The sequence below is a fragment of the Mycobacterium gordonae genome (assembly GCF_017086405.1).
Lineage (GTDB): Bacteria > Actinomycetota > Actinomycetes > Mycobacteriales > Mycobacteriaceae > Mycobacterium > Mycobacterium gordonae_D.
This window is the reverse complement of record NZ_CP070973.1, coordinates 3,340,800-3,398,470: the sequence shown is the minus strand read 5'-3', so window position 1 is coordinate 3,398,470 and position 57,671 is coordinate 3,340,800. Positions and strand designations below refer to the sequence as shown.

Sequence of the window (57,671 nt, the reverse complement as noted above, 5' to 3'; positions counted from 1 at the left end):
TCACCTCGGCCTCGGTCATGTCGCTGGTGTCGACGACGATCGCATCCGGCGCGGCACGCAGTGGCGACACCGCACGAGTGGAGTCGAGGTGGTCCCGGCGGCGCACGTCCGCTAGCACGGCCTCGTAGTCGTCGGCCAGTCCGGCCCGAATGTTCTGGGCGTTGCGGCGCTCCGCGCGGGTTTCGGCGGAAGCGGTCAGAAAGATCTTGACCGGTGCGTCGGGGAAGACAACGGTCCCGATGTCGCGTCCCTCGACGACGATCGTGCCTGGGCCGTCGGCCATCTGGCGTTGGATGTCGACCAGTCGGGTACGCACCGAAGGCACGGCCGAAACCGCGGACACTGCCTTGGTGACGTTGTCGCCCCGGATGTCCGCCGAAACGTCTTCTCCGGCAAGGGAAAAGCTGCTCGAGTCGGGATCATAGCCCACGGAAAGCTCTGCGGTGGCGGCGGTCTCATCGACCGCGTCGGCGTTCGCGGGGTCGACACCCGCGCGCAGCACCGCGAGCGTCACCATCCGGTACATCGCTCCCGTGTCGAGGAAGCGCGCCCCCAACCCACGTGCCAATCCCCTTGACACCGAGGACTTTCCGGTGCCAGCAGGCCCGTCGATCGCTACCACAACGCTCACAACCCGACCGCCTTGTACAGTTGCCCGATCTCGTCGTGCCGCAACGCCCGCACCGAGCCCGGGCGCTGCTTACCCAGGGTCACCGCGCCGATGTCGGTGCGCACCAACGCTTCGACCGGAAATCCGACGGCCGCCAGTAACCGGCGCACGATCCGGTTGCGGCCCTCGTGCAGCGTCACCCGCACCAGCGACTTGCCGGGGATCGCGTCGACCACCGCAAAATCGTCCAGTCGCACCGGGCCGTCGTCCAATTCGATGCCGGAGCGCAGTTGCTTTCCCAGCCCGCGTGGTACGGCACCGGTCACCGTGGCGAGATAGGTCTTGGGCACCTGATGGGACGGGTGCATCAGCCGGTGCGCGAGCTCCCCGTCGTTGGTCAGCAAGATGAGCCCTTCGGTGTCGGCGTCCAGGCGCCCGACGTGAAATAACTTCTTGTTACCCCGGACCTTTCGTTCGATCAGGTCACCGATGCACGGACGGCCGCGATCGTCGGACATGGTCGAGTGCATGCCGCGCGGCTTGTTCAGCGCCAGGTAGACCAGCGAGTCGTCCAGCACCACCCGCGCTCCGTCGACGCGGATCACCGAGACGTCCGGATCGACCCGGGTGCCCAGCTCGGTCACCACATGACCGTCCACTTCGACGCGGCCCTCGACGATCATTCGCTCGGCTGCCCGGCGCGAGGCGATTCCGGCCTGGGACAGCACTTTCTGCAGGCGGGTCCCCCGCTCGTCCGATTCGACCATCAGTCGTGATCCACGTCGAACGTCAGCGGCTGATCGGCGGCCCGGCCGCCGTTGAGTTTGATGAAGCGTGGCTCGCTGTCCAGGGTTTCGCTGAGGTCGTCGATGGTGTCGACATCGGGCAGCAGCGGCGCGATGTCGGGCAATTCGGCCAGCGATGTCAGCCCCAGCCGCTCGAGGAAAAGCTCGGTGGTGGCGAAAGTGACTGCGCCGCTGTCCTCGTCAGTACCGACCTCGGTGATCAGCCCGCGGGCCAACAGCGTCCGCATCACGGCGTCCACATTGACACCGCGGACCGCGCTGACCCGTGCGCGGGTCACCGGCTGGCGGTAGGCAACCACGGCCAGCGTTTCCAGGGCGGCCCTGGTGAGCTTGGTCCGCGCCCCATCCAGTAGCAGCTTCTCGACGTAGGGCGCAAATCGCGCCCGGGTGTAAAACCGCCAGCCCTCGCCGGTGTGGCGCAGGTCGATGCCGCTGTCGCGCGCCGTCAAATCGTCGGCCAAGAGCCGCAGCTTGGCCGCGACCCGATACACGGGTTGCTCGGTGGCCGAGGCCAGCGCCTCGGCGGTCACGGGGGTGTCGACCACCAGCAGCAACGATTCCAGCACCCGGCCGAGTTCGTCGGGATCCATCTCGGCAGGTTCGGCGATATCCGGGATCCCGGTATCCAGCTCGCCACCGGGCGGCAGTTGGGTCATCTACTGGTCTCGCACTTCTAGCAACGATTCGCTCGCTGGCCGTTCCCCGGTCCACGAAACCTGGAGCACGCCAAGGGGCTCGGACTGGTCGAATGCTACAGCCCGGGACCGATACAGTTCGAGCAGCGCAAGGAAGCGGCCGACGATCTCGACCGGCACGGTGCAATCGGCCACCAGCTCCGAGAAGGAGGCCCACTGGCCGCTGCCCCGCCCTTCCAGGAAGGTCAGGATGTGGCGGGCCTGCTCGGGAACCGAGACCGGTTCCACGTGTAGGTGCCCGATGCCGACCGTAGGCACCGGGCGTGGTGTGAAGGCAATCGCCGCGATCTCGGCGAACCGTTGGGCGTCGACGCCGATCATCACCTCGGGCAGCAGGCCCTCGAAGCGCTCCTCCAGGGCAACCGAGCGCGGATAGCTGCGCAGCGCGGTGGCCTCCAGCTCGGCGAACATCTCGGCGACGTGCTTGAACGCCCGGTACTGCAACAGCCGGGCGAACAGCAGGTCACGCACTTCCAGCAGGGCCAGGTCTTCGTCGTCGTCGACCTGGCCGGTGGGCAGCAGGCGGGCCGCCTTGAGATCGAGCAGGGTGGCCGCGACCACCAGGAACGCGGTGGTCTCCTCCAAGTCCAACTGCGCGCCGATGGTCTTGGTGTAGGCGATGAAGTCGTCGGTGACCTGGTGTAATGCCACCTCGGTGACGTCGAGCCGGTGCGCGAAGATGAGTTGCAGCAGCAGGTCGAACGGCCCCTCGAAGTTGGTCAGCCGGACCTGAAACCCGCTCTCGGATGCCGCCGGACTGTCGGGGCCGCTCACACGCCGAATCGGTTGATGAACTCGCGGGCCAGCGAGCGGTACGCGAGAGCACCGGCAGACCGGGGCGCCCACGTGGTGATGGGTTCGCCCGCGACACTGGTCTCCGGGAAGCGGACGGTGCGGGTGATCACGGTGTCGAACACTAGATCACCGAAGCGTTCGACGACGCGGGCCATCACCTCACGGGAGTTCACGGTGCGCGGGTCGTAGCGGGTGATCAGGATGCCACTGATGTCCAGTTTGGGGTTCAGCCGATCGCGCACCTTGTCGACGGTGTCGGTGAGCAGCGCCAGACCGCGCAACGAGAAAAACTCGCATTCGGTGGGGATGACCACGCCTTCCGCGCAGGCCAGCCCGTTGACGGTGAGCAGTCCCAGGGACGGCTGGCAGTCGATCAGCACATAGTCGTAGCGGTCCAGCACGGGATACAGCGCCCGGGCCAGGGTCTGTTCGCGGCCCACCTCGTTGACCAATTGGATTTCCGCCGCCGACAAATCGATGTTGCTGGGCACCAGATCCAAATTCTTGACCCGGGTGTTAATCAGCACGTCGTCGATCGACACCCGCGATTCCACCAACACGTTGTGGATCGTCTTCTCCAGCTCGTAGTGCGGAACCCCCAGCCCGGCTGACAGCGCGCCCTGTGGGTCCATGTCCACCAGCAGCACCCGGCGGCCGTATTCGGCTAGGGCGGCGCCGAGGTTGATCGTCGACGTCGTCTTACCGACGCCGCCCTTCTGGTTGCACATCGCGACCACTTTGGCCGGGCCGTGGCTGGCCAGTGGCTTGGGTTCGGGGATCGCCCGCGGCGGCCGGCCAGTCAGGCCGATTTCCGGACCGTTGCCGGGGTGGTCGGTCATGCCCGGTCGCGGTTGGGGGTGACGGACGTCAACGTGGACATTGCAGGAAAGTCTAACGGCTCCCCTTGCCTGCGCCGGGAGACCCGCAGGCAACGCTTCCAGCTCTGTGAATCCGGCCTCGGCGGCAGGCCGGTATGTAAAGCTCGTCTCACATAATCCGCGTCTTGAGGAGCTTCGGAGGAGCTGACTCATGGATGACGACAACGTCGCCGACCAGCTCAGCGATTCCGACCGGCTCGACGCCAGGCTCCTGAAAATCGCCGGCGTGTGTGTGCTGGGTTCGATGATGGCCATCGTCGACACGACGGTCGTCACAGTCGCGCAGCGCACCTTCGTCGCCGCCTTCGACACCACCCAGGCCGTTGTCGCGTGGACGATGACCGGCTACACCCTCGCATTGGCGGCCGTGATCCCGCTGGCGGGTTGGGCGGCCGACCGGTTCGGCACCAAGCGCCTGTTCATCGGCTCGGTGCTGGCGTTCACTTTGGGTTCGCTGCTCTGTGCGATGGCGCCGACCATCAATCTCCTGATCTCCTTTCGCGTGCTGCAGGGTCTCGGCGGCGGCATGTTGATGCCGCTGGTGCTCACCATCCTCACCAGGGAGGCCGGTCCCAGGCGGATGGGTCGAGTCCTGGCAGTGCTGGGCATCCCGATGCTGCTGGGCCCGGTTTTCGGACCCGTGCTGGGCGGCTGGCTGATCGACAGCTTCAGTTGGCCGTGGATCTTCTGGATCAACCTGCCGATCGGGCTGATCGCGGCCTGTCTCGCCGCGCTGGTGTTCGCGGCAGATCATCCAGCCCCGTCGGAAACGTTCGACCTTGTCGGCATGCTGCTGCTCTCCCCGGGCCTGGCGACCTTCTTGTACGGGGTGTCGGTCATCCCCACCCGCAGTACGGTCTCGGACCGTCACGTGTGGATACCGGTGGTCATCGGCTTGCTGCTGATTGCCGGGTTCGTGTTTCACGCCTTGCACCGAGCGACTCATCCGCTGATAGACCTCACCCTGTTCACCAACCGCGTCGTCACGCTGGCCAATGCGGCGATGCTCTTCTTCGCCGCCTCGTTCTTCGGCGCCAGTCTGCTCTTTCCGAGCTATTTCCAAGAAGTGCTGCATCAGACGCCCCTCAACGCCGGATTGAGCATGGTCCCCCGAGGGCTCGGCGCGATGGTGACCATGCCGCTCGCCGGTTCGCTGATGGACAAGCGGGGACCCCGCAAGATCCTGCTCATCGGCCTGACCCTCATCGCGGCGGGTATGGGTGTCTTCGCCTACGGGGTTGCCGTTCGTGCCGATTACCTGCCGACTCTGGTCTGCGGACTGATCATCATGGGGTTGGGCATGGGCGCCACGATGATGCCGCTCTCCGCGGCGGCGGTGCAGACCCTGGCTCCCCATCAGATCGCGCGGGGCTCGACGCTGGTCAATGTCAACCAGCAGGTGGCCGCTTCGGTGGGAACCGCTCTGATGTCGGTAATTCTGACCGACCACTTCAACCGCACCTACACCGTCTCGGTCGCGCACAAAATCGCTGCCCTGCAGGAGGAATCCGTGCGACGCGGCACGCCGGTCGACCCCTCGACGCTGCCTCCGCAGGCACTCGACCCGGGTTTCCCGGATAACGTGCTGCACGACCTGTCGCACGCGTACGGCGTCGTGTTCGTGGTTGCGGTGGTGTTGGTGGCCTTGGCTTTCGCCCCGATAGCCTTTCTGCCGCGGCGGCCACCCGGCCTTGCGAACGAATCAGGTTGATGTGGGGTCGAATTCGATGGGCAGCGTGGCCGGTCCGGTGAGCTGAGCGAACGGTTTCCAGGGCGCGGGGCCGGTGCGCCGGGGGTTGCGCATTCGCCGCGTCATCAGTATCAGCGCCTGAGCGAGTTCCGTCCTGGCCAAGTGCGCGCCCAGGCAGTTGCGGGCGCCCGCGCCGAACGTCAGCATCGGGGAACCCGTCTCACGGGTGATGTCGAGGCGCTCGGGATCTTCGTAGACGTCGGGATCGCGGTTGGCGGCGGCGGTGTTGACGACGACTCGGGTGCCGGCCGGAATGACGACGCCGCCGAGCTCGACGTCCTCGACGGCCTGTCTGACCACGAAGACGGCCGCCGGCGTGTGCCGCAGCAGCTCGGCGACAGCTTGCGGCGCGAGTTCCGGGTGGTCGCCCAGCAGCGCCCACTGCTCCGGGTGATCGCAGAGGACCTGCACCGCGGCGGCCAGTTGGTTGCGGATGGTGTCCGTGCCCGCTATCAGCAGTCCCGAGACCAGCATGCACAGGTCCCGGTGCGTGAGCCGGTCACCGTCGTGGGTACGAATCAACTCCGAGATCACATCGTCGGTGGGGTTGTCGCGCCGCGCTGCAACCATGTCGGCGATGTAGGCATCGAGTTCGTCATAGGCCGTCATAATGGCGTCTTGTTTGGCTGCGGCTTGCCCGGTGAACATCCAGCTGATGTCCTCGGACCACCCCGCGAAGAGCCTCCAGTCCTGCTCTGGGGCACCGAGAAAGGCACCCAGCACCGGGCTCGGATAGCGTTGGGCGATCTCGTCGACGACGTCGCCGCTGCCGGCTTCCACCACCGGGTCGATCAGCGAGCTGATCACGTCGGTGATGACCGTCACCAGCCGGGCCGCGGAGCGCGGGCCAAACGCCTGGGCCGCTAACCTCCGCATCCGGCGGTGTTCGGCCCCATCCAGGCTCATCAGCGTGTTGCGGACCCGCTCTTTCAAGCGGTCCGACGTAACCCCCTGGGCGGCGAGCATGAGGCCTTGTGCCACCGAGAACCGCCCGTCGAACAGTACCGTGCGCACCAGCTCGTAGCTCAGAACTTCTGGACCGAGCAAGCCGATTGCGATCGGACTCTGTTCTCGGGCTTGCCGAATACGGCGGTGCGCGTCCTCGGGGTTCTCGGCGTCCATATAGGCCAGCCGCGGCAGGTCGGCTTCGAACACGCTGGGGCGCATCAGGTCAAACTACTTTCGCAATTCGTGGGCGGTGAGCACCAGCTCTTTGACAGCGGTGACATTCACGGGCGTCGAGGAGTCGGCCAACAGGTCCGGCGAAGAGGTGATGACGATGGGGGTGTCTTCCGGCGAGTCGGGCAATCGTCCATGGGTGCCGCCGACCGCGTCACCGTTGAGGGCGACGACCCCCATCGTGTATCGCAGTCCTACCGCCTTTTTGGCCAGTGCGGCGGCGGCTTTGGCCTTCACCAGTCGGTCGGCTGGGTTCATCAGTAGCTCGGCTGGGTCATATCCAGGTTTGCGGTGGATGTCGACGCAGGGCGCAAATTCGGGGCGCGGTCGTCGTCCAGCCAGTAGTAGTAGGTGAACCAGGCGCCAGGCTCCGCGACCGCCACCAGTTCGCCGGCCCGCGGATGGTCAATGGACAAGCGCTGCTGCTGTTCTCGGTCGAGTACTTCGTCGACGCCGTCCAGGGCTCCTACCATGGCGGCCACTCGGGCGATGTCCGCAACGTCGTGCACATAGATGTGCGCGGCCTGATGATCGGCGACTGCGAACGCCCGCGACGTCCACGGGTCTAGATACTCGCGCCCCTGCTGCGTGTAGACGCTGAGATAGCCTTCGCGCCGCAGCACCCGGTTGATGTCGACCGGCCGGTGCGCCGGCGCGATGCCGTACTCGGAGACGACGATGACGGTCACGTCGTGTTCGGCGGCGTAGGTCAACAGGGGTTCTAGAGCGGCGTCGACGTCCGCCGCTGCGGTAATTGCCTGCGGTGAATGCGGACCGTAGCGCTGAAAGTCGTAGTCCAGGTGCGGGATATACGCGGTGAGCAACGTGGGCGAGTAACGCCGGGCGATCTCCACCGATGCGTCGACCAACCAGCGTGACGACGTGATATCAGCCGTGGGACCCCAATACTGGAACAACGGGAACGTGCCGAACTTCTCGGTGAGGATGTCGTGCAGATCCGGCGGAACGGCGTAGCAATCCGGCGACTTGCGTCCATCCTGGTGATAGACCGGCCGCGGTGTGACGACAACGTCGTTGCTGGCGTTCATGGCGTACCACCAGCCCACGTTCGCCGAGCGGTATCCGTCGAAACGGGCCGCGGCCGTCTCCCAGACCTTCTCCCCCGCCACCAGCTTGTTGCTCTGGCGCCATAACAGCACTTCCCCGAGATCCCGGAAATACCAGCCGTTCCCGACGATCCCGTGCTGATTCGGCAGCAGACCGGTGACCATCGACGACTGGACCGCGCAGGTGACGGCTGGAAAAACCGGAGCGAGCTGACCGACCGCCCCCTGTGTCGCGAGCGCGGACAGGTTTGGCATGTGCCGTAGCAGCGGTTGGGTCAGCCCGACGACATCGATCAGCAGGACTTGCCGGGTCATGCCGGCTCCCGCGTCGTCAGGAGTTGCTCGAGCCAGCAGATCTCGGCCGCCAGGTCATCGGCCAGGCTGGGCATGCGTAGCGAGGCGGGCAGGACTTCCCACGTGTAGGTCTCGATTTCGATGTCCACCGGCCGCGGGATCGTCGCGTCGCAAAGCATGGCCATGACCTCAGTGAGGACGTACGAAGTGTTCGACAACGGTGCGGGCGGGCTCACGTGCAATGGCACGTGGTAGTGCACGCGAACATGTCCCGACGTCGGGACCGACGGATCGTCGAGGCGCAGATCGTCCCGGAACCATCGGCGTCCGTGCCCGTCGACGCCGTTGGCCTGGTGCAGATATGGCGAGTGGGAGAATTCCGCGAAGGCTTCGGCGACTCCTTCGGCTGCCAGGTCGTGAATCTCGATAGCGTTGGACGCCTGAATCTTGACCACGTCAATTCCCAGCTCAGCCAACCCCGTTACGACCTCGGCGGGATCCTCGTACATCACGGCCAGATGGCAGGTGTCCAGGCACAGACCGATGTAGGTGGGGTCCACCCCGTGCGCTGTTCGGCCGAACCAGTCGATCGCGTCACCGCACGATCCGATCACGCAACCCGGTTCGGGTTCGACGGCCAATCTGATCCGTCGGCCCGTTTGTTCTTCGATACGGCGCAGGTGCTCGCTCAGCGTTCCCAGATTGTGCCGCGCCCGCGCATCGGAGCCGTTGTCCCAGGGATCAGCCCACCCCAACGGCAACGTCGAGATGCTGCCCTGCTGGACGTCGACCATCAGCTCGCTGAGCACCTCGGCACAGCTGCGGGTGTAGTCGAGCCGCTGCTGCGTAGTCCAATCCGGTTGGTAGACGGCATGCTTGACCGATTCGCCGTGGAAATGCCCATAGGGAAAAGCGTTCATGGTGGTTACCCGAAGTCCGTGGTCGGCCAGGATCGACGCCAGTCGTCGGCGCGCCGGCGGATCCCCGGCCAACCGGGACATGGTGTGCGCGGGTAGCCAAAGTCCGATGCCGAGTTGATCTAGCCCGGCGCGTTCGCGTGCCGGTGCGAATACCGACAACAGTCGGTCCTCGAGCACCTCCACGGTGTCGGCCGCGACGACGTTGCTGCAGTAGGACAGCGTCACGGTTTTTCCCCGCGGTTGATGGTATTGCCCGCGAACACCGCCTCCTGGTCGTCGCTGAGCAGTCGAAGTTGGCCGCTTTGGTTGAAGAACTCCACCGGATTGCGCCACAGCACCCGATCCACATCGTCGTCGGTGAATCCGGCGGTCAGCATCGCCCGCGCCGTCTTGGCCGTCTTGAGCGGATCCGACCGGCCCCAGTCCGCGGCGGAGTTGACGATGATGCGTTCCAATCCGAAGCGCTGCATCAAGGCGACCATCCGCGCCTCGTCCATTTTGGTATCGGGATAGATCGAGAACCCCATCCAGCATCCGCTGTCCCGTACCGGCTCGATGGTGACCTCGTTGAGGTGGTCCAGCAAGACCATCCCCGGGTCGATCCCGACCCTCTTCACGACCTCGATGCTCGCCAGGGTTCCACCCAGCTTGTCCCGGTGTGGCGTATGCACCAGTGCGGGCAGGCTCCGCGTCGCCGCCATCTCCAACTGTGTTTGGAATACCGTGGTTTCCTCCGGCGTCATCGAGTCATAGCCGATCTCGCCGACCGCGACGACACCGCTCTTGGACAGATAGCGCGGAATCTGTTCGAGCACCCCCCGGCAGCGACTATCGTTGGCCTCCTTCGGATTGAGGGCGATCGTGCAGTTGTGCGCGATGCCGAACTGAGATGCGCGGTACCGCTCCCAACCGATGAGACTGTCGAAATAGTCGATGAAGGAGGCGGGGTCGGTGCGGGGTTGCCCTAACCAGAAAGCAGGTTCGACGATCGCGCGGACGCCCGCCGCGTACATCGCCTCATAGTCGTCGGTGGTGCGCGACGACATGTGTATGTGCGGATCGAAGATCCTCACTCCGAAACCTCCGTCCCGATGGCGGTCAGATGCTTCAGCAGTTCGACGTCGGACGACACCGAACGACCGGCAGCCTGTCGTTCACTGATGTAATCAGTTGTCATACGCCCTAATTCGGCGTCCGCGCGGTTACGCAGGCCGTGTACCACCTGCAGCGGCACGCCCATGAAGATCAACTTCATCACCCCGTCACGCCACGTGTGCTGATCCAGGAAACGTGCGCCGAAGCCGCCCAGTGCCGCGCCGACGAGTCGGGGGTCGTTGCACCGCAGGGCATCCGCCGCCAAATCCAAGCCCGTTGACGTTGCGACGGGCCCGATCCTGTCGTCCAGCGCGGCCGCCGTCAGTCCGTTCAGTACGGCCAGTCGCTCGTCGGTGTCTCCCCACCGGTAGAGCTTCTCGATGAGTGGCGCAGCCGTCGCATCGGGCGCAGTAGCCAGCAATGCGCTGAGCAATTGTTGCCGCGCCAGCAGGCACGCGTCACCGCCTGCGCCGGCAATACCGCGTTCGGCGCCCGCAAAGATCTCCAAGACCTGGTCGGGGTCGCGTCCGATCTCCGCTACGCCAGCGGCGATCCAGGAACGTGCGGCCGGTGTCAGCCGGGCCGCTTTGATCGCGGACATGCTGCGGCGCATCACATTCGGTGCATCATTCGAGTGTCTTGGCAATTCGACCGATGCGACGCCGGAAAACCCAGTCTCGCCCAACGCGTCCATCACCGCGCCCAGATCCAGGCTGCCGTGCCCGAATTCCAGGTGCTCATGCTTGCGGGGCGTCATGTCGTCCAGGTGAACGTTGACGAGCTTGTCACCCAGCTCGACGATCGCCGGTCCGGCCCCCATCGGCTCGGTCATCACGCAATGACCGACATCCAGTGTGATCCGCAGCGGCGCCGGGTCACCAAGCGCTCGGCACAGCTCGCGCGCTTGTGCGACCGTCTCCACGAACATGCCTGGCTCCGGCTCGAATCCCAGTGTGACGTCCTTGCGATCGGCATAGTCGACAAGCTCGGCGAGGCGGCCGATCAGCAGCTCGCGGGTGGTCTGGGGGTCGGTGTGGCTGACCGCGTAGCCCGACCAGAGTGAGACGCACGTCGCCCCCAGATCCGCCGCGATATCGATCGCCCTGCGCATGAATTCGATGCGTGGTTGCGCCGCGCTGTCGACCAGGGACGGCTTGTGCTTGTTGTGGGGATCAAGGAGGTAGCGGGCCCCTGTTTCGACGGCCACACGCAGGCCGTGGGTGTCCAGCAATGCGCGAAGCGCGCCTAGCTGGGCGCCCAGATCGGAATCGAACGGGCGCACGTGCGGATAGCCGATCGTCAGTGCGACCGCGCTGTACCCATGGTCTGCGATGAGCGCGAGCGCGTCCGGCAGCGGGTGGTCGGCCAGGCTGTTCGTGTTGTAACCAATGTGCATCAGGTCACCTCGGTCGGTTGGGGCGCAGACACTTTGAGCCGAAGTGCGATGGCCAATCCACACAGTGCCAGCTGTGTGGCCGGTCGCGGCGATGGTGCCGCAAGCATCGCCTGCACCGCGATCATCGAGGCGATGCCGCTGCGCACCGCGCCGCGAATCTGCTCGGCGGATGGCTGCTGCCATGCCCGCCACAAGCCGGGCCCGAACGACCACGCGTACACGGCGACCCCCGGCAGTGCCCGGTAGCCGGCTGACTTACCTACGGCCTTACCTACGGTCGAGGTGGCGAGCACTGCGCCGCCGGCTACCGCGGTGGCCAATCCCGCAACGACAGCAGGAAGGCTGCGGTCGGAGCCAGAGACCTCGCTGCGCGACAGCACCGTGACGGCGGTCGTGTGCAATCCGAGCACCGAGGCCGGTAGCAGCGCCGGCCGGTAGTCGGGCGCGGCGCCGAGCATGACGTCGACTATTCGGCACCCCGACATGACCAGCGGACCGGCGACGGTGTCCTTGGCCACCAGGTCATAGGCGATGACCCACAGCGTGATTCGACTCGCGGCAGCCAGCCCGTGGCTGCCGTTGGCTGCGGCCGCGGTGGCCATACCCGCTCCGGCCAGGACCGCCGCGAGCGACAACGCCGTGCCGGATGACACCTCACCGGACGGTATCGGGCGCTCCGGACGTTCGACCGCATCGCGCTCGCGATCGGCCCAGTCGTTGAGCACCATGCCGCTCCAGTACAACAACGCCGACGCCAGCGGCAGGGCCAGCCGCCGTCCCGTCAGGGGACGTCCGCACCAGATCGCGCCCACCGCCGTGTCCCCCAGCACAGTGAGCGCAGCAGGCGCCCGCATCAGATCAAGGAACGGTTTGACCTTCACCGGTCTGCCGATAACGACTTGGCCCATCCCAGCAGCGCATCGTATTGCGCGGCAAGTGAATGCGTCTTGCCACCCCAGGGTTCCTTGAAGAAGTAGCCCAGCTCCCCGACCACGCCGCGGGCGCCGCGCAGCCGCGCCATGGCCAGCAATCGCGCGACGTCGAGAACCAAGGGTGCGGCCAGCGCGGAATCCGGTGCAGACCAGGTGGTTTGCAGTGTGATCTGGCCGCCGAGGAAGCCGGTGGCGTGGATGTGGTCCCAGGCGACCTTGGTTTCGCCGAGGTCCGGCACGTAGTCGATGTGCAGCGGCGCACTGACCTCGCCACCGAGCAGTTGCTGGATCCCGCGTTGCTTGCTGGCGAGTTTGGACTGGGCCGCAACGGGATCGGCCAGCGTCGCGCCGTCCCCACCACCCAGCAGGTTGGTGCCGGCCCAGGAATGGACAGCCATGGCGCGGCCGGCGAACATCGGCGCCAGCACGCTGCGCAACAAGGTTTGGCCGGTCTTGGCGTCCTGTCCCGCACAGAGGATTCCGGCGTCGTCGGCCAAGAACCGTAGCGCCGTTAGGCCCAGGGTCGGCGACGGAGTGAAGCAGGAATAAGCGGCATCATTGTTGATCGCGGCGAGTGTGGTCAGCGCGCTCGCCGGCAACACGATCCGATTCCGCTGCCCCAATGCGGCTATCAGCAGGTCAGGGTCGTGATATTCGGGTAGGTCGCGCGCCGGGGGCTGCGTCGAGGCGACGTCGATGACGATGAGGACATCGAGTGCATTGCGCGATACGAACAAGGCCATCGCGTCACTGAGCCGGTCGACAAGTTCTGCTTGGGTGGAGGCGCCGGCGGCGGCGGGATCGGATGTCGCCATGCAGGACGGACCGACAATCTCGTCATCGGTGGCCGCCAAGCGATCCGCCACCGCCGCGACCACCCGTGCCGGCAGGAGTCCCGCCTCGACCAATGACTCGGCCCTCTTGATCAGCGGCGTGGTCGAGACATCGCGCCCCGCTACCACGAAATCGGTGTAGCCGGGCAGCGTCACTCCGGCGAAATTCTCGGTCGCGGTGACGCAGCCGGTCTCCCCGATCACACCGGCGGCAAGGGCATAAAGGCCAACGATGGAGGTTGTGGACACCGAACCTCGGGCGCCGGTGAGCCACAGCCCGCAGCGCGGATTCGGAACCGATTCGGGTCTGGTGCGGTGTTGTCTCATCGCGCGGTCCTGGTTGCAAACGCCATGGTGGTGCGGCGTGTCGATCATGCCGCTAAGCAAGGGATGCTAGCCGCCGGAACGACGCCCGGTCTAGGAGTTCGTCAGGAAACTCAGGGGTATAGCGTGATACTGATGAGTCTCAGAGCACGGTTCGCCCCTTTGCGTTGGTCCGTTTTGCGCATGGCGCCTGGAATCCCAAACATCACCCGGACCGGTCAGATCGGTGACGGCCGAGAGGCAGCAGCCGTCGAATACGTCCTCCGGCACGCCAAGGCCGGCGACATCGACGACGTGCTGGCGACCATCGACAAGTTCGCCTATGAGAAGTCGATGTTGATCAACGTCGGCGACGAGAAGGGCGCCATACTCGACGCCTCGGTGCGGCGCGCCGATCCCGCGCTGGCGCTGGAGCTGGGCACGTACTGCGGATACGGGGCCCTGCGCATCGCGCGTGCGGCACCCGCGGCGAGGGTTTATTCGGTGGAACTTGCCGAGGCCAACGCCGCTAACGCCCGGCAGATTTGGGCGCACGCGGGGGTCGCCGACCGGGTCACCTGCGTGGTGGGCACCATCGGTGACGGCGGACGCACTCTGAACACGCTTGCCGATCAGCATGGATTCAGCTCGGGGACTTTGGATTTCGTCTTCATTGACCATGACAAGAAGGCATACCTGGACGACCTGCGCAGCATACTGAAGCGGAGCTGGCTGCACCCGGGCTCGATTGTGGTGGCCGACAACGTCAAGGTGCCGGGTGCGCCGAAGTACCGCGCCTACATGCGCGACCAACAGGGCTTGTCGTTCCGGACCGTCGAACACAAGGCTCATCTCGAGTATCAGACCCTGGTGCCTGACCTCGTTCTCGAATCCGAGTACCTGGGCTAGCCCGCGAGCGGACGCAAAGTCCCCGCGGAGTGCACGTTCCTGGGTGCTTTCGCGTCTGCTCGCGCTTGTCAGGTGGCCCGTGGGTGAGCCCCGGCCCACACTTCGCGCAGGGCGTGCACGGTGACCAGGGTGTAGATCTGTGTCGTGGTCACCGATGCGTGCCCCAGTAACTCCTGCACCACCCGCACGTCGGCGCCGCCTTCCAGTAGGTGCGTGGCAAAGGAATGCCGCAGCATGTGCGGTGACACCCCTGAGATGATGCCGGCGCGCTCGGCCGCATCCTGCAACACCTGCCACGCACTCTGCCGAGACAACCGGCCACCACGGGCGTTGAGAAAGATCGCCGGCGTACCGCGACCCCGGCGGGCCAGATCCGGACGACCACGCACCAGGTAGGCCTCGAGTGCCTGGACCGCGGGACGACCGATCGGAACCAACCGCTGCTTACCACCCTTGCCGCGCAATAACACCGACCTCGCATGGGTGTCGATGTCGTCGACGTCGAGCCCTACCGCCTCGGAGATTCTCGACCCGGTGGAGTACAGCAGCTCCAGCAACGCCCGGTTACGCAACGTCAACGGGCCGTCGGCCGCGTCCTCGCCACCGGCGGCGTTCAGCAGCGCCAGCACCTGGTCGACGGTCAGGCTCTTCGGCAGCCGGCGGCCCGGCGTCGGCGGTCGCACCGCCCGCGCCACGTCAAGTTCGGCCAGCCCTTCGGCGGCGGCGAACCGATGTAGTCCGCGTACCGCGATCAGCGCCCGCGCCGCCGAGACGGCGGACAAGGCCACCGCGCCGGACTCGGGATCTCCGCGGCGCAGCGCCACCAGGAACTCGCTGACGTCGTTCTCACCCACCTGTGCCAGATCGCGAATTCCGCGTTCCTCCAGATGTTTCGAGTAGCGGCGCAGATCGCGGCGATAGGAGCTCAGGGTGTTGGCCGCCACGCCGCGCTCGATCGTGAGGTGATCGAGGTAGCCCTGCAGCTGGGTATCGAGCGTCAAGGCCGTGGTCACTGCGCGGCCTTGCGCTCGGCGAAGGCCGTCGGCTTGTCGATCCACGGGGTGTCCAGCGGACGCGGTTCGGCGATGCCGGCGGCCATGGCGTGGGCCGCGAAAATCCCGGCGATGGCAATCGAATTGACGATGTCACCGTTGAGCGTCTTATCGACCGCTTCGTGGAGGGCGAACCACCGCATCGTCATGTCGGCTTCTTCGTCGTGCCCCTGGGGCCGCCCGATGTCGGTGAGCCCGGTGGCCAGATAGACCCGCACCGACTCGTCGCTGTAGCCCGGGGCGGTATCGACGTCCAGCAGTACCTGCCAGGTGCGCGCGTGTAGTCCGACCTCCTCTTCGAGTTCACGCTCCGCCGTGAGGTGCGGCGCTTCGTCCGGTGCGTCGAGCAGGCCGGCCGGGAGCTCCCAGATTCTGCGACCGTACGCATGGCGATACTGGTAAACCAGTGCGATGTCCTTGTTTTCGTTCATCGCAACCACCGCCACCGCGCCGTAGTGCTCGATGACTTCCCGTTTAGCGATGTTGCCGCCCGGCATCCGCACCTCGTCCCGGCGCAGCGCGAAAATGGCTCCCTGATAAAAGCTTTCCGAGGCTAACGTCTCGAAGTCGTGCTCAGCCACGGGTGGCGGGTTCGGCTAGCGACTGCCCTACCGCCGAACCGTCTGCGTCTCGACGCTCGTTACCGTTGGAGGCGTGGTGCTCCGGGATCTCGGGGATTTCAACGGGCAGCAGTTCACCCGCTTTGTAGTCGATGGCCGCCTTGACGAATGCCACAAACAAGGGATGCGGTCTGGTGGGCCGGCTCTTGAGTTCGGGGTGGGCCTGGGTGCCGACGATGAATGGGTGCTGATCGGGCGGGTACTCGACGAACTCCACCAGGTGGCCATCGGGCGACGTGCCGCTGAAGCGTAGGCCGCTCTCGGCGATCCGCTCCCGGTAGGAGTTGTTGACCTCGTACCGGTGCCGATGACGTTCGGAAACCTGGGTCGCCTGGTATGCCTGGGCCACAATGGAATCGGGTTCCAGGACGGCGGGGTAGGCGCCCAGCCGCATCGTGCCGCCCAGATCGGCTTCACCGGCGACGGCCTGTTCCTGATCGGCCATGGTGGAGATGACCGGATCCGGTGTGTTCGGCTCGAACTCCGCGGAATTGGCCTCGGTGAGGCCCACCGAGCGGGCGGCCTCGATCACGATGCACTGCAGACCCAGACACAGCCCCAGTACCGGCAAACTGCGCGCCCGCGCAAAACGGATGGCGCCGATTTTGCCCTCGATGCCACGAATGCCGAACCCACCGGGGATCAGCACGGCGTGTACGTCACCCAGGGTGGCCGCCGCGCCGCTCGGCGTTTCGCAGTCATCGGATGCCACCCAGACGATCTCGACTTTGGCGCGGTGCTTGAAACCCCCCGCGCGCAACGCCTCACTGACCGAGAGGTAAGCGTCGGACAACTCGACATACTTGCCTACCAGCGCGATTCGGACAGTGTCGTGCGGTTCGTGTACCCGCCGCAGCAGGTCGTCCCACTCCGTCCAGTCGACGTCTCGGAACGGCAGATTGAGCCGGCGGACCACGAACGCGTCGAGTTCCTCGCGGTGCAACACCTTGGGAATGTCATAGATCGAGGGCGCGTCCGGGGTGGAGATGACGCCGTCGATGTCGACGTCACACATCAGCGCGATCTTGTTTTTCAGCGTTTCGGGGACCACGCGATCGCAGCGCAGGATCAGCGCGTCCGGGCTGATACCGATGCTGCGCAGCGCCGCCACCGAGTGCTGAGTCGGCTTGGTTTTGAGCTCGCCGGACGGCGCCAGGTAGGGCACCAGCGAGACGTGCAGGAAGAAGACGTCCTCGCGGCCCAGGTAGTGGCGGACCTGGCGGGCCGCCTCGAGAAACGGCTGCGATTCGATGTCGCCGACAGTGCCGCCGATCTCGGTGATGACGACGTCGGGGCGGTGGCCGTTGGAGTCTGGCTCAGCCATCGCCAGGATGCGTCGCTTGATCTCATCGGTAATGTGTGGGATCACCTGCACGGTGTCGCCTAGATACTCGCCGCGGCGCTCCTTGGCGATCACCGTCGAATACACCTGCCCGGTAGTGACATTGGCCGACCCGGACAGGTCACGGTCAAGGAAGCGTTCATAGTGGCCGACGTCGAGGTCCGTTTCGGCCCCGTCCTCGGTGACGAAGACCTCACCATGCTGGAACGGGTTCATGGTGCCTGGATCGACGTTGAGGTAGGGATCCAGCTTCTGCATGGTGACGTGCAAGCCGCGTGCGGTCAGAAGCTGGCCGAGGCTGCTTGCCGTTAGGCCTTTGCCCAGTGACGAGGCGACCCCACCGCTGACAAAGAGGTGCTTGGTAGCAGTCTGCGGGTGCTTACGCAACGAGGCGACCTCCGTGAAGACGGGCAGGGCATGATGCATGAAATTAACGAGCTGGGCCTGCCGACCCACGGAAATCCACCCTAACATCCACGGCGGCCCGCCGCGTCGAACACGCCCTACTGGGGAACTACTGGGGAACGGTCACCGACGCCGCGCCATGTCCGGTGCCGTAGTGACCGGGACGGCCGCCGGCTGCCAAATCGTGTAGGGCCAGGATTGCCGTGATGCGTCCGGGTTCGACGTCGACGTCGTCAACGGTACTGATCGCGGCCGCCATGCTGGCGTCGGCGCGAGCCACGGCTACCGCTGCGCTACCGGCGGCCGAGCCGTCGCGCCCGGCCAGCACCGTGCCCGAACCGTGAGGCGCCAGTGCAGCTGCGAACCTCGCCACGGTGACCCCTTGATTGCCGGCGTCGGTGGGCACCGCGCCGCCGGTAACGACGATGGCGGCGTTTGCCGCCGCCATGTGATTGTTGGGTTGATAGGTGATGAAGCCGGTCTCGCGCAGCGCGCCCAACACGGTGTCACGCGCGGTGTCGTCCACTGCCGGGGCTTGGGGATTGGTGTTGACCAGCAAGGCGATGCCGAGCAGGTCGCCGGCCTGCGAACCCTGGTCGACCAGTTTGGTGCTCAACTGGGTGCCGGCCGGCAGGATCGAGGAGTTGACCACCGAGCGCAGCTTCTCCCCGGAGTTGGCCTCGACGAACTCGTGGGTGAGTGACACGGTGCCAGTGACCGATCCGCCGGCCTGGCCGACGATCTTCGACAGCGCGGCTACGTCGTCGTCTTTGGCGTCCGGGGTACGGAACAGGATCACCGTCTTGCCGGTCAATGCCTCATGCACTATTCGCCCGAGCACTTGTGCGTCGAAAGTGTTTGCCGCAGTAAGCTTTTCATTGAGCTGATTGCGCTGGTCGTTGAGACTGCTGACTTGACTGGCCAGGTCGCGCTTCTCGTTACGCAGGCTGGACAGCACGGTGTCGGAGAAGAAGCCGGAGCCCAGCACCACCCCGATGGCCAGCGCCAGGAAGACGGCGGCCAGCGAGATGGCGTGTTGGCGTAACGAGATCATCAGGGCACTTCCTAGGAGATCAGATTCTGGATCCAGAGGGTGAATCGGTTCCAGTACTCAATGATCCAATGCAGCACCACGCCGTCTGTGCGGGACACCCACAGCACGACGATGATGGCAATCAGCATGGTCAGCGCCAGCAGCGCGATGGCGCCGCCGGAGATGTGGTTGCGGTACAGCGTGGCGACGGCCTTGGCGTCCACCAGCTTCTCGCCCACCCGCAGCCGGGTGAGGAAGGTCGACGGGTTGCTCTGCGACCGGGTCCGGTCGAAGAACGTCTCGATGTTGGCCGTGTGGCCGGCGGTGACCAACAATGCCGCGCCGTGGTGATCGGCCAGCAGCAGGGCCAGATCGGTGGCGGAGCCGGCGGCGGGGAATGTCATGGCCCCGACGCCGAGGTCCTGAATCCTTTCCAGTCCGGCGGCGTGGCCGTCGGCATCGGCGGGCAGCACCACCTGGGCGCCGCACTTGAGGACTTCGGCGCTGATCTGGTCGGGGTCACCGACGATGAGCTGGGGGCGGTAGCCCGCCTTACGCAGGACATCGGCGCCGTGGCCGACACCGACGAGGACGGGTTGGTACTCCTTGATGAACGGCTTGAGTGATTTCAGGTCATCCTCGGCGCTGGGCTCCTCGGAGACGATCACCACGTGCCGGCGCCGCATGTCGACGTCGATGTCGGGGATGCCGATTCCGTCGATAAGCAGCGGGCTTTCGCTGCGGATGAACTCAATGGTGTTGCCCGCGAACGCCTCCAGGTGAGCGGCCAAGCCACTCTTGGCCTCCCGCATCAGGTCGGCGATGTCGTGGTCGGTGCGCTCGGTGCCGCGGATCAGTCGGCGGTCCCCCGAGTACACGCCGCCCTCGTAAAGGCGAATCTTGGAGCCGTCCTTGACCTTCTTGAAGATCTCGGGACCGGTCTCGTCGATCAGGGTGACACCGTTGTTGACCAGCACCTCCGGGCCCAGGTTGGGGTAACGGCCGGACACGGATGGGGACGCGTTGACCACGGCGGCGATGTCAGCTTCCACCAGTGCGTCGGCGGTGATGCGGTCGAGGTCCAGGATGTCGAGAACCACGATGTCGCCGGGGCAGACCCGGCGCAGCAGTCGGTCGATGTTCCGATCGACGCGGGCAGTGCCGACGAGGCCGGGCCGGACGGTGTTGCGAGATAGAAGCGCTGACATCTTCATGGGAGCCGATTCTGTCGGCGATAGACGACTCGGGCGGGGAGGCGCGCCGTAACATCTGCCTCAGAAGTTATAAAGCGTCACATCTGTCACAGTTGGATCGCGGGGGCGTCTCGAGCTTGGGCCGACCGCGGGCGCGAACGTGCACCCAGGTACGGCGACACGCCGTGGCGGGCGGCACTACGTGCACGCTCGCCCCCATCCTCAGCGGCCCTACCGCGCCGCGGGTGACAACGGATTCTCACTGTGGCTCTGAATGCAGCGATGGAGGTGCGCCGAGACAAGGGAAACGCCGACACGGACCACTTCGTGGCGCACTCGCGGCGTGAGGGCTCAGTCTGAACCGCGGTCCTGCTGCGCAGTCTCGAGCAACTCGCGGGCATGCGCGCGGCCGCTGTCAGACTCCCCCAGCCCGGCCAGCATCCGGGCCAGCTCGGCGACCCTTTCGTCGGTGTCCAACCGGCGTACTCCGCTGGTGCCCTTCGGCCCCTGACTGTGCACCACCAGATGCACATCGGCGTAGGCCGCGACCTGCGGCAAGTGCGTGACGACGATGACCTGGTGGGTGTGGGCCAGCCTGGCCAGCCGTCGACCGATCTGCACCGCCGCGTAGCCCCCCACGCCGGCGTCGACCTCGTCGAACACCATCGTGGTGCCGGTGGCCGAGGCGGACAACACCACCTCCAGTGCCAACATCACCCGCGACAGCTCGCCGCCCGAGGCGCTCTTGGCCAGCGGCAGCACCGACATGCCACGGTGCGCGGCGAAGCCGAACTCCACCAGATCGATGCCATCGGTACCGATCCGTGCTGGTTCGCCGTCGGGCATCACCAGCGCGGACGGGTCGTGCGGATCGGCCACATCGGTGCTGACGCCGATGGTGAAGTCGGCGTTGTTCATGGCCAGGCCGGCCAGCTCCGCGGTGACCTCTTTGGCCAGCTTCTTGGCCGCCTTAAGTCTGATCTTGCTGAGATCGGTTGCAACTTGGCCCAATTGGCTGCCGAGCTCATCGACCCGGCGTTCCAGTGCGGCTAGCCCCTCTTCGGACACGTCCAGCTGAGCCAATCGGTCGCGGGAATCCTGCGCCCACTGCAGCACCCCGTCGATATCGGCGGCGTACTTACGGGTCAGCGTGCGCAGCTGCGCTTGGCGGGCCAGTTTGGCATCCAGCGCGCTGGCGTCGGTCGGCAGCCCGTCCAGGTAGTCGCCCAATTCGCCGACCGCGTCGACGACCACCGTCAACGCGCCGCCGATCTGGTCGCCCAGCGCTCGCAACCGCGTGTCACCGGCCGACTCCAGCGCACTCCGGGCACGTCCCAGGGCGTCGGCGGCGCCGAACCCCTCGTCAGATGAACTGGACAGCAACTCTCGGGCCGATGCTGCGGCTTCGCGCAGGGTGTCCAGTTCGGAGAGCCGGACGATCTCGGCGACGAGCGCTTCGTCTTCTCCTGGCTGCGGGTCGACGGTGGCGATCTCGTCGAGCGCGAACTGGAGTCGATCGGCTTCCTGAGCGAGTTCACGGGTCCGCTCTCGACGGTCGCCGAGGTCGCGCCGCGCCGACAACCACGCTTCCCGTAGTTTGCGGTAACGCTCCAGCGCGGGCCCGGTGCCCGCGAACCGGTCCAGCGCGCCGCGCTGCTCGTCGGGTCGCATGAGCCGCAGCTGGTCATTCTGGCCGTGCAGCGCCAGCAGCTGAGTGGTGAAGCCGCTCAACGACTTTGCCGGCACGCTCCGGCCGCCGAGGTAGGCCCGCGAGGGCCCGTCACGATTGACGGTGCGCAACGCGATCACGCTGCCGTCCTCGTCGCGATCCGCTCCGGAGGCGTCCAGGATCTCGTCCAGCTGAGCGGTCACCGCGTCGTCGATATCGGTTGTGGTGAAACGACCTTCGACCACGGCGCGCTCGGAGCCCGACCGTACCCGGGTCGCGTCCGCGCGAGCCCCACCCAGTAGGTGCAAGCCGGTGACCACCATAGTTTTTCCGGTGCCGGTCTCACCGGTCAGCACGGTCAAGCCGCGATCGAACTCGGCGGTCGCCACACTGATAGCACCCAGGGCCTCGATGCGAATCTCGTTCAGCACCGGCTATTTCCCGCGCCAACCTGTAACCGGCAACTTGAACTTGGTGACCAGCCGGTCGGTGAAGGGTGCGCTATCCAGGCGCACCCACTTCACGGGTGTGACAGAGCGGGTGACCTCGAGCCGACTGCCGGCCGGTACCACCATCTCGCGGCGGCCGTCGCAGAACACCAGCGCGTCGTGACCGTCTGCCTCGATCTCGATAGCGATGGCGGCATCGGGGCTGGTGACCATCGGACGTCCGAACAAGGCGTGAGCATTGTTGGGTACCACCAGGATTGCTTCCAAATCCGGCCACAACACCGGCCCGCCCGCGGAGAATGCGTACGCGGTGGATCCGGTAGGAGTGGACACCAGCACACCGTCGCAGCCGAACGTCGAGACCGGTCGCCTGTCGATCTCCACGACGACGCCGAGGACACCGAGTCGCGGGCCTTTCTCCAGGCTGGCTTCGTTGAGCGCCCAGCCCCGAGCGATCACCTCGCCGCCTTGCCGGACCAGAACGTCCAAGACCAACCGGTCTTCGACGCGATAGTCTTGCGCTACAACGTGATCAAGCACCGCGTCGATGGCCTCGGCCTCGGCTTCGGCCAGGAAACCGATCCGGCCCAGGTTGACGCCCAACACCGGAATGGCGGCGTTACGGGCGAGTTCGGCCGCCCGCAGGAAAGTTCCGTCCCCGCCCAGCACCAGCACTAGCTCGCAACCATCGGCGGCCATCGGATCGGCGTCGACCACCTCGATATCGACACCCAGCACCCGCATATCGTTGGGGCTCAACCGCAACGAGCCTCTGTCGACGGCCTCTGCCGAGAGTGCCCGCAGCGCGATTCCTTTCGCTTCCAACACTTTCTCGACCCGCCGGGCCGTTTCGGTGGCTTCGTCACGGCCGGAGTGCACAACCAACAGGACGGTGCGTTCGGTGGTCACTGTGGGCCCTCTCTTACTGCGCGCTGCGCCGCAGCCGACAGCTCATCCCCGTCCAGCGCGCGCTCCGTCCGGGCCCGCAGCCACAGAAAATACTCGACGTTGCCCGATGGCCCGGGAAGCGGACTGGCCGTCACGTCGACGGTACGCCAACCCAGCTCGGCGGCACGGCGGGAGACGGCAAGCACCGAATCGATGCGCATCTGGGGGTCCTGCACCACCCCGCCGGGTCCGACCTGACCCTTCCCCACCTCAAACTGCGGCTTCACCATGGGAACGATATCGGCGTCCGGCGAAGCGCAGCCAACCAGCGCGGGCATTACGGTGGCCAACGAGATGAAGGACAGATCGGCCACCACCAGGGCGACGGGCCCGCCGATCGTCTCGGGCGACAGGTCACGGACGTTGGTGCGCTCCACCACGACCACCCGCGAATCGCTGCGCAGCGACCAGGCCAGCTGCCCGTAGCCCACGTCGGCGGCAACCACCTGGGCGGCGCCGCGGTCCAGCAGGACCTCGGTGAATCCGCCGGTTGAGGCGCCCGCGTCCAGGCAACGCCGGCCCTCGACTGCGATGCCGAAGGCGTCCAACGCGCCGATGAGCTTGTGCGCCCCCCGTGACACCCAGGAGCGTCCGCCGTCGTCGGCCACCGTAAGTGCCGCGGTGACCGCGACGGAGGTGGCCGGCTTGACCGCCGGTAATCCGTCGATCCGCACCCTGCCGGCGCCGATCAACTCCGCGGCCTGTTGCCGCGAACGCGCCAGACCTCGCCGCACCAACTCGGCGTCGACGCGAGCACGCCGGGGCATGCGGGCACTCAGCCCTTCTCCGCCGACTCCAGCGCCTGCAGCAGCACGTCGTGCGCCTCGGAAAGGCGACGGGCGATGTCCTCTAGCTCCTCCAGTGAAGGCCCTGAAGCGGCATCAGCGGCGTCAGGGAGCTGGGCCATCAGCGATTCGATTTCGGCGCGAATCTGCTCAGGATCGATAGTCATTGCGCTCCTACGGTAGTCATCGTCTACTCGTCACGCATCAGGGACCAGCGGTCCAGTGCGTCGCGGGCCCGGTCGTCGCCGGCGTCGATCCGGACCGTTGCCGACGCGTCCCAGATCGCACTGGCGACGGCCCGGACAATCGCGAGGTCGTCGTCGTGGTGTTGGTCGGCCTCTCCGGAACGACTTGTCACCGTCGCGACCTCGTCCCCGACCTCGACCCGCCAGCCGGGCTGCGGGCCCACCCTCAGCAGCTCGGCGTCCTGGTGCAGCGACCTCAAGTCGCGGCCGAGATAGGTGGGGCGCTGAGCCGGCTCGGCGAAAACGGCATCGCGCGCGGAATTCACTCCGGTGAGCACCATCAGGCTGGGCAGTTCGGCGGCGTTGGCGCCTTCGATGTCGGTGTCGAGCCGGTCACCCACGACCAGCGGCGCCGCGAACTCGCCGCGGCCCACCGCATCTTTCATCAACTGCGGTCCCGGTTTACCGGCCACCTGCGGCTGTTCACCAGTAGCCGCGCGCAGCGCGGCCACCAGAGATCCGTTGCCGGGCAACAGACCTCGTTCGGTAGGCAAGGTGAGGTCGACGTTGGCCGCAACCCATAGTGCGCCCGCCCGGATGGCCAGCGCCGCCTCGGCCAACTCCGGCCAGCCGATGGTCATGGAAAGCCCTTGAACGACGGCATCCGGCCCGTCTTCGAAACGACGGACCGGCAACAGGCCCGCGGTCGAGATCTCGTCGGCCAGTGCGTCGGTACCGACGATGAGCACCTTCGAACCCGGTGGCAGCTGGGCGGCGAGCAGGTGGGCGGCACTTTGCGCACTGGTGACGACGTCGTCACTGCCGGCCGTGAAGCCGAGCTCGCGCAGGTGTGCGGCGACTTCGTCGGCGCTGCGCGATGCGTTGTTGGTGACGAACAGCTTGCGGCTGTCTATCGCGTCCAGTGAGTCGACCGCGCCCTCGGTAGCCTGATGGCCGCGAAAAACCGTTCCGTCCAAGTCGAGAAGCAGGCAATCATAGTGCCGCGCAATGCTCTTCATCTCAGCCAAGTTCGCTGACCCGTTCTTCGGCGTCGGTGACGCCCTCGATGTCGGCGGCCGCCGAGCGCAAAAACCATTGCAGCGCTTCATCGCCCCGTCCGAGCGCCAATAGCGTTTCGGCGTAGGCGTAGAACAACCGCGCGGCCGTCGAACCGGTGCGCGCCGGATCGAGTTGCGGGGTGGACAGCAACGTCAGCGCCTGCTCGAGTTGACCGAGGTCGGCGCGTGCACCGGCGGCGACGATGCGCAGCTCGTCGGCGTCATCACCACTGAGCTCGGCCGCCTCGGGTCCGCGCGCCAAGTCGATGGCACGCTGTGGGCGGCCGAGGCCACGTTCGCAATCGGCGATCAGTGCCAGCAACGGGGACTTGCTGCCCATTCGCCGGGCGGCACGAAATTCGGCCAGCGCCTGACCCCAGTCGCCGCAGTGGTAGGCCGCAATGCCGACCGCCTCTCGAATCGCCGCGATCCGACTCGCCCGAGCTCGGGCCGCACGGGCATGGCTCAGTGCGGCCTCGGGATCTTCGTCGAGCAGCCCACCGGCGGCTACCAGGTGGCGTGCCACAGCGTCGGCGGTGACCCGGTCCAGCGTGCTCAGTTCGCGGCGCACGTCGGGCGCCAGCTGCCGCGCCTCGATATCGGCCGGAATCGGGGGGCCGGTTGGAGTGGCGTCACCGTGGGGTTGGGCCGAACGCGCCCGCCCCGGGCCAGAACGCCGCGGCGCGCCGTCGGAGCCAGAACGCGGCCGCCGCTCGTTGCTACGACCACGCCTGTCATCGACCACTCGCTAGAGGTTACGGGTATCCCCGCCAGGCTCACAATTTGCGGTCCCGCTTCCGGTACCTCGCGCAGAGCCGCTACCAGCGGATTTCACGACTGTTCATACTTCACCCAACGCTGGCTGATCAGCATGAGCCATGCCTTTTGTGAGCGTATGGCCCGATTTCGTGGCAGCGGCCGCCACGAACCTGTCCGGGATCGGTTCGTCGATCAACGCGGCCAATGTCGCCGCCTCCCTCCCCACCACCGCCCTCTCGGCGGCCGGTACCGACGAGGTGTCGGTGGCCATCTCGGCGTTGTTCGGCGGCCATGCCCGGGAGTATCAAGCGATCAGTGCCCGGGTGGCCGGGTTGCAGCAACGGTTTGTGGCGTCGTTGAGTTCAGCCGGGAGCGCCTATGCCGCGGCCGACGCGGCCGCGGCCACTCCCTTGCAATCACTGCTCGACGCCGTCAACACCCAGTCGGCGGCGCTGACCGGACGCGTCCTGATCGGCGACGGCGCGAATGCAAGCACCCCCGGCGGCAATGGCGGTGACGGCGGCTGGCTGTGGGGCAACGGCGGCAATGGCGCCACCGGAGCCGCCGGACAGGCCGGCGGCAACGGCGGAGCAGCCGGATTGATCGGCAACGGCGGGGCGGGCGGCAATGGTGGCCTCTCAGCAAGTGGCGGCAACGGCGGAGCCGGCGGCTGGCTCTCCGGCGACGGCGGTGTTGGCGGCAACGGCGGCAACGGCACCGGCAACACCGCCATCGGCGGCCACGGCGGCCACGGCGGCGCCGGCGGCAACGGCGGGACAGCCGGGATATGGGGTACCGGCGGCCTCGGCGGTGACGGCGGTACCGGCGGCAACACCACCGCTTTGAGCGGAAACGCCGGGGCCGGCGGCGCAGCCGGTACCGGCGGCAACGCCGGTTATTTCGGCAACGGGGGCGCGGGTGGACACGGCGGCACCGGCGGAAACGGCTTCACCGGCGGCGCCGGCGGCACCGCCGGCAACGGCGGTACCGGCGGCAACTGGATCGGCGCCGGCGGCTCCGGTGGCACCGGCGGCGACGGCGGCAGTGGTTTCAGCGCTGGCGGGAACGGCGGAAACGGCGGCCAGGGCGGCGCCACCGGACTGATCGGCACCGGCGGAAGTGGCGGCGCCGCCGGCAGCGGCGCCACCGGTCTGACCGTGAGCGTCGGCGGCATCGGGGGCAGCGGCGGCACCGGCGGCATCATGTACGGCGACGGTGGAAACGGCGGAAACGGCGGTGGCGCAACATCCTTCGGCGGACAAGGCGGTCAGGGCGGCACCGGCGGATCGGCTCGCGCCATCGGCAACGGCGGCACCGGCGGTAGTGCCGGAACCGGCGCGGCCGGCGGCAACGGCGGTACCGGCGGGCAACTCTTCGGCAACGGCGGCAACGGCGGACAAGGCGGCGCCGGCCTGCCCGCCAATACCTTCATCACCACCACTCCCGCTATCTACCCCGGTCAAGGCGGTAACGGTGGCAACGCCCCCGGACTCATCGGCAACGGGGGCAATGGCGGCCAAGGCGGCACCGGATGGACCGGGGCGGACGGCATCAACGTGACACCGGCAATCCCCAACAGCTCTGTTCAACCGGACGGCAGTGGACTCACCGGGATCGCCGGAGCAACCGGCCAGAACGGCGGCACGGGCGGCAGCGGCGCCGATGGCACCAACCCCAGTGGTTTCACCGTGAACGCCGGCCGGGGCGGCGACGGCGGCGCGGCCGGGCCAGGCGGCGCCAACGGTGGCACTGGCGGAAACGGCGGAAACGTCAGTGCCCCCGACGATGTGCTGGCGGACAGCACCCACGGGGGCGACGGGGGCAACGGCGCACCAGGCAGCGGTCCCGGCGGCGCGGGCGGAAACGGCGGAAACGGCGGCTCGGCCGTGGGAAACGAGACGAACAATTTCGGCGGTAGCGGTGGCCGAGGCGGTGACGGCGCCTCCGGCGAAACCCCGCCACTCAACGGTGGCGCCGGAGGTGCCGGCGGCAATGGCGGTAACGCAGGGCTGCTGATCGGCAACGGTGGAGCCGGCGGCCAAGGCGGCATCGGAGGCCTCGGGGGCACTGGTGACCGCGGCGGCAGCGGCGGCAACGGAGGCGCCGGCGGACATTCGGACAGCGCCCATTTCGGCAGCATCGCCGGGTCGGGAGGTGACGGCGGAAGCGGCGGAAGCGGTGGCCTCGGCGGCACTGGCGGCCAGGGCGGCGTCGGCGGCAACGGTGGCGCCGGTGGGAAGCTCGTCGGCTTCGGCGGTGCCGGTGGCGACGCCGGGATGGGCGGGGCCGGTGGCGCAGGGGGCGACGGCGGCGCAGGCGGACACGGCGGCAACGGTGCCAACGCGACCGGCGGCTCGGATAACACCGCCGGCAACGGGGGCGACGGGGGTGACGGCGGCCAGGGCGGTCAAGGCGGGAAGGGTGGCGCCGGTGGTCAGCAGGGCGGCACCGGCGGGGCCGGCGGGATATTCGGCGGCGCCGGCCGAAACGGTGGTGGCGGTGCCGGGGGGCCGGGCGGTGAAGGCGGCGCCGGCGGCACCACGGTCGGCAACGGCGGCGCCCGCGGCGAGGCATCCGGCGGCAACATCGACAACGTGCCCGGCACCGCCGGCAGCGCCGGCAAGGCCGGTGGGGCTGGATCCACCGGGATCACCGGTTAGCACCACCCCATGCCTCTCGTTGCACCAACTCAGCTAATAGCCTCCGCTGCAACGGATTTGGCAGGATTCGCGGCAAGCGTCGAGGAGACCAACGCTCTTGCCGCGACCCGTACCACAGTCGTGGCCGCGGCGGGCACCGATGAGCTTTCGGCGGCGATCGCGGCGTTTTTCGCCAACCATGCCCGGGCGTATCAGGCGATCGGAGCGCGGCTGTCCGGGCGGCAGCAGCAGTTCGTGGCCGCGCTGCACACCGCCGGTAATACCTATGCCGCCGCCGAAGCCGTCGCGGCCAATCCGCTGCAATCGCTGCTCGATGTCCTCAACGCCCCGTCGATGGCAAGATGGCACTGACCGGGCGCATATCGATCGGCCACGGACGCTGATGCCACCACCCCCGGCGACACCGGCCGCTGGCTCTACGGCAACGGCGGCACCGGCGGCCAGGGCGGACACGGCCTATACGCCGACCCCCACCCCGGACAACCGTATGACTTTCCCAGCATCACCGCCGGCCGCGGCGGCACCGGCGGCAACACCTACCTGATCGGCAATGGCGGCGATGGCGGCCAAGGCGGCACCGGCGGGACCGGAACCGACGTCGTCGCCCGCTCGATCAACAGCCGCGCAGCCCGGCACGTCCGTAAGCCCCGTCACGACCAATTCGGCGACTCCGGTCACCGCTGCGAATGGCGGACCGGGCGGGACCGGTGGAACCGGCGGCGAGGGCGGAACCGCCGGCGCAGGCGGCGCAGGCGGTCACCGCGGAGGCAGCGGTGGCACCGGCGGTCAGGGCGGACTGACCGGGGCGCAGGCAGCGCCGGCGCGACCGGAACCGGCGGCCGAGGCGGCGCCGGGGGCTTGGGCGGCGACGGCGGACAGGCAGGTGCCAGCGGCTCAGGTCTTGGCGGCTCCGGCGGCCACGCCGGGCAAGCCGGCAATAACGGACTCTCTGGAGATGACGGTCAGTCAGCCGAGGCGGGACAAGTTCTGACCTGGAGGAGAAACGTCAGTGCCTCGTGTCAGCGCGCTCCCCGATGTGGTGGCGATGACACCGGCAGTCGCGGCGCACCCGGCCAGCAGTGGTTTACGCCCGCCTAAGCCTGTAGTCGATGCGGCAGCATCGGCGAGATCAACGCAGGGCAGTAGGTCGCGATCGCGACGATGGTGAACGCGGCCGCCCGCTCCCTGGACAGGCCGTTGATTTCGGCCATCTCGGCGACGATGGCGTCGAACGATCCACCGGGCGAAAGCACCTTGGGGCACACCGAGCGACCGAGAGCTATCGTCGTGGCCGGTTGACTGTAGGGAATGCCCGCATTATTGAGGGCATTGAGGAACGCATTGCCCATCATGTCGGCATGGATCGGCGCCGCCACCGTGGCCGACACTCCGAACACGCCTGCAGCCAGAGCCAGCAGTCTGAGGGCGATCGCGGGTGCGGTCATCGTGACAACAGTGCTTAACAACTGTCACGTTCACAACACGGTGGGGTAAAGGTTCGACCACTAACGCGTTTTGGTTGCACTTACCCGGCGAAAGGCGAGCTATCGCCTGCTGTCCCCCGTTCGGCGGACAACGCTCTCGTGCCGTCGGCGGACCTCGAGTTCCGCCCCCAAACAGCCAGCGGTGGGATACCACGGCGGTTCGGTGCGGCCAAGAATTGGTGTCGAACGAACGCACAACCACGAGAGGCACGTCCCATGACCTACGAGACCCTGTTCTTCGAGAGCGAGGATGCCTACTCCGCTCCGGCGTTCCACGACGGCGACGCCGAGTGAGCCGGCGCCCCATACCCGAAAGGTAACCCCGGATGTCCCACGAAACCCTGTTCCGCGAGAAGGAGTGCGTGTATTCCACGCCCCTGTTCACGGTGGCCGACGTCACCGAGTGACCGGACTTCCAGCGGGGTCTCATCGCATACCCCTCCCCCCTCCCCTCGCGGTGAGATCCCGCTGGACTTTTCTCGTCGAACCGGACGAATTGTCTTCCGTTGATGCCCTTACTCAGTAGCGTGAAGCTCATGTCGGAACCGCAAGGGCGCGCCACCACCCAACTCAGTGGCCCCGATTGGTCGCATTGGCCCGCACGGGTATTGGGCCACGCCGACCCCCTCAAGATCGGTCACCACGCGGGCACGCATCGCACCATCTCGCCGGACCAGACGTGGGCGGCCATCCAGCCGCTGCTGGCGGTGGCCGGCATCACCCGCGTCGCTGATCTCACCTGGCTCGACGATTTGGGAATTCCGACAGTGCAAGCGGTGCGACCGGCGTCGCTGACGCTGTCGGTCAGCCAGGGCAAAGCCACCACCTACCGGGCCGCGCAGGTGTCCGCCGTCATGGAGTCCCTGGAGAACTGGCACGTCGAAAACATCAGCCCAGACCGGTTATCGACTCCTACAACGGAACTCATTGATGAGCTGACATACGACCCGGCTGACCTCAACCGTCCGGCGGGCAGTTTCTATCACCCGGGGGCCAAACTCGACTGGATGGCCGCGACGACACTACTGACCGGCCGCCGGACCTGGGTACCGTGGCTGGCCACCCTGGTGAACATCTCGGTCACCGACGCCTGGGGGCCACCGATTTTCGGCATGGACACAACGGGATTGGCCTCGGGCAACAGCTACCACGAGGCCACCCTGCACGGCCTTTACGAGATCATGGAGCGATACGGCATGGCCGCCGCGCAGCCGGGATCCACTTTGTTCGAAGTGCCGATCGACGACGTCGTGCGCTCGGAATGCGCGCCTTTGGTGGAGATGATCCACCGTGCGAAAAGCGAACTGCAGGTCGCCCGAATGGACGTCTGGGACGGGTTCTACTGCTTCGCTGCCGAGATCACCTCACCAATGATGGAGATCCCGTTCAGTGGCAGCGGTCTCCATCATGATCCCAATGTCGCACTCTCCCGAGCGATTACCGAAGCCGCACAATCGCGTCTGACCGCGATCAGTGGAGCACGCGAGGATCTGCCCTCGGCCATCTATCAGAGATTCGCCCGCATGCACACCTTCGCGCCCGCCCGAAAGTCGATGCAGGCCATGCCCGAAGGAGGCCCCACGCCCTGGCACATCACGAGCACCGACTCGCTGGGCGAACTGCTCGCTACGGCGGGGACCGCCGTAGCGGCGGTGGCCGGCGCCGAGCCGCTTGCGGTGGTGTGCGACTTCCCCGACGCTTGCGTGCCCGTCGTCAAGGTGATCGCACCGGGCATGTCGGCGACGGTGCAGTCACCCCTGCGCACCCCGCTGCAGGAGCACCCGTGACCGCCGCGGCGCGCATCGTTGTCACCGCGGGGCCCACGATCGGTGCGCCGGATATCCATGCCGTGATCCCCCATGCCGAAGTGGTCCCACCGATTTCGTTCGGAGACGCGCTGCGGTACGGGCTGCGCCCCGGGGACACGCTGCTCATCGTCGACGGCCTCTTCTTCCAGAGCGCTTCGGTGCGGCATAAGGAATTGCTGACGCTGATGGACGACGGTGTGCGGGTGGTCGGCTCGTCGAGTATGGGTGCGCTGCGTGCCGCGGAACTACATCCGTTCGGCATGGAGGGCTACGGCTGGGTGTTCGAGGGATACCGTGACGGCGTCATCGACGCCGACGACGAAGTCGGCATGGTGCACGGCGACCCCGAAGACGGCTACCCGGTATTCGTGGACGCACTCGTCAATATCCGCCAAACAGTTTCCCAGGCAGTGCAATCCGGCGTCCTGTCATCGGCGACGGCCGAGCGGCTCATTGAGACCGCCCGCCGCACACCCTTTACCCAGCGCACCTGGAATCGTCTGCTCGAATCCGCAGGAATCCCGGAGAGCCCCTCGCTGGCACAGCAATTGAAGGCGATGCGGATCGACATCAAGCACACCGACGCAGTGCTGGCGCTGCGGGAGGTGATCCGCGGCCCGAGAAACGTCGCGGTACGTCCCGGGCCTCCCCCCACCGTGTGGTCGGAGCGTTGGCGTCAACGTTGGGCCCCGGCGACACCCGTCGAAGTGACCGAAGGGACCTCCGACGTCGTCCACGTCGTGGACGTCGACGTCCTGTCGCTGCTGAGTGTGTGCGCCTCCGACCGCTGGGCCTACCGGCCGGCCCTCGAGCAAGTGGCCGCGTGGTACTGGAACGCGGTTCATCCCGGCGACGAGGGCAGCGTCCGGGATCGCGCATCGCGGGCGGTCGCCGACGTCGGCATCGCCGACTACGAACGCGCGCTGGAAACCGTCGCGCACCGCTACGCGGTCGCGTCGGGAATCATCGACGCATCAGGGTTCCCGGAACACGTGAGGGCTCACTGGCTCACCGACGAAGAGAGCCTCTCGCTCAGCGGCGACCCCATTTCAGTTTCGGCGCGGTTGACCACCCGGACCCTGTTCTTCACCCGGTCATTGCCGGCCATCCAGCACTTCCTCGAACTGCTGCGCAAGGATCCGCGGCTGCCCGAGTGGCGCGCCATGGTCGCGCAGGCGTTGGCTCGGCGCGACGAGTTGGCAAAGCAGAAGCCGACTTTGAACTTGCAAAGGCCCGACCCCACGCAGCTCAGGCGCTTGTTCGGCATGCGTTGGGGCACGGAGGTAGACCACATAGAACTCGCCCAACGGGGATTGATGACCAACGACGCGTTCTACAACGCGGCCAGTCTGTTTGCCGTGGCAGCCGCTGACGACCAGCTGCCCTCGATCGAGGTCGGCACGCTCGGCGGCATCTGACCGAGGCTAGATCCTCTCCACACCCGCGACGTTGCGCTTGCCGCGGCGTAGCACCAGCCATCGCCCATGCAGGAAATCCGATGATTGCGGCGACCATTCGTCACTGCTGACGCGGATGTTGTTGACCGACACGCCGCCCTCACCGATGGTCCGCCGCGCGGCTTTCCTGCTTTCGGACAGACCAGTGGCCACCAGCAGGTCGACGATTCCGTCTGGCTCGCCCGGTTTCAGCTCTGCCACCGACGTCTCCCGCAACGCCGATGACAGCGTCGGCTCGTCCAGTCGATCCAACTCCCCCTGACCGAACAGCGCCCGGCTGGCGTGCTGGACGGCTTCAGTGGCCGCCTCGCCATGCACCAGCACGGTCAGCTCGGTGGCGAGCCGGCGTTGCGCGGCGCGCTGCTGTGGGCGTTCTGAAGTGGCCTGTTCCAGTTCGGCGAGTTCGTCGGCGGACAGAAAGGTGAACCAACGCAGGTAGCGGATCACGTCGGCGTCGGCGGTGTTGACGAAATACTGGTACCAGGCGTACGGGCTGGTCATCTGCGGGTCCAGCCACAGGCTGCCACCACCGGTGGACTTGCCGAATTTCTTGCCGTCGGCCGACGTGACCAGCGGCACGGTGAGCGCATGGACTGCCGCGCCGAGCTTTTGGCGCACCAGGCGGACCCCGGCGATGATGTTGCCCCACTGATCCGATCCGCCGATCTGCAGCGCGCAGCCGTGGCGGCGGTGCAGTTCGACGAAATCGTTGGCCTGCAACAGCATGTAACTGAACTCGGTGTAGGAGATGCCTTCCCCGTCCAGGCGGCGCCGCACGGTGTCCCGATCGAGCATGACGTTGACCGAGAAGTGCTTGCCGATGTCACGCAGGAACTCGATGGCCGACAGTGCGCCGGTCCATTCCAGGTTGTTCTCGACGATCGCGCCTGTCGGCGAATCGTCGAAGTCGACGAAGCGCTCCAACTGACCCCGGATCCGCTCAGCCCATTCGGCGACCGTGTCCGCCTCCTGCAGACTGCGCTCACCGACCTCGCGCGGATCGCCGATCATCCCGGTCGCCCCGCCGGCCAGGACGATCGGCCGGTGCCCGGCGCGCTGGAAACGACGCAGCGCCAGCAGCGGCACCAGGTGTCCGGCGTGCAGGCTCGCGGCAGTCGGGTCGAATCCGGCGTAAACGGTCAGCGGTCCTCGCTGCGCCTCGGCCGCCAGCGCGTCGAGGTCGGTGGACTGCGCGATCAGCCCACGCCAGCCCAATTCGTCGAGAATCTCGGACGACTCATCACCCATGGCTGAGATCCTTCCAGGGCGGTGGACGGTCGGTGCGCACCGGATGCGTTCAGGCTGATTCCAGCCGCTGGCACCCGAGCGGCCATCAGGTAGTTTGCGGAGGGTCATGGACAACCGCTTCTTCCCGCTGGTCGTGGTGGCGATCATGCTCGCCTTGGGCCTCACCCTCACGGTGGCCGACTTTCAGCGGGCGACCACGTTGCGCCGCCCGCTGCTGGCGGCGCTGTTGTGCCAATCCGTCCTGCTGCCGCTGCTTTGTCTGCTGGTCGCCGAAGCCCTTGATCTCCAGCCGAACCTGGCGGTCGGGCTGATGTTGATGGCGGCCACGCCGGGCGGGCTGTTGGCCAATGTCCTCAGCCATCTTGCGGGCGGGGACCTGGCCCTCAACCTCACGCTCACCGCGGTCAACGCCGTGCTGTCGATCTTCGCGATACCGGCGATCCTGGCGTTGTCGATGACCTGGTTCCTGGGTGACGGGCGCTTTATCCCGCTGCAGTTCGACAAGTTCTTCGGGGTGTTCGCGGTGGTGCTGATTCCCACCGCTGCCGGCGTGGCCGTCCGGCACAGTTTCCCCGATCTGGCCCAGCGACTGCACAAGCCGGTCCGGATCGCCGCGGCGGTGCTGCTGGTCGTCGCCCTGGCCGCGGGAATCGCCGGCGGCAGGACGACCCTGATGAATAACTTCGGGGTGCTCAGTGCGGCCGTCGTGATCTTCTGCACGATCAGTCTCACGGTCGGGTACCTCGCCCCCCGCTGGATGCGCCTGGCCCCACGCCAGGCCGTCGCGGTGAGCCTGGAGATCGGTTTGCACAACGCCGTGGTGGCCATCGGCATCGCGCTGAGCCCGCAATTGCTCGACAACGCCGAAATGGCCACACCAGCAGCGGTGTACGGCGTGCTCGCGCCGGTGGTCGCACTGACGTTCCTGTTCCTGGTGCGACGGCTGGATCCCGGCTATCGAGCTGCCGCGCGGCGGCAGACCTAGTCACTGGCGCCCGGGGCCGGCGCTCTCGGGCTGCGCCGGTAGGCGGACACTTCCGGCCGGCCGGCCAGCCACAGCCGCCACGGCCTGTCTGCGGCCTGGCTGACTCCTACCCGCGGACCTGCGGTCGCCGTCAACGGTGCCCCGAGTTGCAGCGTCACCGGACCCCGCGCGTCGAACACATCAATTCCGTTGTCGTCCATGGTGATTCCGAGTGCCGCGCACAGGTTTCCCGGCCCGCGGGCCAGTGCGCTGCCGCGGACCGCCGCCCCGCGCCGGGCCCGGGCCACGTCGGTGCCATCCTCGATCACGCACGCCCGTAACAGCACCGCGGCGGCGGTGCCGTCCGGTCCGCATGCCACGTTGGCGCAGACATGGATCCCGTGGCTGCGGTAGGTGTAGAGGCGCCCGGGCGGGCCGAACATGACGGCGTTGCGTTCGCGCAAACCGCGGTAGGAATGCGCCGCGGCGTCTGGCCAGGGCCCGTCGGGGACTCCGCCGTAGGCCTCGACCTCGACGACCAACGCCGTAACACCCCTGGCGCTCAATCGTGCTCCGAGTAGCCGGCGCGCGGCCGCGACCGGATCCACCATCAGTTCGCTGGCACTCACCGAACCGATTCTGCCCGGCTCTTGACAACCGTCGGGCGCGGGGCAAATATTCATCACATGATGACTTCATCATCTGATGAATTAGCTGGCACGGCCATCAATATCGAGCATCTGCGGGTCACCCGCGGTAAACGACTTGCGCTGCAGGACGTCTCGGTCCACATCCGAAGGGGCAGCATCACCGGGCTGCTCGGCCCGTCCGGCTGCGGCAAGACAACCCTGATGCGCAGCATCGTCGGGACGCAGATCGTGACCTCGGGAGCAGTCACCGTCCTCGGCCGCCCTGCAGGGTCCGCCGCATTGCGCCGGAGGGTCGGCTATGTACCGCAGGACCCGACCATCTACCACGACCTGCGGGTGGTCGACAACGTCAAATATTTCGCCACGTTGTACGGACACGACGCGCAGGCCGCCGACGACGCCATCGATCGGGTGGGCCTGACCGATCACCGGACGGCCTATTGCAGCAATCTGTCCGGGGGCCAGCGCATCCGCGTGTCCCTGGCCTGCGCACTGGTCTGCGGGCCCGAGTTGCTGATCCTCGACGAACCCACCGTGGGACTGGATCCCGTTCTGCGAGTAGACCTTTGGGCCCAATTCAGAGACCTGGCGAAGAGCGGTACCACGCTGCTCGTGTCCAGTCACGTGATGGACGAAGCCGACCATTGCGGCGACCTGCTGCTGATGCGGGAAGGGCGTCTGGTCGCTCACACCACCCCTGACCAACTACGAGAGGACACGTCATGCACGTCACTGGAGGAAGCGTTTCTGTCCATCATCCGGCGCAGCACCGAGCTCCGAGCCGGATAGGGATCAAGGGCTACACGGCCACCACCGTGCGGATTCTGCGACAACTGGTCGCCGACCACCGCAGCGTGGCCATGATTCTGGTGGTGCCGATCGTGGTTATCACGTTGATGTATTTCATGTTTCAAAACGTCCCGCATCGTCCGGGGATGCCGACACCGTTCAACAACACCTGCCTGGTCCTGCTGGGCCTGTTCCCGTTGTTCGTCATGTTCATCATCACGTCGATCACCATGCAGCGTGAGCGCTCCTCGGGGACATTGGAACGCATCCTCACCACCCCACTGCGCCGGCTCGATCTGCTGCTGGCCTACGGCACCGCATTCTCGATTGCCGCTGCCGCCCAGGCCGTGGTGGCGTGTGTGGTGTCGTTCTGGTTTCTGGGCTTCCACACCGAAGGTAGCCCGGTGTGGGTGTTCGCCATCGCGGTCATCAACGCGATTCTGGGTGTGGGCCTTGGATTGTTGTTCAGCGCCTTCGCCCGCACCGAGTTTCAGGCGGTGCAGTTCATTCCGCTGGTGATGGTTCCGCAATTGCTGCTGGCCGGGGTGATCGTGCCGCGCAACGCCATGCCCGACTGGCTGCACTGGATCAGCAACGCGATGCCGGCCAGCTATGCCCTCGAGGCACTGCAGCAGGTGGGTGCGCATGCCGGACTGACGGCTACTACCGTGCGTGACATGGTGATCGTGCTGAGCTTCGCCCTCGCATCCTTGTGCCTGGCCGCGGCGACACTGCGGCGCAGGACCCCCTAGCGTGGCCGGCCGGCGTCCGGGACGGCCGGCGGGCAACTCCGACACCCGAGAACGCATCCTGACAAGTGCGCGAGAATTGTTTGCGATCAACGGCATCGACCGGACATCGATCCGCGCAGTGGCAAGACAAGCCGGTGTGGACGCCGCCCTGGTACACCACTACTTCGGTACCAAGGAGCAACTGTTCGCCGCGGCCATTCACCTTCCGATCGACCCCATGCAGGTGATCCGGCCGCTGCTGGAAGCGCCCGTGGAGGACCTGGGCGTCATGCTGCCGTCGCTGTTGCTGCCGCTGTGGGACTCCGAACTGGGGGCGGGATTGATCGCCACGCTGCGCTCGCTCATCTCGGGCGACGATGTGGGGCTGGCGCGTTCGTTTCTGCAGGAGATCGTCGGCGGCGCCGTGGGATCACGCGTCGACGATCCGCCGGGAACGGGCAAGCTGCGCACCCAGTTCGTCGCTTCGCAACTGATGGGCGTGGTGATGGCGCGCTACGTCATCAAGGTCGAACCGTTCGCGTCGCTGCCCACCGAGCAAGTCGTGCAGACCATCGCGCCGAACCTGCAGCGCTATCTCACCGGGGATCTACCGCTGGGCCTCACGCCGTGAGCCGCGCGTGCTCCTCGTCGTCGACGTCGCGGGCCTCGTCCACCAGCAGCACCGGGATGCCGTCGTCGATGCGGTAGGCGCGGTGGAGCCTGGGGTTGTACAGCTCCCGGCCGTCGTTCACCAGCAGCAGCGGGCCGCGGTCGGCCGGGCACACCAGGATGCTCAGCAGGGTGTCATCAAGCATCGGCATTGACTTGCTTTCCGCTGAGCTCGGCACGGGCCGCCGGGGTCAGCTTGCGAAACACGTGGGTGGCGGCGTCGAAGTACCACGCCTGACGCCCAGACTTCGGGATTCCGGCCGCCCGCAGGGCACTCACCGTGGGCCGGAAGGTTGCGCTGAGCGTCATCTTAGGCACCACGTGCACGATATCGGGTCCAAGCCCGACGGGCATGCTCTCCACCGCCTCGGTCAGATCGGCCGCCGTGATCGTCGCCCCGGGCCGCAGCGTCACGGCGGAAACCGCCAATTCCCGGCCACCTGCGGCGACCCCGTAGGTCACCGCCAAATCGACGCCGTTGATCAGTCCCAGCGCGTCGACGACGGGCTCGGCGTACACCATGCCTCGTACCGTGCGAATCACCGCGCCGCGCCGGCCGGCCAACCAGAAGTCGCCGTCTTCGTCGCGGCGGAACAGGTACTCGGTGGAGATCCAGGTGTCGGCGGGAGCGAAGACACCACGTTTGACCGATGCGGTCGGGTCGATCGGGCCGCGCGACTGAGCGAGCAGGACACCGATCTGATTGGTGGCGGCCACCTGAACGAAGCCGTCGTCGTTCTCCAGGATCAGGTCGTTCTCGGGGTCGTAGGCTCCGAGTTCCACCCGTCCGGCACCGGGCAACGGACGGCCCTTGCTGCCGACCTTGGCACCCGACACGTTGGCCAGCACGGCCTGGCCGTCGGTGGTGGCGAAGAACTCCACGACGTGCGCCGGCGCGAATGCATCGACGACCCGTTCCCACAGTCCGGTCGGCATACCCGAACCGATGAACAGCCGGACCGGATGATTACCGTGCAATCCGAACTCCGGGTCGTCGACCACGTCACGCAGCATGGCCCATGTGTAGGACACCACCGTGACGCCGTACTGGCGGATCTCGGCGACGAAGCGATCCGGGCGCAAGCTGCGCGACAGCGCGATGCGGGTTCCGCCGACCACCGCCCCACCGAGGCTCACCAGCAGTGCCGACTCGTGGTGCAGCGGCGTGAGGCAGTACACGGTGTCCTTGCGGTCCAACGCGGCCGTCGACGCGGTGCCGAACGCCGACAGAGCCCAGCGGAAATTGGTGATCTGCTTGGCCACCAGTTCCCCGCCGGCCGCACTGAACGCGATGAACGCCAGGTCGCGCGCGAATCCGGGGTTGGCTCGGTACCAGGCGGGCAATTGCACCGCGTCGGGGTCGATCTGTTCCATGTCGATGACGTCCGCGTCGTCCGGCAGATGCAGATCACGCGACTCGCCGCCGCCCAGCACCAGTATCTGACCCGGAAGTTGGCGCGCCGCTTCCAGATTGGTGGGGTCGGTCAGGATCTCGCTGACCCCTCCGAGCCGGACCTGCGCGGCCAGGTCGACGTCCTCGCGCATCAGCACGGCCACGCCACCCAGCCGGGACAGCGCGGCGATCGCGACCAGTGCGCTGGGACGGGTCGCCATCAGAATGCCCACCCGGTCGCCCTGGCGCACCCCGACCTCGATCAGGCCGCGGACCACGTTGTTGATGCGCTTGTTGACCGCCTCGTAGGTGTGCACGCGGCCGTCGAACAGCAGGAACTCCCCCTGCGGGGCGTCACGGGCCTGCTCGTCGATGATGCGGCCCAACGAGATTCGGGTGTGGTCGTTGAGCTGTCCCAGCCGCGCCAGCCGCGGCAGGGTACGTACGGTCTCGACGGCCAGGGTGCGCATGGAGCGGTTGGCCGCGACGACGGCGTCTGCCGCGCCGCGGGCCAGCGCGAGCGCCGCCTCGGAGACCTCGCCGAGGCCGTGGGCGATGCGGGAGCTAAACGCCACCCCGCTGTCGTTGTGTTCCTCAGACTGCTCGACCATCAGGCTGATGCTGGCCGGCTTGTCGCCTTCGCTGGAGATCCACCGCACCCATTCGGCAACGGTGGGCCAGCTCTGCAACGCGGCCCGGGATCCCACCACCAAACCGAAATGCCCTGTCCGAATAAGACATTCGTAGACTTCGGTGTTGGGCGCAGCCCGCCGGATGCCGCGCACCGAGGCGGGCTGGCCGATGTCGTCGACCTCACCGACGAAGGCCAGAATCGGACAGGTGATGTCGGTCAGCGTCACCATCTGACCGTTGATCGCGAAACCACCCGTCATCATCCGGTTGTGCGCGATGAACTGCTTGAGCAGCTCCGAGATGGCCGGGCCGGACCAGGCGATCCAGCCCTCCCGCTCGAGGAATCTGCGCTGCTGTTCCCGTGGCAGCAACGCCTCGCGGTCGTGTAGCTGACGCACGAAGTCGATCCGGGCCTGAGCCGTCTTGATCGGGTCCATCATCTGAAAACCGGTGCGGGCCATCCAGCTTGGGATATTGAGCCGGTTGAACACGTGGTCGGCCATGAAGTCGGCGACGCCGGGGGCGATATTCGCCGGGATACCCATGGGTAGTGCGGCCAGGGTGTCGACCGGGGATCCGAAGGCAACGATGCTGGCCAGGTTTCTCGATCGCCGATACGCCGCGACCTGGTAGCACCACATGCCGCCCTGGGAGTACCCGACCAGGTGCACGTCTTGGCCGGCGGCGTCTTTGACGGTGTCGATGGCCTGATCCAGCGCGACGATGTGGTCGGCCAGGGTGCGCTGCATCCCACCTTCGACCTTGTCCGGGGAACCGAAGTCGATGACCCACGGGTCCAGCCCGCTGGCGTGCAAGATGCCGACCGCGCCGTCCTCCCTGGTGACATCCCACATGTCGGCGGACATCATCATCGGGTGCACCATAAGCACCGGCGGGCCCACCGGCGGCTGGCCGGGCCGGTTGTCCGGCGGGAAGTATCGTCGCAGCTTGTACATCGGCACGCTCTCGACGACCTGGGACGGCGACGGGACGCTGCCCGTCTCCAGCCCGCCCAGGCGGAGCACCTCCAGACCGTTCTGAGCGGTGGCTACCAGCCGCTCGACCGGTCGCGTGACCATCGACAAATTGAGATCCACCACTGCTCCTCAATGCTCCTGACGTCGGCCTTGACCAGCGAGGACATCATGGCACATCGACCGAGAGGTGTGGTCTGGGTCACGGTGTTTGCCGGCGGGCGCCCCTGGTCGCCCGACCTGGCCATATTGAGTCGCCAAGCGTGACAGCGGGTTTGACGATCGCGGAAACGTCGACGCGTGTGCTCGATTACCCCGCGTCCTGGTCGGCTTCCCACATCCCCGGCAGCAGTGGTACGCGCGGCCCGATCCCGAACTCGTCCTTGGCCAGCGTTCTGAGGCCCGCGGCCGCAGCAGATTGCACCTGCGACGCAGTTCCGGTGAAGCCCATTCTCGTCGCGCCCTTTCCCGACGCGGACACCTCTGGCTCCGGATCCATGTACTCCATGTACTCGTAGCCCCGACCCGGCTGCCTGAGCTTGGCCCGCCGTCGCTTCGGCGCGCCAGTCGGTTCCTGGGGCGCCGCCGCAGCTGTGGGCGCCTCGGCGCCGCCGGGTTCCGGCGCCTTCCTGCGAGCACCCGAGCCCGCCGCCTCGCGGGACACCGACCACAGGTCACCCACCACATAGCCGAAGCTCTCCATGCCGGCTCCCAAACCCAGACCCACTCCGGTACTGGCGAAAGTCGGTGGCGCCGCGGTCGGTGGGGTCGCCCCGGGCGTCGGAGCCGACCCGGTCACCTCGGCCGGGGCCGGCGAGTACGTGGGGGCCGGCACCGTCGGAGCCAGGGCCGCCAGCGGCGGGGTGACCGGCGGCGCCGTGGGCGGCGCGGCCGGGGTAGCGGCCAGGGCGACCAGCCCCTTGACGCCGATCGGCGCCAGCACCGCGCCTGCCGCCAACGGCGCCAATGGAGCGGTCAGCAACGGCACCACTACCGCCAACAGCACGACGGTCTGTTCGAGCAGCGTCTTCAGCAGAGCGATGGTGTCGGTGATGACGGTGCCGATGATTTCGACGGTGACGAACAGGATGGTGAACCCGATGGTCGTGGGATTGCCCGAGGCGAACGCCGCGGTGAGATCCAGCGCAACGAACGAGAACATCTGCGACAGCAACAGGATGTAGGTACCGATATCCATCGGATAGCCGAGGGCGAACGCGACATTGAACGGACTCAGGTAACTGAGCGGGTTTCCGAGAATGACCAGATACGGATCGAATCCGCCGAACAGCGCATGGAAGAAAGGAACGTTGGACAGCGCGTCGATCAGCGGCTGGATGTAACGGTCGTAGAAGTCTATGTATCCGATGTCGGTAAGCCACTGATAGAAGTCGTTCTGCCGGTCGGGCGGAAGATCGTCGGCGGCGGCCAGGGCGCCGGTGGTAACGATCTCAGGCGCCGCCGCGGGCGGGGTCGCGGTGTACACCGCGGCCGCGGCCACGTCCTGATAGGTGCTCATCGTGGTCGCGGCCTGGATCCACATCCGCACGTAGTCGGCCTCGTTCAGCGCAATCGGAATCGTATTGATGCCAAAGAAATTCGTCGTGATCAAGGCGGCGTGGGCGGCATGGTTGGCGGCCAGCTCCGCCAGCGTGGGCATTGCGGCCAGCGCGGCGGTCCAGGCAGTGGCCGCGGTCTCCTGCCGGGCAGCCTGCGCGGCGCTGTCAGCCGACGCCTGATGCAGCCATGCCAGAGACGGCAGATGGGCGGCCGCGTATGCCTGGGCGGTCGGGCCGGTCCAGTCACCGGCCGCTACGGCCGCCAGCACCGCGGCCAGATCCTGGGCCGTTTCCGCATAGCTGGCGCTCAGCGAACTCCAGGCCGCCGCCCCGGCCAAGAGCGGGCCAGCGCCGGGGCCGCTACTGAGCAGCGCCGAGTGCACCTCCGGCGGTGCGGCCATCCAGATCGGGGCGGTCATTGCACGACCACCCGGCCGAAGACGGAAAATGTTGTCAGCGTTGAAAAATCACACAAAAGAAGCCGAGTAGACATCGGACGACGATCGCTCTCTCGGGGTACACCGCCCCGGGTCGCAGGACGCGATGACGCGAGTATCCTGGCTCTCGGATCAACGCTCGCCTCGCCTTCCAGCTATTCGCCGTGGCGTATGAGGGTCGCTCCCCGATTACAGTGGCGGGACCGCGCCGGTTTCACACCGGCTTCCTGCATCGTCATTGCCTAACCGGTGCATTGTCGCATCCCCACGGCCGCGTCGGTAGCGGACCAGGCGGCCGGTAGCCTCAGTCCAGTGGCACATCTGCTCGGAGCCGAGGCCGTCCACCTGGCGTATCCGACCCAGGTGATCTTCGAATCGGTCACCCTCGGCGTCAACGACGGCGCGCGCATCGGCATCGTCGGCCGCAACGGCGACGGCAAGTCCAGCCTGCTGGGCCTGCTCACTGGCGAGCTGCAGCCGGACTCCGGGCGGGTCACCCAGCGCAGCGGTCTGCGGGTCAGCGCGCTGGCCCAGGCGGACAGCCTGGATCCCGACCACACCGTCGGCTGGTCGCTGGTCGGCGACCAACCCGAGCACCAGTGGGCCGGCGACGGCAAAGTGCGTGACGTCGTCGCCGGGCTGGTATCTGATATCGACTGGGATGCAACGGTTTCCACGCTCAGCGGGGGTCAGCGCCGACGGGTGCAGCTGGCCCAGTTGCTCATCGGCGAGTGGGACGTGATCGCCCTCGACGAACCCACCAACCACCTCGACATCGAGGGCATCACCTGGCTGGCGGGACACCTGAAGCAGCGCTGGGCGCGCAATAGCGGCGGGCTGCTGGTCGTCACCCACGACCGGTGGTTTCTGGACGAGGTCGCGACCGCGACCTGGGAAGTGCACGACGGCATCGTCGAGCCGTTCGAAGGCGGCTACGCCGCCTACGTGCTACAGCGGGTCGAGCGCGACCGGCAGGCTGCCGCGTCGGAAGCCAAACGACAGAACCTGATGCGCAAGGAGCTGGCCTGGTTGCGTCGCGGCGCCCCCGCGCGCACCTCCAAGCCCAAGTTCCGCATCGAGGCAGCCAACCAGTTGATCGCCGACGTGCCGCCGCTGCGCAACACCGTCGAGCTGGCCAAGCTCGCAACGGCCCGGTTGGGCAAGGACGTCATCGACCTGCTCGACGTCTCGGTCTGCTACAACGGCCGCCAAGTGCTGCGCGACGTGGAGTGGCGGATCGCGCCGGGAGAACGCACCGGGATCGTCGGGGCCAACGGCGCGGGCAAGTCCACCCTGCTGGGTCTGATCGCCGGTACCGTCCAGCCCGACACCGGACGGGTGAAGCGCGGCAAGACCGTCCGCCTGGCGGTCCTGGATCAGCAGGGTGACGAGCTGACCGCGCTGGCCGGCGAGCGCATCGCCGACGTGCTCGGCCGGTTGCAGAGCGGCTACGAGGTCGAGGGCCGCGAGATGACGCCGACGCAGTTGCTGGAGCGGCTGGGCTTCGGCCGCGGACAGCTCTCGGCGCGCGTCGGGGAACTGTCCGGCGGTCAGCGCCGCCGGCTGCAGCTGATGCTCACGCTGCTGTCGCAGCCGAATGTGCTGCTGCTCGACGAGCCGACCAACGACGTCGACACCGACATGCTGACCGCCACCGAGGACCTGCTGGACTCCTGGGCCGGCACCCTGATCGTCGTTTCGCACGACCGTTACCTGCTCGAGCGCGTTACCGATCAGCAGTACGCGATCGTGGACCGACGATTGCGGCACCTGCCCGGTGGCATCGACGAATACCTGGCGCTGGCCAATCGATCGTCGGCCAGTTCCGGGCCCTCGGCACCCAAACCGCAATCGCAGCAAGCGATGTCGGGGGCACAGCGGCGCGCCGCCGAGAAGGAGCTGGCCTCCGTCGACCGCCAGCTGGCCCGGCTCACCGACCGGATCGAAGCCAAGCACACCGAACTCGCCCAGCACGACCAGTCCGACCACTTCGGTATCACCCGATTGACGAAGCAATTGCGCGAACTCGAGGATGAGGTCGCCGCCGCCGAGGCGCAATGGTTGGAGTTGTCGGAGGTCCTGGAATGAAGCCGGTGTCCTATCCGCCCGGTGAGGCGTTGCTGGCGGCGTACCGGCGCCGAGGCCCGATGGTCAACGCCGGGATCGGACGACGCGGTTTCGTCTATCTGCTCGGGCCGGAGGCGAACAGGTTCGTGTTCGCCAACGCCGATGCGTTCAGCTGGCGGGAGACCTTCGAGGATCTGGTGCCCATCGATGGCCCGACCGCGTTGATCGTCAGCGACGGCGAAGACCACCGCCGCCGGCGCAGCGTGGTGGCCCCGGGATTGCGGCACCGCCAGATTCAGGACTACATCCAGACGATGGTGGACACGGTCGACAGCATGATCGACGGCTGGCGTCCGGGTCAACGGCTGGACATATACCAGGAGTTCCGCTCGGCGGTGCGGCGCAGCACGGCGGAAAGCCTGTTCGGCTCGCGCATGGCCGCCCATTCGGATCTTTTGGGCGAGCAGATGCAGCCGCTGCTCGATCTGACCCATCACCTGCCTCAGGTGACAAGACTGCAGCAGCTGGTCAACTCCCCCGGCTGGCGACGAGCGATGGCGGCCCGTTCGCGCCTCGACGCGTTCATGGACGCCGAGATCGCCGACGCCCGGGCCCACCCACGGCCGGACGACCGCATGCTGACCACGCTGCTGCACGGGCGGTCTGATGAAGGGCAGACGTTACAGGACAACGAGATTCGCGATCAGATCGTCTCGCTCATCGCCGCCGGCTATGAAACCACCAGTGCCGCACTCGCCTGGGCGACCCATACGCTGCTCACCTGGCCGGGCGCCTGGGATACCGCCGCCGCCGAGGTGAGCCGGGTGCTGGGCGGTGCAGCGCCCACCGCAACGGACCTTACCGCACTGACCTACCTCAACGGCGTTGTGCACGAAACACTTCGCCTGTACCCGCCGGGAGTCATCTCAGCCCGTCGGGTGATGCGCGAGCTGCAGTTCGACGGCCGCCGGATCCCGACCGGCCGGATGATCATCTTCAGCGCCTACGTCACCCACCGAATCCCCGAGTTATGGCCCCAGCCAACCGAATTCCGTCCGCAACGATGGGACCCGGCCGCACCCGGATACGACAAGCCCGCGCCGCACGAGTACATCCCGTTCAGCGGCGGTCTGCACCGGTGCATCGGCTCGGTGATGGCCATCACCGAGATGACGGTGATGCTGGCCCGGCTGGTCGCCAGAACCGACCTACGGCTGCCGGCTCAGCGCATCCGGGCCGCGAACTTCGCCGCACTCAGTCCCCGGCCCGGCCTGACGGTGGACGTCCTCGAGTCAGTGCCAGCGCAGTAGCACCAGTTCGGCGCAGAACCCGGGTCCCATCGCCAGCATCAAACCGGGACTTCCGCTGGGCGGCCGCTTCTCGATGGTGTCGCGCAGGATGTGCAGCACCGAGGCCGAGGACAAGTTGCCGATCTCGCCGAGAGACCGCCAGGTCAGCTCGAGCGCTTCCGGCGCCAGCGCCAGGGAGTTGGTGATCGCATCGATCACCTTGGGGCCACCCGGATGACTGACCCAGGTGCCGATGTCGTCGCGGGTCAGGTCGTGCAGGGCGAGGAACCCATCGACGTCGGCCGGCAGGTGCGCTTCGATCAGGTCGGTCAGGTCCGGGGAAAGCCGCAGTTGCAGGCCGTGGGAGCCGACGTCCCAGCCCATGATGTCCAGGGATTTGGGGTACAGCCGGCTGCGTGAATCGATGATGGTGGGGCCGCTGGCCCGCATCTGTTCGGCGCGACGGTCACCGACCGCGACCACCGCCGCGGCGCCGTCACCGAACAACGCCGTTCCGATCAACCCGGAGACGGTCGGTTCGACTGCGGGGTAGGTCAGCGAGCACAACTCGACCGCGATCAGCACCGCGACGCCGTCGGGGGCACCGCGCAGGTAGTCATGCAGGCGGGCCACACCGGCCGCTCCGGCCACACAACCGAGGCCGAACAGCGGCATCCGGCGAACGTCAGGGCGCAGTCCGAGCCGTCCGGCGATCCGGGCGTCCAGCGACGGAACCGCGACACCGGTGACCGTGGTGGTGGCGATCATGTCGATGTCCTGCGGCTGCAGCCCCGCCTCGTCCAGCGCGCCCATCAGCGCCTCAATGCCGAGATCAACCGCCTTGTCGAGGAAGATCTCGTTGGCATCGCCGAAGTCGTTCAGCGAGGGATAGCGCTCCAGTGGCAGCACGAAGTGGCGGTTGTTCACCTTGGCCGACTTGTGCAGGCGCCGAACTATCTCTTCGTGCTCCTTCAGCCCAGGGAACTCGACGAACAGATCGGTGATCTCATTTTGGCTGTATCGGTGTGGTGGCACCGCACCGAAAACCCCGGCGATGACGCTCATTGACCTTGCCTCATTCCGTTGCTCGTCGGATAGCCCACCCCGAAAGACTCATTAAAAACTGGAGTTTAGTGCGCTTTTCGCAACCCCGCAAAGACGGGGATATTCAACACCTGTCTTATTCGTGTGAGAAATATTTGTGCCCAGCACCCGTTGTCAGCCATTATCATCGTCGCGTTCGAGCGTCATCGCGATAAGCGCGTCCGGGGTCAGCGAGTCGATAATCTCGTCCCTGTCGATGCCGCTTGACATGGTGTTTTCCGACTGACCAGCCAACAACAGCAGTTTGTCGAGTAATCCGGTTCGGCGCAGCTCGCTGATTGGAATCCGGTTGAGTAACGATCGAATCCCGTCCTCCTGGGATTCGGCGCGGGAGGTACCCGACAGTTGTTCCGCCAGATGACCGGCCAGGGCGATTGGAGTGGGATAGTCGAAAATCAGGGTGCGCGATAGCGGTAATCCCGCCAGAGCGCCCTCCGTTTTCAGTCGATTACGCAGTTCAACACCGCTCATCGAGGTGAAGCCGAGATCCTGGAACGCCCGCCCGGCTTCGATGTCACCCTGGCCGGTGTGCCCCAGCACGACGGCGGCATGGTGGCACACCAGCGCGACGAGTCGGCGACGCCGATCTAGGGGACCGAGGTCTTGCAGTCGTTCGCCGTCCAGGCTGGCAGCCGGGGTTTCGTCGTGGCTGCCCAGCCAGAACCGTCGGCGCACAAAACCGTAGGTCGGCAGGTCGACGCGGCGCGCTCCCAGCCCGTCGAAGGTTGCGGACCAATCGACGTCCACTCCCCTGGTGAACATCCGCCCTGCCGCGGTAAGCACGGCATCCGGCTCGGCGGCGCCCTCGGTCAAGGTCGGCACCGAGCCATCGTGATCGGCGGTCAAACCGGCGGCCGGGCCCAGTTCGACGAACACTCCGCCGCCCAGTGCCGCTGCGGTGTGCATCCCGGCGGCGAATTGCACGGCTTCGCGCACATGATCGGCCCAATACTGCGCCGACCCATATCCCGTGCCGGCCAGCGCGCCAGTGACGTTGGATATGACGTTGATTCGCGGCTTCGAGGCTTTCAGACCGGCGAGGGCCGTCACGAAGTCTTCGAGCATGGGCTCCATCAGCGCCGAGTGGAACGCGTGCGACACCGCCAGCCGGTGTACCCGCCGGCCCTGGGCCACCAGGCGCTCCGCTACCGCACCGACCGCGGCCTCCGGACCGGACAGCACCACGGAATCCGGCGCGTTCACCGCCGCCAGGCTGACGCGCTCCCCCAGCAACGGGGCCACTTCGGCTTCGCCGACCGCGGCCGCAACCATCACCCCGCCTGCGGGCAGTCCGGCCATCAGCCGGCCACGCAGAGCCACCAGCCGCGCGGCCTGCGAAAGTGGCAGCACCCCGGCCAACTGGGCGGCGGCGATCTCACCGACGGAATGACCCAGCAACACATCGGGTGTCACACCCCAGGAACGCAGCAGCGCGGCCACCGCCAGCTGCACCGCGAATAAGGCCGGCTGCGCGAATTCGGTGTTCTGCAGCAGCGCCTCGTCGCCGCCCCAGATCACCTGCCGCAGCGGCATTCTCAGAAAAGGATCCACCGCATCGACGACCTCGTCGAACGCGGCCGCGAACGCCGCGAACCGGCGGTAGAGCTGCCGGCCCATGCCCAGGTACTGCGAGCCTTGCCCGGGGAACACGAAGACCGTTCTGCCCGGCGCGTCGGTCCTGCCGACCACCACACCCGACCCCGGCGCGCCGGCCGCCAAATCCCGCGCAGCCGCCGACAGCTGCTCCCGGTCGGAGCCGACCAGGACGGCCCGGTACTCGAATCGCGTGCGTGTGGTCGCCAATGACCAACCCACATCGGCGATCCCGCTCTCAGCGTGGCGAGCCAGACGGTCCGCCTGGTTGGCGAGCGCTTGGGCTGAGCGGGCGCTGATCACCCACGGCACGGTCACGTGGTCGACCGGCGCTGCGGTGGCCGGTTCCGGGACGGGAGCTTGTTCGACGATCACGTGCGCATTGGTCCCGCCCATGCCGAACGACGACACCCCGGCGCGGCGTGGCTCGATATCCCACGGCGTCAGAGAGCTGTTGACGCGCAAGCCCAGTGCGGCCAGATCGATGTCGGCGCCGATGAAGTTGAGACTTGCTGGCATAGCGCCGTTCGCTATTGAAAGCACCGTCTTGATCAGGCCCGCGACACCGGCCGCCGCACCGGTGTGACCGATGTTCGTCTTGACCGATCCGATCGCCAGCGGCTGAACCCCGCCGAAAACGGCGCCGAGAGCCTCGGCCTCCACCGGGTCGCCTACTTCGGTTCCTGTTCCATGGGCTTCCACGTAGCCGATGTCGGCGCGATCCAGACCAGCGCCAGCCAGGGCGCGCCGAGTGACGTCTGCCTGGGCGGCGGCCGACGGCACGGTGAGTCCGGCGCTCGTGCACCCGGCATTGCCGACGGCGCTGCCGGAAATGACGGCGTGGATTCGGTTGCCATCCCGCACCGCCGCGCTGAGTGGCTTCAGCAGGACCAGACCGGCCCCCTCGCCGCGGACATAACCGTCGGCTCGCCGGTCAAACGCGTAGGTGTGTCCGGAAGGCGACAGTGCTCCGAACTCCATTTCCAGCGAGGCGGTTTCGGGCGTCAGGTTGAGATGGACACCACCGGCGACCGCCATGGCGAACGCACCCACCCGCAGGCCCGCACAAGCTTGGTGAATCGCAACCAGCGACGAGGACTGACCGGAATCGACGGTCATACTCGGACCACGCAGGCCGAAAACGTATGAGATCCGGTTGGCAATCATTCCCCGGCTGAGGCCGGCGAACGCGTGGTGGTCCACCTGATGTCCGGACAGCGTCAGCAATGTGTAGTCGTCATTCATGGCTCCGAGGTAGACGGCGATCTGCTCACCGCGCAGCGCATCCGGCACCAGAGACGCGTCTTCGAACAGCTCCCACGTCAGCTCCAGAGCCAGTCGTTGCCGCGGGTCCATCGCACGCGCCTCGCGGGGAGACACGTTGAAGAAATCGGCGTCGAAATCGGCGACCGCCGCAAGCGGTTCGGTAACCTCACGTCCTTCGCGCAGCAGCTCCCAGAATTCGCGCGGGCCCGCGGCCCCGGGGAATCGGCACGCCAGACCGATGATGGCGATGTCCGTCGGTTGCACGGCGGCCCTACGGGGTGAAGTCGTCGTCGAGGAGGGCCTGCAGCCCACTCTTGGCGGTGGTCGTGTCGTCCCCGGCGGTGTCGGTCAGCTCGGCGATGAGCCCGCGCAGCCGGGTGGTGATCTGAGTCCGCTCTTCGGCGGTCCACTCGGGCTGGTGGACCAGGGTGTCGAGTTCGTCGCTGATGTCGTTGAAGCGGGCCAACAGGTTCGGTTGCTCGCTGGGAGGTGGCGCACTGGTGGCCAGTTGTCCCGCAAGATACGCGGCCAGTGCGGCCGGGGTCGGGTAGTCGAAAATGAGGGTGGGCGAGAGCGTGAGGCCGGTCGCGGCCTTGAGGCGGTTGCGTAACTCCACAGCGGTCAGCGAGTCGAATCCGAGTTCCTGGAAGGCCTTCTGGCCGTCGATCTCGACGGCACTACTATGCCCTAAAACCGTTGCCGCACTTGTCGATATCAACTCCGTCAGCGCGCGCTGACGTTGTTCGGGCGGTAGCGTGTGCAGGCGCTCCACGATGCCGCCGGCCGCGGCGGAGGTGTCGGCGGAATCGACCACTCGACGGGTCGGGCGGGTGACCAGGTCATGCCACAACGGCGGCAGCTCAGCCTCGCTGGTCAGCGCGGCGGTGTTCAGTCGGGCGCCGACAGCCACCGGCTGGTCGGCCAGCAGGACGGCATCGAGCAGCGCGAGCGCCTGCTCGGTGGGTAGGGGCGACAAGCCGACCTGCCTCATCCGGGCAAGGTCCCGTTCACCGAGGTGGCGGGTCAGCGCGCTCGACTCTTCCCACAAGCCCCAGGCGATCGAATTCGCTGGCAGGCCTTGTGCGCGACGATAGCCGGCCAGGCCGTCCAGGAAGGCGTTGGCTGCGGCGTAGTTGCCCTGACCCGGACTGCCCACAATGCCGGCGAGCGACGAGAACGTCACGAAAGCAGCGAGATTCGCATCGCGGGTGAGGTCATGCAGATTCCACGCACCGTCCACTTTGACGCGCAAGACCGCGTCGAGCCGCTCGGGCGTCAGCGAGGTGATGACGGTGTCATCGGTGACACCGGCTGCATGGAACACTCCCTTGACGGGCAAGTGGTCCGGGATCTGCTTGAGCATTGCGGCCACCGCGGCCCGGTCGGTGATGTCGCACTCTGCGACCGTCACCTGCGCCCCGGCCTGTTGCAGACCGGCCACCAGTTCACCGGCACCGTCGGCCCGCAGGCCGGACCGGCTCACCAGCACCACGTGCGCAACTCCGTAGCGGTCCACCAGATGGCGGGCCACCGCCGCGCCGGCCATACCGGTACCGCCGCTGATCACGACGGAGGCGCCGGTCAGCGGCGACTGCGCTCCGGCAGGACCGTTCGGCACGGTCAGCACCACCTTGCCGATGTGGCGGGCCTGGCTGACGAATCGGTACGCCTGCCGCACGCGTCGCACATCGAAAGCCGTGATGGGCAACGGTTTCAGCGAGCCGTTGCCCATCAAGCCCAAGACTTCGGCATACATGGACGCCATCAAATCCGGTCCGGCCTCGAACAGATCGAATGCCTGGTAGCGAACCCCGCGGTGCTGTTCGGCGACGGTTTGCGCGTCGCGTACATCGGTCTTGCCCATCTCGAGGAAACGCCCGCCGGCGGCGGTCAGCCGCAACGACGCGTCCAGGAACTCGCCGGCCAGCGAGTTGAGCACCACGTCCATCCCCGCGCCGCGCGTGACCGCCCGGAACTTGTCCTCGAACTCCAGCGTCCGGGAATCACCGATGTGTTCATCGTCGAAACCCATGGCCCGCAACGCATCCCATTTGCCACGGCTGGCCGTGGCGAAAACGTCACACCCCCAGTGTCGCGCCAACTGGATCGCAGCCATGCCCACCCCTCCGGCGCCGGCATGGATCAGCACCCGCTCCCCGGCCCGGAGTCGACCCAGCACCGACAGGCCGTACAGCGCCGTCAGGAACACCACCGGCACGCTGGCGGCGGTGGCCAACGACCAACCCGCCGGCACCGCGGTCACTATCCGCTGATCCACGACCGCTTCGGAAGCCGCCGCACCCAATTGGCCCATGACGGCGTCGCCGACCGTCAATTCGGTCACGCCGGCGCCGACCTCAACCACCACCCCGGCACCTTCGACGCCCAGGTCCCCGGACCCGGGATACATGCCCAGTGCGAGCATCACATCGCGGAAATTGACGCCTACCGCCCCGACGGCCACCCGGACCTGCCCAGGGCCCAATTCCGGCCGCTCGCAACGCCGGGCGGCCAGCTCCTCCAACGTGCCGCCGGGGCCGGCGGCCAACCGCCACATGCCTTCCGGCAGCTCCAGCACCGACGACGACGCGCGCACCAGTCGGGCGCCGTAAACCGTGCCCGACCGCACCACTAGTTGTGGCTCCCGATGCCGCAGCGCCTCCTCGACCGAGAGCGAATCATCGGAATCGATCAACACGATCCGCCCCGGATGCTCGGCCTGAGCGGAGCGCACCAGGCCCCACACCGCCGCGCCCGCCAAATCCGACACCGCCTCGTTGACCGGCGCTACCGCGCCGCGCGTCACGACGGCCAGCACCCCGTCAGAGCCGAGATGATCCCGCAGTACCCGCACCGCCTCGTGGACGGCACCGGACACCGCCTCGGGCAGCTGGGCATCGGAACGCAGCGCCCAGATCGCCTTCACTCCAACGGGATCCGCACCGTCGTGCTGCAACGACTTCCACACCACTTCGAGTAGTCCGCCGCCCGGTTTCGCGCCCACCGGCGCCGCAGCCAGCAACGCCTGCTCGGAAACCTCCCGGACCACCAACTCACGCACGGACAACACCGGCAGACCCGCGGAATCGGCCAGCTCGACCGACACCGAGCCCGCGCCGGTGGGCGCCAGCCGAACTCGCAGCCGTGCCGAACCCGCGGCGTGCAGTGTCACCCCTTGCCAGGAGAACGGCAACGCCAACCGATCGCCCCCCTCAACGAATCCCCAGGGGTGCAATGCCGCATCCAGTACGGCAGGGTGAATTCCGAAGCGCCGCACGTTCACACCTTCGGGCGCGGCCACTTCGGCGTAAACCTCCCGCCCACGCCGCCACACCGCCCGCACACCCTGGAACGCCCGCCCGTAACCGTAGCCGCGCCCGGCCAGCTGCTCGTACACACCCGAAACGTCGACCGGCTTCGCGCCAACCGGAGGCCACGCCGACAAATCCGCCCCGCCGCGGATGCCGCCGGGCCCCAGGACGCCCTCGGCGTGCAACAACCACGAATCACCGCCCGTGGCAGCCGAGTAGACCCAGACGCCGTGTCGTCCGGTGTCGTCCGCGGCCGCAACGACGACCTGCACCGGGACGCCACCGGTGGCCGGTAGCACCAAGGGTGCCAGCAGAGTCAGCTCCTCGATGACCGGGGCGCCGGCCTCGTCGCCGGCCCGCAACACCAGTTCGACGAAACCGGCACCCGGAAAGAGCGGCACCCCGCCGACGACGTGATCGGCCAGCCAGCCCTGAACCGCGGGCGAGAGCGCGCCGCTCAACACCACACCACCGACGTCCGGCCGTTCCACCACGACACCGAGCAGCGGATGGCCGCTTCCGGCTAGACCGACGGTGGCCAACTGGGTCGGCCCCACCCCCAGCTCCGCCAGCCAGAAGTGCTGGCGGTCGAACCCGTAGGTCGGCAAGGCAACTCGTTGAGCTCCCAGACCGGCGAACGCCTCGCACCATTGCACGGCTACGCCGGCGGTGGACAACCGGCCGAGCGCCATCAGCAGCGAGTCGACCTCGGCACGGTCTTTGGCCATCAAGGTGGCCGATACCGGCTCAACGGCAAGCGACCGCTCGACCAACGCCATCAGTCCGCCGCTGGGCCCAACTTCGATGAACACTTTGGCGCCCAACGACTCCGCCAGTCGCACGCTGTCGGCGAAGCGCACGGGTTGACGCACGTGCTCGGCCCAGTAGCCGGCGGAGCCGTAGCCGGGGCCGGCCAGTTGACCGGTCACGTTGGACACCAGGCTGATCCGCGGTTCTGACCCGACCATCCCGGCAAGGGCCGCCGCGAACTCGGTGAGCATGGGTTCCATCAACGCCGAATGGAACGCGTGGGAGACAGCCAGCCGGTGCACGCGCCGGCCACCGGCAGCCAGCGCCTGCACTGTCGCCTCAACGGCTTTCTGCTCACCCGAAATCACCACCGAGTCGGAAGCATTCACTGCTGCGACGGCGGCGCCGGGACGCAGCTCGGCGACCGCCTCCGTCTCCGTAGCCGCCACCGCGACCATGACGCCACCGGCCGGTAGCCCGGCCATCAAGCGGCCGCGGGCCGCGACCAGTCGCGCCGCATCCTCGAGTGAGAACACGCCCGCCACGTGTGCGGCCGCGATCTCACCAACCGAATGTCCGAGCACCAGGTCCGGCAGCACCCCCCAGGACTGCAGCAGTGCCGCCAATGCCACCTCCACGGCGAACAATGCCGGCTGGGCGAACTCCGTGCTTTCCAGCAGCGCCGCGTCGGCGCCCCAGACCACCTGCTGCAACGGCATTCTGAGGTGCCCGTTCATCGCATCGGTCGCCGCGTCGAAGGCCTTGGCGAAAACAGGGAACCGCTCATAGAGCGCACGGCCCATGTCGAGATACTGCGCGCCCTGGCCGGGGAACACGAATACCGTCTGACCCACCGAACGGGTGCGGCCCACGGCGACTTGTCCGGCCGGCTCGCCTGCGGCCACCCCGGCTAGCGCCTCGAGGAATTGCGCGCGGTCGGTGCCCACCACCACGGCACGGTGCTCGAACAGCGACCGTGTGCTCACCAATGACCAGCCCACGTCCAACGGACGCAGGTCGGGATTGGAGCGCATGCACGCCGCCAACCGCTCCGCCTGATTGGCCAGGGCGGCCGGCGACCGTGCCGACAGCACCCAGGGAACAGGACCGGTGTGCGGTTCTACCGCAACGACTTCCGGCGCCGGAGCCTGCTCGAGGATGACATGGGCGTTGGTGCCGCTGATCCCGAACGAAGACACTCCGGCCCGCCGTGGCCGTCCGGGCACCGCCCAGGGCCGCGACGCGGTCAGCAACGACACCGCGCCCGCCGACCAGTCCACGTGCGGGGTCGGCGCATCCACGTGCAGCGTTTTCGGCATCACCCCGTGCTGCATGGCCAGGATCATCTTGATCACGCCGGCCACCCCGGCCGCCGCCGACGAGTGACCGAGATTGGACTTGATCGATCCCAGCCAGAGCGGCTCTTCCCGGTCCTGGCCATAGGTCGCCAAGATCGCCTGCGCCTCAATCGGATCGCCTAACATGGTGCCGGTTCCGTGACCTTCGACCACATCGACGTCGGCTACCCGCAGACGCGCGCTGGCCAACGCTGCCCGGATCACCCGCTGCTGCGACGGTCCGTTCGGCGCGGTCAGGCCGTTGGAGGCGCCGTCCTGATTCACCGCCGACCCGCGCACCACCGCCAGCACCTCGTGACCCAGCCGTTGCGCATCGGCCAGCCGCTCCACCACCAGCACGCCCGCTCCTTCGGCCCACGAGGTGCCGTCTGCCCCGGCCGCATACGCCTTGCAGCGACCGTCGGCGGCCAACGCCCGCTGCCGGCTGAATTCCACGAATCCCCCGGGGGTGGCCATCACCGTCACCCCACCCACCAGCGCCAGATCGCATTCGCCGGAACGCAGCGACTGCGCGGCCAGATGCAGCGCCACCAGTGAGGACGAGCACGCCGTATCCACCGATAACGCCGGGCCCTCCAACCCCAGCACGTAGGCCACCCGACCCGACGCCACACTCAGCGTGGACCCGGTCAGGCCGTAACCTTCCAACTCGCCCTTGACTTCACCGCCGTAGCCGGCGTGGATCACCCCGGCGAATACCCCGGTTGCGGTGCCTCGCAACGTGGCCGGATCGATGCCCGCGCGCTCCAACGCCTCCCACGAGACCTCGAGCAGCACACGCTGCTGCGGATCCATCGCGAGAGCCTCATTGGGTCCGATGCCGAAGAATCCGGCATCGAAGTCACCGGCGTCGCACAGGAAGCTGCCCCGGCGCGTGTAGGTCTTGCCGAGCGCATCCGGATCGGGGTCATACATTCCGTCGATGTCCCAGCCCCGGTCCGCCGGAAAGTCGGACACACCATCGCGACCATCGATCAATAACTGCCACAACGCTTCCGGCGAATCCACACCACCGGGATAGCGGCAACTCATACCCACCACGGCGACCGGCTCGGAGAGCTTGTCCTCCAGCTCGGCCAGGCGACGACGGGTGCGGCGCAGATCGGCGGTGAGGCGCTTCAGGTAGTCAACCTGCTTGGTGGCGTCCACTGATGTTCCTTGGATTCTCAGGATTCGAGTTCTTCGTCGGATCCGAGCTCTTCGTCGAGAATGGCGAAAAGCTCGCTTTCACTGGCGGCGGCGAGGTCGTCATCGAGGGCCAGGTCGGCCATGATGTCGCGTAGCCGGTGAGCCAACCTCGCCCGTTCTTCGGGCTGCCAATCACGCTGCCGCACAAGGTCGTCGAGCTCACGGGTGATGTCGTCGAAGCGCGCCGCGGGGTCTGCTTGCGACACGGGGGCGGACAGGCGGGTGTCGAGATGTGCGGCCAGCGCATCAGGGCTGGGGTAATCGAAGATCAGCGTCGGCGAGAGCGTCAGTCCGGTCGCGGTTTTCAGCCGGTTGCGCAGCTCGACCGC

47 protein-coding genes, 1 pseudogene and 1 riboswitch (2 of these 49 cut by a window edge) are annotated in these 57,671 nt (G+C 67.2%); of the genes and pseudogenes, 14 read left to right on the top strand and 34 right to left on the bottom strand.

Annotated features, from left to right (window positions below):
• The 5 genes in view from cmk to JX552_RS14365 are tightly spaced (each overlapping or abutting the next) and all read right to left on the bottom strand, a layout consistent with a single transcriptional unit that may run on beyond the window.
• Window positions 1-631, bottom strand: partial view of a (d)CMP kinase gene (cmk, locus tag JX552_RS14385; RefSeq protein WP_241011043.1) — the 5' portion only. The gene continues 50 nt to the left of window position 1, outside the view; 631 of the gene's 681 nt are visible here — the first part of the coding sequence; the start codon lies at window positions 629-631; its stop codon lies off the left edge, out of view.
• Window positions 628-1,377 (bottom strand): pseudouridine synthase, encoded by a 750-nt coding sequence (locus JX552_RS14380; RefSeq protein WP_205878009.1) that lies wholly within the window; start codon window positions 1,375-1,377, stop codon window positions 628-630. Before JX552_RS14380 ends, cmk begins: the two co-directional genes overlap by 4 nt.
• Window positions 1,377-2,072, bottom strand: a complete 696-nt coding sequence (gene scpB / locus JX552_RS14375; protein WP_205878008.1) for an SMC-Scp complex subunit ScpB — start codon at window positions 2,070-2,072, stop codon at window positions 1,377-1,379. The genes JX552_RS14380 and scpB overlap by 1 nt, the downstream gene beginning before the upstream one ends.
• A complete protein-coding gene (locus JX552_RS14370; protein ID WP_205878442.1) occupies window positions 2,073-2,894 on the bottom strand; it encodes a segregation/condensation protein A in 822 nt (273 codons plus the stop codon). It abuts the gene before it with no gap.
• Window positions 2,882-3,745 carry a ParA family protein gene (locus JX552_RS14365; protein WP_205878007.1) on the bottom strand — a complete coding sequence of 288 codons (864 nt, stop codon included), beginning with the start codon at window positions 3,743-3,745 and terminating at the stop codon, window positions 2,882-2,884. Before JX552_RS14365 ends, JX552_RS14370 begins: the two co-directional genes overlap by 13 nt.
• Before the next feature lie 190 nt (window positions 3,746-3,935).
• Here JX552_RS14365 and JX552_RS14360 point away from each other — a divergent pair, with 190 nt between their 5' ends.
• Window positions 3,936-5,495, top strand: coding sequence for a DHA2 family efflux MFS transporter permease subunit (locus tag JX552_RS14360; protein WP_205878006.1), 1,560 nt, complete (start codon window positions 3,936-3,938; stop codon window positions 5,493-5,495).
• Here the strand turns inward: JX552_RS14360 and JX552_RS14355 are convergent.
• From JX552_RS14355 to JX552_RS14325, 8 genes are read right to left on the bottom strand one after another with little or no spacing between them, the layout of a single operon-like run.
• A complete protein-coding gene (locus JX552_RS14355) occupies window positions 5,487-6,701 on the bottom strand; it encodes a cytochrome P450 (protein ID WP_205878005.1) in 1,215 nt (404 codons plus the stop codon). The genes JX552_RS14360 and JX552_RS14355 overlap by 9 nt on opposite strands.
• Before the next feature lie 9 nt (window positions 6,702-6,710).
• Entirely contained in the window at window positions 6,711-6,971 is a 261-nt protein-coding gene (locus tag JX552_RS32330) for a hypothetical protein (protein WP_241011042.1), read from the bottom strand.
• Window positions 6,971-8,095 (bottom strand): alkaline phosphatase family protein, encoded by a 1,125-nt coding sequence (locus JX552_RS14350; RefSeq protein WP_241011041.1) that lies wholly within the window; start codon window positions 8,093-8,095, stop codon window positions 6,971-6,973. The genes JX552_RS32330 and JX552_RS14350 overlap by 1 nt, the downstream gene beginning before the upstream one ends.
• Complete coding sequence (gene eboE / locus JX552_RS14345; RefSeq protein WP_205878004.1) at window positions 8,092-9,219, bottom strand: metabolite traffic protein EboE; 1,128 nt, start codon at window positions 9,217-9,219, stop codon at window positions 8,092-8,094. Before eboE ends, JX552_RS14350 begins: the two co-directional genes overlap by 4 nt.
• Window positions 9,216-10,067 carry a TatD family hydrolase gene (locus JX552_RS14340; protein WP_205878003.1) on the bottom strand — a complete coding sequence of 284 codons (852 nt, stop codon included), beginning with the start codon at window positions 10,065-10,067 and terminating at the stop codon, window positions 9,216-9,218. The genes eboE and JX552_RS14340 overlap by 4 nt, the downstream gene beginning before the upstream one ends.
• Window positions 10,064-11,485, bottom strand: a complete 1,422-nt coding sequence (locus tag JX552_RS14335) for a TIM barrel protein (protein WP_205878002.1) — start codon at window positions 11,483-11,485, stop codon at window positions 10,064-10,066. Before JX552_RS14335 ends, JX552_RS14340 begins: the two co-directional genes overlap by 4 nt.
• Window positions 11,485-12,366 (bottom strand): SCO3242 family prenyltransferase, encoded by an 882-nt coding sequence (locus JX552_RS14330; protein WP_205878001.1) that lies wholly within the window; start codon window positions 12,364-12,366, stop codon window positions 11,485-11,487. The genes JX552_RS14335 and JX552_RS14330 overlap by 1 nt, the downstream gene beginning before the upstream one ends.
• Entirely contained in the window at window positions 12,363-13,577 is a 1,215-nt protein-coding gene (locus tag JX552_RS14325; protein WP_205878000.1) for an inositol-3-phosphate synthase, read from the bottom strand. Before JX552_RS14325 ends, JX552_RS14330 begins: the two co-directional genes overlap by 4 nt.
• Before the next feature lie 132 nt (window positions 13,578-13,709).
• On the opposite strand from JX552_RS14325, the gene JX552_RS14320 reads away from it, so the two are divergent.
• The gene (locus JX552_RS14320) at window positions 13,710-14,462 is read left to right on the top strand and encodes an O-methyltransferase (RefSeq protein ID WP_205877999.1); all 753 of its coding nucleotides are present in this window, start codon (window positions 13,710-13,712) and stop codon (window positions 14,460-14,462) included.
• A 68-nt stretch (window positions 14,463-14,530) separates the two neighbouring features.
• On the opposite strand, the gene xerD is transcribed toward JX552_RS14320, so the two are convergent.
• The 11 genes from xerD to JX552_RS14265 form a co-directional block, all read right to left on the bottom strand.
• Window positions 14,531-15,463 (bottom strand): site-specific tyrosine recombinase XerD, encoded by a 933-nt coding sequence (xerD, locus tag JX552_RS14315; protein ID WP_205878441.1) that lies wholly within the window; start codon window positions 15,461-15,463, stop codon window positions 14,531-14,533.
• Between the two features lie 8 nt (window positions 15,464-15,471).
• Window positions 15,472-16,095, bottom strand: coding sequence for an NUDIX domain-containing protein (locus JX552_RS14310; RefSeq protein WP_205877998.1), 624 nt, complete (start codon window positions 16,093-16,095; stop codon window positions 15,472-15,474).
• Window positions 16,088-17,863 (bottom strand): CTP synthase, encoded by a 1,776-nt coding sequence (pyrG, locus tag JX552_RS14305; RefSeq protein WP_205878440.1) that lies wholly within the window; start codon window positions 17,861-17,863, stop codon window positions 16,088-16,090. The genes JX552_RS14310 and pyrG overlap by 8 nt, the downstream gene beginning before the upstream one ends.
• Window positions 17,864-17,990: 127 nt before the next feature.
• Window positions 17,991-18,935, bottom strand: a complete 945-nt coding sequence (locus JX552_RS14300) for a copper transporter (RefSeq protein WP_205877997.1) — start codon at window positions 18,933-18,935, stop codon at window positions 17,991-17,993.
• An 11-nt stretch (window positions 18,936-18,946) separates the two neighbouring features.
• Window positions 18,947-20,128, bottom strand: coding sequence for a putative cytokinetic ring protein SteA (gene steA, locus JX552_RS14295; RefSeq protein ID WP_205877996.1), 1,182 nt, complete (start codon window positions 20,126-20,128; stop codon window positions 18,947-18,949).
• A 330-nt stretch (window positions 20,129-20,458) separates the two neighbouring features.
• A complete protein-coding gene (gene recN / locus JX552_RS14290; protein ID WP_205877995.1) occupies window positions 20,459-22,207 on the bottom strand; it encodes a DNA repair protein RecN in 1,749 nt (582 codons plus the stop codon).
• Between the two features lie 3 nt (window positions 22,208-22,210).
• Window positions 22,211-23,134, bottom strand: a complete 924-nt coding sequence (locus JX552_RS14285; protein WP_205877994.1) for an NAD kinase — start codon at window positions 23,132-23,134, stop codon at window positions 22,211-22,213.
• Window positions 23,131-23,940, bottom strand: coding sequence for a TlyA family RNA methyltransferase (locus JX552_RS14280; protein ID WP_205877993.1), 810 nt, complete (start codon window positions 23,938-23,940; stop codon window positions 23,131-23,133). The genes JX552_RS14285 and JX552_RS14280 overlap by 4 nt, the downstream gene beginning before the upstream one ends.
• An 8-nt stretch (window positions 23,941-23,948) precedes the next feature.
• A complete protein-coding gene (locus JX552_RS14275) occupies window positions 23,949-24,125 on the bottom strand; it encodes a hypothetical protein (protein ID WP_205877992.1) in 177 nt (58 codons plus the stop codon).
• A 23-nt stretch (window positions 24,126-24,148) separates the two neighbouring features.
• The gene (locus JX552_RS14270) at window positions 24,149-25,162 is read right to left on the bottom strand and encodes an HAD-IIA family hydrolase (RefSeq protein WP_205877991.1); all 1,014 of its coding nucleotides are present in this window, start codon (window positions 25,160-25,162) and stop codon (window positions 24,149-24,151) included.
• A gap of 1 nt (window position 25,163) precedes the next feature.
• Window positions 25,164-25,946 (bottom strand): tetratricopeptide repeat protein, encoded by a 783-nt coding sequence (locus JX552_RS14265; protein ID WP_205877990.1) that lies wholly within the window; start codon window positions 25,944-25,946, stop codon window positions 25,164-25,166.
• A gap of 133 nt (window positions 25,947-26,079) precedes the next feature.
• On the opposite strand from JX552_RS14265, the gene JX552_RS32320 reads away from it, so the two are divergent.
• From JX552_RS32320 to JX552_RS14250, 3 genes are all read left to right on the top strand, one after another.
• A complete protein-coding gene (locus tag JX552_RS32320; RefSeq protein ID WP_277396078.1) occupies window positions 26,080-28,620 on the top strand; it encodes a PE family protein in 2,541 nt (846 codons plus the stop codon).
• Between the two features lie 9 nt (window positions 28,621-28,629).
• Window positions 28,630-28,971: a PE family protein gene (locus JX552_RS14255; protein ID WP_205877989.1), complete on the top strand. Its 342-nt coding sequence runs from the start codon at window positions 28,630-28,632 to the stop codon at window positions 28,969-28,971.
• Window positions 28,972-29,170: 199 nt separating this feature from the next.
• On the top strand, window positions 29,171-29,611 hold the full coding sequence (locus JX552_RS14250; RefSeq protein ID WP_205877988.1) for a hypothetical protein: 441 nt from the start codon (window positions 29,171-29,173) through the stop codon (window positions 29,609-29,611).
• A gap of 103 nt (window positions 29,612-29,714) precedes the next feature.
• Here the strand turns inward: JX552_RS14250 and JX552_RS14245 are convergent, their stop codons facing one another.
• On the bottom strand, window positions 29,715-30,065 hold the full coding sequence (locus JX552_RS14245; protein ID WP_205877987.1) for a DUF732 domain-containing protein: 351 nt from the start codon (window positions 30,063-30,065) through the stop codon (window positions 29,715-29,717).
• Between the two features lie 138 nt (window positions 30,066-30,203).
• On the opposite strand from JX552_RS14245, the gene JX552_RS14240 reads away from it, so the two are divergent.
• From JX552_RS14240 to JX552_RS14230, 3 genes are all read left to right on the top strand, one after another.
• Entirely contained in the window at window positions 30,204-30,398 is a 195-nt protein-coding gene (locus tag JX552_RS14240) for a hypothetical protein (protein ID WP_205877986.1), read from the top strand.
• 242 nt (window positions 30,399-30,640) lie between these two features.
• The gene (locus tag JX552_RS14235) at window positions 30,641-31,891 is read left to right on the top strand and encodes a YcaO-like family protein (RefSeq protein ID WP_205877985.1); all 1,251 of its coding nucleotides are present in this window, start codon (window positions 30,641-30,643) and stop codon (window positions 31,889-31,891) included.
• Window positions 31,888-33,330: a TfuA-like protein gene (locus JX552_RS14230; protein ID WP_205877984.1), complete on the top strand. Its 1,443-nt coding sequence runs from the start codon at window positions 31,888-31,890 to the stop codon at window positions 33,328-33,330. The genes JX552_RS14235 and JX552_RS14230 overlap by 4 nt, the downstream gene beginning before the upstream one ends.
• A gap of 6 nt (window positions 33,331-33,336) precedes the next feature.
• Here JX552_RS14230 and tyrS read toward each other — a convergent pair whose 3' ends face one another.
• Complete coding sequence (gene tyrS, locus JX552_RS14225; RefSeq protein WP_205877983.1) at window positions 33,337-34,617, bottom strand: tyrosine--tRNA ligase; 1,281 nt, start codon at window positions 34,615-34,617, stop codon at window positions 33,337-33,339.
• A gap of 106 nt (window positions 34,618-34,723) precedes the next feature.
• On the opposite strand from tyrS, the gene JX552_RS14220 reads away from it, so the two are divergent.
• Window positions 34,724-35,602, top strand: coding sequence for a bile acid:sodium symporter family protein (locus tag JX552_RS14220; protein ID WP_205877982.1), 879 nt, complete (start codon window positions 34,724-34,726; stop codon window positions 35,600-35,602).
• On the opposite strand, the gene JX552_RS14215 is transcribed toward JX552_RS14220, so the two are convergent.
• Complete coding sequence (locus JX552_RS14215; RefSeq protein WP_205877981.1) at window positions 35,599-36,210, bottom strand: DNA-3-methyladenine glycosylase; 612 nt, start codon at window positions 36,208-36,210, stop codon at window positions 35,599-35,601. The two genes, JX552_RS14220 and JX552_RS14215, sit on opposite strands and share 4 nt — an antisense overlap.
• A gap of 57 nt (window positions 36,211-36,267) precedes the next feature.
• Here JX552_RS14215 and JX552_RS14210 point away from each other — a divergent pair, with 57 nt between their 5' ends.
• The 3 genes from JX552_RS14210 to JX552_RS14200 are packed head-to-tail and all read left to right on the top strand — an operon-like array spanning window position 36,268 to window position 38,382.
• On the top strand, window positions 36,268-37,020 hold the full coding sequence (locus JX552_RS14210) for an ABC transporter ATP-binding protein (protein ID WP_205877980.1): 753 nt from the start codon (window positions 36,268-36,270) through the stop codon (window positions 37,018-37,020).
• A 2-nt stretch (window positions 37,021-37,022) separates the two neighbouring features.
• On the top strand, window positions 37,023-37,772 hold the full coding sequence (locus tag JX552_RS14205) for an ABC transporter permease (RefSeq protein ID WP_241011139.1): 750 nt from the start codon (window positions 37,023-37,025) through the stop codon (window positions 37,770-37,772).
• 1 nt (window position 37,773) lies between these two features.
• Complete coding sequence (locus JX552_RS14200) at window positions 37,774-38,382, top strand: TetR/AcrR family transcriptional regulator (RefSeq protein WP_205877978.1); 609 nt, start codon at window positions 37,774-37,776, stop codon at window positions 38,380-38,382.
• Here JX552_RS14200 and JX552_RS14195 read toward each other — a convergent pair.
• The 3 genes from JX552_RS14195 to JX552_RS14185 form a co-directional block, all read right to left on the bottom strand.
• Window positions 38,372-38,566, bottom strand: coding sequence for a Trm112 family protein (locus JX552_RS14195; protein WP_205878439.1), 195 nt, complete (start codon window positions 38,564-38,566; stop codon window positions 38,372-38,374). The two genes, JX552_RS14200 and JX552_RS14195, sit on opposite strands and share 11 nt — an antisense overlap.
• Window positions 38,559-41,546, bottom strand: coding sequence for an acyl-CoA synthetase (locus JX552_RS14190; RefSeq protein WP_205877977.1), 2,988 nt, complete (start codon window positions 41,544-41,546; stop codon window positions 38,559-38,561). The genes JX552_RS14195 and JX552_RS14190 overlap by 8 nt, the downstream gene beginning before the upstream one ends.
• A gap of 184 nt (window positions 41,547-41,730) precedes the next feature.
• Window positions 41,731-43,398: a PPE family protein gene (locus JX552_RS14185; protein WP_205877976.1), complete on the bottom strand. Its 1,668-nt coding sequence runs from the start codon at window positions 43,396-43,398 to the stop codon at window positions 41,731-41,733.
• Between the two features lie 111 nt (window positions 43,399-43,509).
• Window positions 43,510-43,696: riboswitch (cobalamin riboswitch) on the bottom strand.
• Between the two features lie 32 nt (window positions 43,697-43,728).
• Here JX552_RS14185 and JX552_RS14180 point away from each other — a divergent pair.
• Together JX552_RS14180 and JX552_RS14175 are read left to right on the top strand one after the other, a co-directional pair.
• On the top strand, window positions 43,729-45,504 hold the full coding sequence (locus JX552_RS14180; RefSeq protein ID WP_205877975.1) for an ABC-F family ATP-binding cassette domain-containing protein: 1,776 nt from the start codon (window positions 43,729-43,731) through the stop codon (window positions 45,502-45,504).
• 5 nt (window positions 45,505-45,509) lie between these two features.
• Window positions 45,510-46,793 carry a cytochrome P450 gene (locus JX552_RS14175; protein ID WP_205878438.1) on the top strand — a complete coding sequence of 428 codons (1,284 nt, stop codon included), beginning with the start codon at window positions 45,510-45,512 and terminating at the stop codon, window positions 46,791-46,793.
• On the opposite strand, the pseudogene JX552_RS14170 reads toward JX552_RS14175, so the two are convergent.
• The 4 genes and pseudogenes from JX552_RS14170 to JX552_RS14155 form a co-directional block, all read right to left on the bottom strand.
• A pseudogene (locus JX552_RS14170) lies at window positions 46,776-47,840 on the bottom strand (type III polyketide synthase); the annotation flags it as partial. The gene JX552_RS14175 and the pseudogene JX552_RS14170 sit on opposite strands and share 18 nt — an antisense overlap.
• A 150-nt stretch (window positions 47,841-47,990) precedes the next feature.
• Window positions 47,991-50,999, bottom strand: a complete 3,009-nt coding sequence (locus tag JX552_RS14165; RefSeq protein ID WP_205877973.1) for a type I polyketide synthase — start codon at window positions 50,997-50,999, stop codon at window positions 47,991-47,993.
• 7 nt (window positions 51,000-51,006) lie between these two features.
• Window positions 51,007-57,303, bottom strand: a complete 6,297-nt coding sequence (locus tag JX552_RS14160; RefSeq protein WP_205877972.1) for a type I polyketide synthase — start codon at window positions 57,301-57,303, stop codon at window positions 51,007-51,009.
• 17 nt (window positions 57,304-57,320) lie between these two features.
• On the bottom strand, window positions 57,321-57,671 hold the end of the coding sequence (locus JX552_RS14155; protein ID WP_205877971.1) for a type I polyketide synthase. The gene runs 5,910 nt beyond the window's last position; the window shows 351 of its 6,261 coding nt (coding positions 5,911-6,261); the start codon falls outside the window, past its right edge; its stop codon occupies window positions 57,321-57,323.

Excerpts from the sequence above, each read along its gene's own strand:
- JX552_RS14235 (WP_205877985.1), top strand. The coding sequence starts at position 30,641 with ATGTCGGAACCGCAAGGGCGCGCCACCACCCAACTCAGTGGCCCCGAT.
- JX552_RS14210 (WP_205877980.1), top strand. The coding sequence starts at position 36,268 with ATGATGACTTCATCATCTGATGAATTAGCTGGCACGGCCATCAATATC.
- JX552_RS14355 (WP_205878005.1), bottom strand. The coding sequence starts at position 6,701 with ATGCGCCCCAGCGTGTTCGAAGCCGACCTGCCGCGGCTGGCCTATATG.
- JX552_RS14365 (WP_205878007.1), bottom strand. The coding sequence starts at position 3,745 with ATGACCGACCACCCCGGCAACGGTCCGGAAATCGGCCTGACTGGCCGG.
- JX552_RS14350 (WP_241011041.1), bottom strand. The coding sequence starts at position 8,095 with ATGACCCGGCAAGTCCTGCTGATCGATGTCGTCGGGCTGACCCAACCG.
- steA (WP_205877996.1), bottom strand. The coding sequence starts at position 20,128 with ATGAAGATGTCAGCGCTTCTATCTCGCAACACCGTCCGGCCCGGCCTC.
- JX552_RS32320 (WP_277396078.1), top strand. The coding sequence starts at position 26,080 with ATGCCTTTTGTGAGCGTATGGCCCGATTTCGTGGCAGCGGCCGCCACG.
- JX552_RS14195 (WP_205878439.1), bottom strand. The coding sequence starts at position 38,566 with ATGCTTGATGACACCCTGCTGAGCATCCTGGTGTGCCCGGCCGACCGC.
- JX552_RS14270 (WP_205877991.1), bottom strand. The coding sequence starts at position 25,162 with ATGAAGAGCATTGCGCGGCACTATGATTGCCTGCTTCTCGACTTGGAC.
- scpB (WP_205878008.1), bottom strand. The coding sequence starts at position 2,072 with ATGACCCAACTGCCGCCCGGTGGCGAGCTGGATACCGGGATCCCGGAT.
- JX552_RS14185 (WP_205877976.1), bottom strand. The coding sequence starts at position 43,398 with ATGACCGCCCCGATCTGGATGGCCGCACCGCCGGAGGTGCACTCGGCG.
- JX552_RS14335 (WP_205878002.1), bottom strand. The coding sequence starts at position 11,485 with ATGCACATTGGTTACAACACGAACAGCCTGGCCGACCACCCGCTGCCG.
- JX552_RS14255 (WP_205877989.1), top strand. The coding sequence starts at position 28,630 with ATGCCTCTCGTTGCACCAACTCAGCTAATAGCCTCCGCTGCAACGGAT.
- JX552_RS14325 (WP_205878000.1), bottom strand. The coding sequence starts at position 13,577 with ATGAGACAACACCGCACCAGACCCGAATCGGTTCCGAATCCGCGCTGC.
- JX552_RS14275 (WP_205877992.1), bottom strand. The coding sequence starts at position 24,125 with ATGACTATCGATCCTGAGCAGATTCGCGCCGAAATCGAATCGCTGATG.
- JX552_RS14300 (WP_205877997.1), bottom strand. The coding sequence starts at position 18,935 with ATGATCTCGTTACGCCAACACGCCATCTCGCTGGCCGCCGTCTTCCTG.
- JX552_RS14320 (WP_205877999.1), top strand. The coding sequence starts at position 13,710 with ATGAGTCTCAGAGCACGGTTCGCCCCTTTGCGTTGGTCCGTTTTGCGC.
- JX552_RS14245 (WP_205877987.1), bottom strand. The coding sequence starts at position 30,065 with ATGACCGCACCCGCGATCGCCCTCAGACTGCTGGCTCTGGCTGCAGGC.
- JX552_RS14220 (WP_205877982.1), top strand. The coding sequence starts at position 34,724 with ATGGACAACCGCTTCTTCCCGCTGGTCGTGGTGGCGATCATGCTCGCC.
- JX552_RS14360 (WP_205878006.1), top strand. The coding sequence starts at position 3,936 with ATGGATGACGACAACGTCGCCGACCAGCTCAGCGATTCCGACCGGCTC.
- JX552_RS14280 (WP_205877993.1), bottom strand. The coding sequence starts at position 23,940 with ATGCCCCGGCGTGCTCGCGTCGACGCCGAGTTGGTGCGGCGAGGTCTG.
- JX552_RS32330 (WP_241011042.1), bottom strand. The coding sequence starts at position 6,971 with ATGAACCCAGCCGACCGACTGGTGAAGGCCAAAGCCGCCGCCGCACTG.
- JX552_RS14380 (WP_205878009.1), bottom strand. The coding sequence starts at position 1,377 with ATGGTCGAATCGGACGAGCGGGGGACCCGCCTGCAGAAAGTGCTGTCC.
- tyrS (WP_205877983.1), bottom strand. The coding sequence starts at position 34,617 with ATGGGTGATGAGTCGTCCGAGATTCTCGACGAATTGGGCTGGCGTGGG.
- JX552_RS14250 (WP_205877988.1), top strand. The coding sequence starts at position 29,171 with ATGGCGGCGATGGCGGCCAAGGCGGCACCGGCGGGACCGGAACCGACG.